At 59.5% G+C, this 55,683-nt stretch carries 55 protein-coding genes and 1 other RNA gene (2 of these 56 only partly in view); 31 read left to right on the plus strand and 25 right to left on the minus strand.

Translation table 11 applies throughout. The features are described 5' to 3' along the window. The 3 genes in view from J5Y17_RS09490 to J5Y17_RS09500 are tightly spaced (at most 3 nt apart) and all read right to left on the minus strand, a layout consistent with a single transcriptional unit that may run on beyond the window. Positions 1 to 109: the 5' portion of a DUF1244 domain-containing protein gene (locus tag J5Y17_RS09490; protein WP_255572020.1), read on the minus strand. Its footprint begins 221 nt before the window's first position; 109 of the gene's 330 nt are visible here — the first part of the coding sequence; the start codon lies at positions 107 to 109; the stop codon falls past the left edge of the window. Between the two features lie 3 nt (positions 110 to 112). Next, positions 113 to 457 carry a 5-carboxymethyl-2-hydroxymuconate Delta-isomerase gene (locus tag J5Y17_RS09495; RefSeq protein WP_219785007.1) on the minus strand — a complete coding sequence of 115 codons (345 nt, stop codon included), beginning with the start codon at positions 455 to 457 and terminating at the stop codon, positions 113 to 115. 2 nt (positions 458 to 459) lie between these two features. Next, entirely contained in the window at positions 460 to 1,233 is a 774-nt protein-coding gene (locus J5Y17_RS09500) for an N-formylglutamate amidohydrolase (protein ID WP_219785008.1), read from the minus strand. A 139-nt stretch (positions 1,234 to 1,372) separates the two neighbouring features. On the opposite strand from J5Y17_RS09500, the gene pyk reads away from it, so the two are divergent. From pyk to pheT, 7 genes are all read left to right on the plus strand, one after another. Beyond that, the gene (pyk, locus tag J5Y17_RS09505) at positions 1,373 to 2,821 is read left to right on the plus strand and encodes a pyruvate kinase (RefSeq protein WP_219785009.1); all 1,449 of its coding nucleotides are present in this window, start codon (positions 1,373 to 1,375) and stop codon (positions 2,819 to 2,821) included. A 12-nt stretch (positions 2,822 to 2,833) separates the two neighbouring features. Beyond that, complete coding sequence (locus tag J5Y17_RS09510) at positions 2,834 to 3,070, plus strand: hypothetical protein (protein WP_219785010.1); 237 nt, start codon at positions 2,834 to 2,836, stop codon at positions 3,068 to 3,070. 118 nt (positions 3,071 to 3,188) lie between these two features. Continuing rightward, a complete protein-coding gene (gene rpmI, locus J5Y17_RS09515; RefSeq protein WP_009572394.1) occupies positions 3,189 to 3,389 on the plus strand; it encodes a 50S ribosomal protein L35 in 201 nt (66 codons plus the stop codon). 16 nt (positions 3,390 to 3,405) lie between these two features. Next, positions 3,406 to 3,768: a 50S ribosomal protein L20 gene (rplT, locus tag J5Y17_RS09520; protein WP_167602670.1), complete on the plus strand. Its 363-nt coding sequence runs from the start codon at positions 3,406 to 3,408 to the stop codon at positions 3,766 to 3,768. 117 nt (positions 3,769 to 3,885) lie between these two features. Further along, positions 3,886 to 4,956, plus strand: coding sequence for a phenylalanine--tRNA ligase subunit alpha (pheS, locus tag J5Y17_RS09525; protein WP_219785011.1), 1,071 nt, complete (start codon positions 3,886 to 3,888; stop codon positions 4,954 to 4,956). Continuing rightward, positions 4,956 to 5,480, plus strand: coding sequence for a hypothetical protein (locus tag J5Y17_RS09530; protein ID WP_219785012.1), 525 nt, complete (start codon positions 4,956 to 4,958; stop codon positions 5,478 to 5,480). The genes pheS and J5Y17_RS09530 overlap by 1 nt, the downstream gene beginning before the upstream one ends. Continuing rightward, complete coding sequence (pheT, locus tag J5Y17_RS09535) at positions 5,477 to 7,870, plus strand: phenylalanine--tRNA ligase subunit beta (RefSeq protein WP_219785013.1); 2,394 nt, start codon at positions 5,477 to 5,479, stop codon at positions 7,868 to 7,870. The genes J5Y17_RS09530 and pheT overlap by 4 nt, the downstream gene beginning before the upstream one ends. Positions 7,871 to 7,904: 34 nt before the next feature. On the opposite strand, the gene J5Y17_RS09540 is transcribed toward pheT, so the two are convergent. The 3 genes from J5Y17_RS09540 to J5Y17_RS09550 all read right to left on the minus strand — a co-directional run bounded on the left by J5Y17_RS09540 (position 7,905) and on the right by J5Y17_RS09550 (position 11,739). After that, positions 7,905 to 9,404: a glycosyltransferase family 39 protein gene (locus J5Y17_RS09540; RefSeq protein ID WP_219785014.1), complete on the minus strand. Its 1,500-nt coding sequence runs from the start codon at positions 9,402 to 9,404 to the stop codon at positions 7,905 to 7,907. A 5-nt stretch (positions 9,405 to 9,409) separates the two neighbouring features. Beyond that, a complete protein-coding gene (locus J5Y17_RS09545; protein WP_219785015.1) occupies positions 9,410 to 10,891 on the minus strand; it encodes a glycosyltransferase family 39 protein in 1,482 nt (493 codons plus the stop codon). 146 nt (positions 10,892 to 11,037) lie between these two features. Further along, positions 11,038 to 11,739 (minus strand): glutathione S-transferase N-terminal domain-containing protein, encoded by a 702-nt coding sequence (locus J5Y17_RS09550; RefSeq protein ID WP_219785016.1) that lies wholly within the window; start codon positions 11,737 to 11,739, stop codon positions 11,038 to 11,040. 160 nt (positions 11,740 to 11,899) lie between these two features. Here J5Y17_RS09550 and mscL point away from each other — a divergent pair, with 160 nt between their 5' ends. From mscL to J5Y17_RS09580, 6 genes are all read left to right on the plus strand, one after another. Continuing rightward, complete coding sequence (gene mscL, locus J5Y17_RS09555; RefSeq protein ID WP_219785017.1) at positions 11,900 to 12,328, plus strand: large conductance mechanosensitive channel protein MscL; 429 nt, start codon at positions 11,900 to 11,902, stop codon at positions 12,326 to 12,328. Positions 12,329 to 12,522: 194 nt separating this feature from the next. Next, positions 12,523 to 12,981, plus strand: coding sequence for an Lrp/AsnC family transcriptional regulator (locus tag J5Y17_RS09560; RefSeq protein WP_167602660.1), 459 nt, complete (start codon positions 12,523 to 12,525; stop codon positions 12,979 to 12,981). Positions 12,982 to 13,099: 118 nt separating this feature from the next. Next, complete coding sequence (locus J5Y17_RS09565) at positions 13,100 to 14,056, plus strand: GAF domain-containing protein (protein WP_219785018.1); 957 nt, start codon at positions 13,100 to 13,102, stop codon at positions 14,054 to 14,056. 136 nt (positions 14,057 to 14,192) lie between these two features. Next, the gene (gene adh, locus J5Y17_RS09570; protein WP_219785019.1) at positions 14,193 to 15,713 is read left to right on the plus strand and encodes an aldehyde dehydrogenase; all 1,521 of its coding nucleotides are present in this window, start codon (positions 14,193 to 14,195) and stop codon (positions 15,711 to 15,713) included. A 107-nt stretch (positions 15,714 to 15,820) separates the two neighbouring features. Then, positions 15,821 to 16,189 (plus strand): DUF779 domain-containing protein, encoded by a 369-nt coding sequence (locus J5Y17_RS09575; protein WP_219785020.1) that lies wholly within the window; start codon positions 15,821 to 15,823, stop codon positions 16,187 to 16,189. A gap of 204 nt (positions 16,190 to 16,393) precedes the next feature. Then, positions 16,394 to 18,373, plus strand: a complete 1,980-nt coding sequence (locus J5Y17_RS09580; RefSeq protein ID WP_219785021.1) for a DEAD/DEAH box helicase — start codon at positions 16,394 to 16,396, stop codon at positions 18,371 to 18,373. Between the two features lie 107 nt (positions 18,374 to 18,480). On the opposite strand, the gene rpsU is transcribed toward J5Y17_RS09580, so the two are convergent. Further along, positions 18,481 to 18,687: a 30S ribosomal protein S21 gene (rpsU, locus tag J5Y17_RS09585; RefSeq protein WP_058263026.1), complete on the minus strand. Its 207-nt coding sequence runs from the start codon at positions 18,685 to 18,687 to the stop codon at positions 18,481 to 18,483. A gap of 112 nt (positions 18,688 to 18,799) precedes the next feature. Between rpsU and J5Y17_RS09590 the strand changes: the two genes are divergently transcribed. Together J5Y17_RS09590 and J5Y17_RS09595 are read left to right on the plus strand one after the other, a co-directional pair. Further along, a complete protein-coding gene (locus J5Y17_RS09590; RefSeq protein ID WP_219785022.1) occupies positions 18,800 to 19,507 on the plus strand; it encodes a COQ9 family protein in 708 nt (235 codons plus the stop codon). A 2-nt stretch (positions 19,508 to 19,509) separates the two neighbouring features. Further along, entirely contained in the window at positions 19,510 to 20,490 is a 981-nt protein-coding gene (locus J5Y17_RS09595; RefSeq protein ID WP_219785129.1) for an NAD(P)H-quinone oxidoreductase, read from the plus strand. A 50-nt stretch (positions 20,491 to 20,540) separates the two neighbouring features. On the opposite strand, the gene J5Y17_RS09600 is transcribed toward J5Y17_RS09595, so the two are convergent. Next, a complete protein-coding gene (locus J5Y17_RS09600) occupies positions 20,541 to 21,182 on the minus strand; it encodes a ribonuclease T2 (RefSeq protein ID WP_219785023.1) in 642 nt (213 codons plus the stop codon). A 142-nt stretch (positions 21,183 to 21,324) separates the two neighbouring features. Here J5Y17_RS09600 and J5Y17_RS09605 point away from each other — a divergent pair, with 142 nt between their 5' ends. Then, entirely contained in the window at positions 21,325 to 22,062 is a 738-nt protein-coding gene (locus J5Y17_RS09605; protein WP_219785024.1) for a DUF1013 domain-containing protein, read from the plus strand. A gap of 68 nt (positions 22,063 to 22,130) precedes the next feature. Here the strand turns inward: J5Y17_RS09605 and recR are convergent, their stop codons facing one another. From recR to J5Y17_RS09650, 9 genes are all read right to left on the minus strand, one after another. Then, complete coding sequence (recR, locus tag J5Y17_RS09610; protein WP_219785025.1) at positions 22,131 to 22,724, minus strand: recombination mediator RecR; 594 nt, start codon at positions 22,722 to 22,724, stop codon at positions 22,131 to 22,133. A 3-nt stretch (positions 22,725 to 22,727) separates the two neighbouring features. Then, complete coding sequence (locus J5Y17_RS09615) at positions 22,728 to 23,072, minus strand: YbaB/EbfC family nucleoid-associated protein (protein WP_219785026.1); 345 nt, start codon at positions 23,070 to 23,072, stop codon at positions 22,728 to 22,730. A 31-nt stretch (positions 23,073 to 23,103) separates the two neighbouring features. After that, a complete protein-coding gene (locus tag J5Y17_RS09620) occupies positions 23,104 to 24,933 on the minus strand; it encodes a DNA polymerase III subunit gamma/tau (RefSeq protein ID WP_219785027.1) in 1,830 nt (609 codons plus the stop codon). A 12-nt stretch (positions 24,934 to 24,945) separates the two neighbouring features. Then, positions 24,946 to 25,989, minus strand: coding sequence for a ribosome small subunit-dependent GTPase A (gene rsgA / locus J5Y17_RS09625; RefSeq protein ID WP_219785028.1), 1,044 nt, complete (start codon positions 25,987 to 25,989; stop codon positions 24,946 to 24,948). A gap of 156 nt (positions 25,990 to 26,145) precedes the next feature. After that, an RNA gene (gene ffs, locus J5Y17_RS09630) (signal recognition particle sRNA small type) lies at positions 26,146 to 26,244 on the minus strand. Between the two features lie 91 nt (positions 26,245 to 26,335). After that, positions 26,336 to 27,100, minus strand: coding sequence for an ABC transporter permease (locus J5Y17_RS09635; protein ID WP_219785029.1), 765 nt, complete (start codon positions 27,098 to 27,100; stop codon positions 26,336 to 26,338). Further along, the gene (locus J5Y17_RS09640; protein ID WP_219785030.1) at positions 27,100 to 27,894 is read right to left on the minus strand and encodes an ABC transporter ATP-binding protein; all 795 of its coding nucleotides are present in this window, start codon (positions 27,892 to 27,894) and stop codon (positions 27,100 to 27,102) included. Before J5Y17_RS09640 ends, J5Y17_RS09635 begins: the two co-directional genes overlap by 1 nt. Positions 27,895 to 27,977: 83 nt before the next feature. Next, positions 27,978 to 28,985, minus strand: a complete 1,008-nt coding sequence (locus tag J5Y17_RS09645; protein WP_219785031.1) for an ABC transporter substrate-binding protein — start codon at positions 28,983 to 28,985, stop codon at positions 27,978 to 27,980. Between the two features lie 210 nt (positions 28,986 to 29,195). After that, the gene (locus J5Y17_RS09650; protein ID WP_219785032.1) at positions 29,196 to 31,172 is read right to left on the minus strand and encodes a bifunctional 2',3'-cyclic-nucleotide 2'-phosphodiesterase/3'-nucleotidase; all 1,977 of its coding nucleotides are present in this window, start codon (positions 31,170 to 31,172) and stop codon (positions 29,196 to 29,198) included. A gap of 264 nt (positions 31,173 to 31,436) precedes the next feature. Here J5Y17_RS09650 and nudC point away from each other — a divergent pair, with 264 nt between their 5' ends. Both nudC and J5Y17_RS09660 read left to right on the plus strand, forming a co-directional pair. Then, positions 31,437 to 32,384 (plus strand): NAD(+) diphosphatase, encoded by a 948-nt coding sequence (gene nudC / locus J5Y17_RS09655; protein WP_219785033.1) that lies wholly within the window; start codon positions 31,437 to 31,439, stop codon positions 32,382 to 32,384. A gap of 39 nt (positions 32,385 to 32,423) precedes the next feature. Next, positions 32,424 to 32,897 carry an SRPBCC family protein gene (locus tag J5Y17_RS09660; protein WP_219785034.1) on the plus strand — a complete coding sequence of 158 codons (474 nt, stop codon included), beginning with the start codon at positions 32,424 to 32,426 and terminating at the stop codon, positions 32,895 to 32,897. A 20-nt stretch (positions 32,898 to 32,917) separates the two neighbouring features. Here J5Y17_RS09660 and J5Y17_RS09665 read toward each other — a convergent pair whose 3' ends face one another. Continuing rightward, entirely contained in the window at positions 32,918 to 33,748 is an 831-nt protein-coding gene (locus J5Y17_RS09665; protein WP_219785035.1) for a prephenate dehydratase, read from the minus strand. Positions 33,749 to 33,870: 122 nt separating this feature from the next. Here J5Y17_RS09665 and J5Y17_RS09670 point away from each other — a divergent pair, with 122 nt between their 5' ends. From J5Y17_RS09670 to J5Y17_RS09690, 5 genes are all read left to right on the plus strand, one after another. Then, entirely contained in the window at positions 33,871 to 34,389 is a 519-nt protein-coding gene (locus tag J5Y17_RS09670) for a cytochrome c family protein (RefSeq protein ID WP_219785036.1), read from the plus strand. A gap of 195 nt (positions 34,390 to 34,584) precedes the next feature. Then, positions 34,585 to 36,465: an extracellular solute-binding protein gene (locus tag J5Y17_RS09675; RefSeq protein ID WP_219785037.1), complete on the plus strand. Its 1,881-nt coding sequence runs from the start codon at positions 34,585 to 34,587 to the stop codon at positions 36,463 to 36,465. 50 nt (positions 36,466 to 36,515) lie between these two features. Further along, positions 36,516 to 37,613: a microcin C ABC transporter permease YejB gene (locus tag J5Y17_RS09680; protein WP_219785038.1), complete on the plus strand. Its 1,098-nt coding sequence runs from the start codon at positions 36,516 to 36,518 to the stop codon at positions 37,611 to 37,613. Next, positions 37,610 to 38,716, plus strand: coding sequence for an ABC transporter permease (locus J5Y17_RS09685; RefSeq protein WP_219785039.1), 1,107 nt, complete (start codon positions 37,610 to 37,612; stop codon positions 38,714 to 38,716). The genes J5Y17_RS09680 and J5Y17_RS09685 overlap by 4 nt, the downstream gene beginning before the upstream one ends. Then, on the plus strand, positions 38,713 to 40,320 hold the full coding sequence (locus tag J5Y17_RS09690) for an ABC transporter ATP-binding protein (RefSeq protein WP_219785040.1): 1,608 nt from the start codon (positions 38,713 to 38,715) through the stop codon (positions 40,318 to 40,320). The genes J5Y17_RS09685 and J5Y17_RS09690 overlap by 4 nt, the downstream gene beginning before the upstream one ends. An 84-nt stretch (positions 40,321 to 40,404) precedes the next feature. Here the strand turns inward: J5Y17_RS09690 and J5Y17_RS09695 are convergent, their stop codons facing one another. Beyond that, entirely contained in the window at positions 40,405 to 42,000 is a 1,596-nt protein-coding gene (locus tag J5Y17_RS09695; protein WP_219785041.1) for a D-alanyl-D-alanine carboxypeptidase family protein, read from the minus strand. 175 nt (positions 42,001 to 42,175) lie between these two features. Further along, positions 42,176 to 42,883, minus strand: coding sequence for an HAD family hydrolase (locus J5Y17_RS09700; RefSeq protein WP_219785042.1), 708 nt, complete (start codon positions 42,881 to 42,883; stop codon positions 42,176 to 42,178). Between the two features lie 136 nt (positions 42,884 to 43,019). Here J5Y17_RS09700 and clpS point away from each other — a divergent pair, with 136 nt between their 5' ends. Genes clpS through J5Y17_RS09715 form a run of 3 tightly spaced genes read left to right on the plus strand, consistent with a single transcriptional unit; the run spans position 43,020 to position 45,182 of the window. Further along, on the plus strand, positions 43,020 to 43,346 hold the full coding sequence (gene clpS / locus J5Y17_RS09705; RefSeq protein ID WP_219785130.1) for an ATP-dependent Clp protease adapter ClpS: 327 nt from the start codon (positions 43,020 to 43,022) through the stop codon (positions 43,344 to 43,346). An 18-nt stretch (positions 43,347 to 43,364) separates the two neighbouring features. Beyond that, a complete protein-coding gene (locus tag J5Y17_RS09710; protein WP_219785043.1) occupies positions 43,365 to 44,339 on the plus strand; it encodes a methyltransferase in 975 nt (324 codons plus the stop codon). 30 nt (positions 44,340 to 44,369) lie between these two features. Further along, on the plus strand, positions 44,370 to 45,182 hold the full coding sequence (locus J5Y17_RS09715; protein ID WP_219785044.1) for an SDR family NAD(P)-dependent oxidoreductase: 813 nt from the start codon (positions 44,370 to 44,372) through the stop codon (positions 45,180 to 45,182). 3 nt (positions 45,183 to 45,185) lie between these two features. Here J5Y17_RS09715 and J5Y17_RS09720 read toward each other — a convergent pair whose 3' ends face one another. After that, complete coding sequence (locus J5Y17_RS09720; protein WP_219785045.1) at positions 45,186 to 45,560, minus strand: hypothetical protein; 375 nt, start codon at positions 45,558 to 45,560, stop codon at positions 45,186 to 45,188. Positions 45,561 to 45,687: 127 nt separating this feature from the next. Between J5Y17_RS09720 and hemF the strand changes: the two genes are divergently transcribed. Further along, on the plus strand, positions 45,688 to 46,581 hold the full coding sequence (gene hemF, locus J5Y17_RS09725; protein WP_219785046.1) for an oxygen-dependent coproporphyrinogen oxidase: 894 nt from the start codon (positions 45,688 to 45,690) through the stop codon (positions 46,579 to 46,581). A 5-nt stretch (positions 46,582 to 46,586) separates the two neighbouring features. Next, the gene (locus J5Y17_RS09730) at positions 46,587 to 47,195 is read left to right on the plus strand and encodes a LysE family translocator (RefSeq protein WP_219785047.1); all 609 of its coding nucleotides are present in this window, start codon (positions 46,587 to 46,589) and stop codon (positions 47,193 to 47,195) included. On the opposite strand, the gene hemE is transcribed toward J5Y17_RS09730, so the two are convergent. Next, a complete protein-coding gene (hemE, locus tag J5Y17_RS09735) occupies positions 47,196 to 48,230 on the minus strand; it encodes a uroporphyrinogen decarboxylase (protein ID WP_219785048.1) in 1,035 nt (344 codons plus the stop codon). 114 nt (positions 48,231 to 48,344) lie between these two features. On the opposite strand from hemE, the gene hemC reads away from it, so the two are divergent. After that, positions 48,345 to 49,289 carry a hydroxymethylbilane synthase gene (hemC, locus tag J5Y17_RS09740; protein WP_219785049.1) on the plus strand — a complete coding sequence of 315 codons (945 nt, stop codon included), beginning with the start codon at positions 48,345 to 48,347 and terminating at the stop codon, positions 49,287 to 49,289. A gap of 3 nt (positions 49,290 to 49,292) precedes the next feature. Here hemC and J5Y17_RS09745 read toward each other — a convergent pair whose 3' ends face one another. Continuing rightward, positions 49,293 to 50,687: an FAD-binding oxidoreductase gene (locus tag J5Y17_RS09745; protein ID WP_219785050.1), complete on the minus strand. Its 1,395-nt coding sequence runs from the start codon at positions 50,685 to 50,687 to the stop codon at positions 49,293 to 49,295. Positions 50,688 to 50,798: 111 nt separating this feature from the next. Next, positions 50,799 to 52,154 carry an oxygen-independent coproporphyrinogen III oxidase gene (hemN, locus tag J5Y17_RS09750; RefSeq protein ID WP_219785051.1) on the minus strand — a complete coding sequence of 452 codons (1,356 nt, stop codon included), beginning with the start codon at positions 52,152 to 52,154 and terminating at the stop codon, positions 50,799 to 50,801. A gap of 66 nt (positions 52,155 to 52,220) precedes the next feature. Here hemN and fnrL point away from each other — a divergent pair, with 66 nt between their 5' ends. Further along, a complete protein-coding gene (gene fnrL, locus J5Y17_RS09755) occupies positions 52,221 to 52,961 on the plus strand; it encodes a transcriptional regulator FnrL (RefSeq protein ID WP_219785052.1) in 741 nt (246 codons plus the stop codon). Positions 52,962 to 53,029: 68 nt separating this feature from the next. On the opposite strand, the gene J5Y17_RS09760 is transcribed toward fnrL, so the two are convergent. After that, complete coding sequence (locus tag J5Y17_RS09760; protein WP_219785053.1) at positions 53,030 to 53,869, minus strand: universal stress protein; 840 nt, start codon at positions 53,867 to 53,869, stop codon at positions 53,030 to 53,032. A gap of 365 nt (positions 53,870 to 54,234) precedes the next feature. Between J5Y17_RS09760 and ccoN the strand changes: the two genes are divergently transcribed. Further along, positions 54,235 to 55,683, plus strand: the 5' portion of a protein-coding gene (gene ccoN, locus J5Y17_RS09765) for a cytochrome-c oxidase, cbb3-type subunit I (protein ID WP_219785054.1). 147 nt of this gene lie beyond the right edge of the window; the window shows 1,449 of its 1,596 coding nt (coding positions 1–1,449); it begins with the start codon at positions 54,235 to 54,237; its stop codon lies beyond the right edge, outside the window.

A 55,683-nucleotide genomic window follows, 5' to 3' on the forward strand; every position in this document is an offset into this window, starting at 1 on the left:
TCATGTCGATGTTCTGCACATCCGGGCGTTTGTTCATCAGGTGGTCGCGCAGCGTGCGAAACGCCGCCGCTTCGATCTCCACCATGGTTTTCTCGTCAATCACGGGCATCATTTATCCTCTCACTCGCTTGGCGTAAGCGGGCGCATTCATGTCGCGCACATCGACGGAAAGGCTGCCGACCGTCGGCAGGATCTCGTCCATCGCCTTGAGCACGATAGCCGACAGACGGGCCTTTGTCTCGTCGTCGCGGCCCTCGAGAAGATAGAGCGTCGCATGGGCGAAGGTCGCGGGTTCCGTGCCGATTTTGAAATAGGGTTGCGGCCGAGCGCGGGTTTTGAGCGCGGGGGCGTTGATTTCCACATCGAGAATGAGCGCGTCGAACACCGCTTCGCAAAGCGCGGTCATATCAAAGCTCTGCTCGAGTCCTTCGGAAAAGTCGATGACAACATGGGGCATGGTTACAATCCTGTCTGTTTCAGGGTGTCTGTGAGGATGGGCGCTAAAAGTGCGGCCCAATGGGCTTGCCCTTCCGGTGTTTCGATCAGATCTGAGCGCAGTTCGATCAACAGGTTCAATCGCCCGTGGTGCAGCGCATGGCGGTCGATGGCATCCCCCGGCAGGTGGCCGTCATAGGGCTCGTTGTCGCCGATGACCAAGCGTTCGCCGATCTTATCGGCCTCTGCCTTTAGTGCCTCGGAGGCTTCGAGCGCTGCGATGAAAGGCGCGGTGAAGCGTTTGTCATAGGCCGACAGTATCCCGATCTGCCAAGGGCGACGCGGGCGGTTTTTGAGTTGCGGCGTGAAACTATGCACCGCGCAGATCACGACATCGTCACGCGCAGCACATAGCGTTTCATAGGCGTCATGATAGGGCCGATGAAATAGCTCCAAACGCCGCTCGACTTCGGACGCATCGGCGTGGCGGTTGGCGGGAATGATCGTCCCGTCATAAAGTTTCATCACCAGAGTCGGGTCATCCTCGCCCCGGTTCGGGTCGATTACGAGGCGGGAGAAATCGGTGTGGATCATCGGGCTGTCCAAAAGGCGGGCCAACTCGCGGCTCACCCCCAGCGCGCCGATGTCATAGGCGATATGTCGGGCCATGTCCTTGGCGCCAAGCCCAAGATCCGGGCCGATCTCCTCTGGCACCCGATTGGTGGCGTGATCGCAGGTGACAAGCCAACGTCCGCTTCGGTTTTCACCAAGAGCATGATAAGGAGGGGATAAGGTCATTTTTGCGTCACCTTTCGCTTTCATATCTCCCTTAAGCGGTTTCTTGGCAGTGTGCCAGTTGTCATACGCTAACATTTACTGCATAGAGAGCGTGGCCCGCGACAATGATGCGATGGAAAGAAAAGGACTATCGGCAGATATGAGACGTCTTCGGAATGTAAAAATCGTGGCCACGCTGGGCCCCGCCTCCAATGATTACGACACGATCCGCGCCCTGTCAGAAGCCGGCGCGGATGTGTTCCGTCTGAACATGAGCCATGGCGATCACGAGGAAATCCGTGCCCGCCATGCCATCATCCGCAAAATTGAAACCGACCTCGGTCGCCCGATCGCCATTCTGGCGGATTTGCAGGGGCCGAAACTGCGGGTCGGCAAGTTCGGCTCTGGCGCGCATGATCTCGAGGAGGGCGACAAGTTCCGCCTTGATCTCGACGATGCGCCGGGCAACGGGGTTCGCGTGCAACTGCCGCATCCGGAAATCTTCGCAGCGTTGAAACCCGGCTCCTCGCTGTTGGTCAACGATGGCAAAATCCGCCTCAAGGTTGAAGACTGCGGCCCGGATTACGCGGATTGCGTGGTCACCGTTGGCGGCACGATTTCTGACCGCAAAGGCGTGAACGTGCCCGACGTGGTGCTGCCGCTGGCCGCCCTGTCGCCGAAAGACCGCAAAGACCTCGAATTCGTCTGCGAGTTGGGCGTGGATTGGGTCGCGCTCTCCTTTGTGCAACGTCCCGAAGATATGCTGGAAGCCAAGGATCTGGTGAAAGGTCGCGCCTCCGTTCTGGCGAAGATCGAAAAACCGGCGGCTGTCGATGCTTTCGAAGACATCCTCGCGGTGTCCGACGGGATCATGGTGGCGCGCGGTGATCTTGGTGTCGAATTGCCGGTGCAGGCCGTGCCGCCGATCCAGAAACGCCTGACGCGCCGCTGCCGCGCAGTGGCCAAACCGGTGATCGTGGCGACCCAGATGCTTGAGAGCATGATCGAAAGCCCGATGCCGACCCGTGCCGAGGTCTCTGACGTGGCAACCGCCATTTACGAGGGCGCAGATGCGATCATGTTGTCGGCGGAATCTGCCGCGGGCAATTACCCTATTGATGCAGTGACTACGATGAACAACGTGGCTGTGTCGGTGGAAAGCGATCCGGTCTACCGCGACGTGCTTGATGCCTCGCGCGCCGGGATCAAGCGCAACACCACCGCCGATGCCATCGTGTCGGCTGCGCGTGAGATCGCGGAAACCACCGATGTCAAAGCCGTGGTTTGCTATTCCGAGAGCGGCACCACCGCGGCGCTGACCGCCCGTGAACGTCCGCATGTGCCGATCATCGCCATGACCTCTCGTCGCAACACCGCGCGCAAGCTCTGCCTCTATTGGGGCATGCATTGCGTGATGACCGGTGAAGTGGAGCGGTTTAAAATGGCCGTGGTCAATGCGGCCCGCGCCGCGCGCACCTCGGGCTTCGCGACCGAAGAGGACAAGATTGTGGTGATTGCGGGCATTCCGTTCAACCATCCGGGGTCGACCAACATTCTGCGTGTCGCGCCTTGCGAAGAGCGCCTGATCTTCAACACCGACCCGGAATAACGGCAGGGTCGCGTGACGACGGATTTTCTTCTTGTGTTGGGCGCGGTGCTTGTCTTGCTCGCCGTGCCCAATGCCATCAAAGCCTTCTCTGAGGCGCGTCCCCCGCGCCTGGCCATCGGTATGCTGTTGATCGGCGGTGCGATGTTTGTCTCTGCGCTGATCCTGCATCCGGAAGGCTATAGCTTCGCAGACATCCCAGATGCTTTGATGCGGGTTTTGATGCGAATTCTGCGGTTTTTCGAAGAGTAACCGCCACAAAGACTTGCCAATAGAGGTTTTCGGCTGTAATGGCAGCCGCTCATGGGGCGCGTCCGGCGATATGGCATGCCGAGTCGCGCTGATAACCATCGAACCAAAGGAGATGGAAATGCCTAAGATGAAGACAAAGTCGAGCGCCAAAAAGCGCTTCAAAATGACCGCCACTGGCAAGGTCAAAGCAGGTCAGGCCGGCAAACGCCACGGCATGATCAAACGCACCACGAAATTTATCCGTGACGCACGTGGCACGACCACGCTCTCCGCACCCGATGCGAAGATCGTGAAGTCCTACATGCCCTACAACCGCTAATTAGGGAGAGAGACACATGTCCCGCACCAAAGGTGGTACCGTTACCCACGCCCGTCACAAAAAAGTTCTGAAGGCCGCTAAAGGTTACTACGGCGCCCGTTCCCGGAACTTCCGCACTGCGACCCAGGCCGTCGACAAGGCGAACCAATACGCGACCCGCGACCGTAAAGCCCGCAAGCGCAACTTCCGCGCTCTGTGGATCCAGCGTATCAACGCCGCTGTGCGTTCGCATGACGAAGCGCTGACCTACTCCAAATTCATCAACGGCCTCGCACTGGCTGGCATCGAAGTGGACCGTAAAGTCCTCGCCGATCTCGCCATCCACGAGCCGGATGCGTTTGGTGCCATCGTCGATAAGGCGAAGGCCGCGCTCGCGTAAGCTCCCCCACAAGGGAACGAACATTTTTGAAGCCGCGGACCTCATGGGGTCTCGCGGCTTCTTGTCTTTTGGGTCTCCCGTGGTATCGAGGCGGTGGACAAAAACAGAGGGTTCGGGATGGACGATCTGAAGAACAAATACCTCACCGCGATCTTGCAGGCGGGGGACGAGGCGACGCTTGAGGACATCCGTCTTCAGGCGGTCGGCAAAAAAGGCGAAGTGGCGCTCAAGATGCGCGAACTGGGCAAGATGAGCCCGGAAGAGCGTCAGGTCATGGGGCCGCAACTCAACGCTTTGAAAGATGAAATCAACTCCGCGCTGGCTGCCAAGAAGGTCGCGCTGGAAGACGCCGCTTTAGATGCGCGTTTGGCGGAGGAATGGCTCGATGTCACGCTTCCGGGGCGTCAGCGTCCGCAGGGGACGATCCACCCGATCTCTCGCGTGTCTGAGGAAATCTACGCGATCTTCGCCGATCTCGGCTTTGCCGTCGCCGAAGGCCCGCAGATCGAAGACGATTTCCACAACTTCGATGCGCTCAACATCGCGCCGAACCACCCGGCGCGCCAAGAGCATGACACCTTCTACATGCACCGCGCCGAAGGCGACGACCGTGCGCCGAACGTGCTGCGCACCCACACCTCGCCGGTGCAAATTCGGACCATGATCGACCAAGGCGCGCCGATCCGCATCATCGCGCCGGGCCGTGTCTATCGCTCCGACTACGACCAAACCCACACGCCGATGTTCCACCAAGTTGAAGGCATGGCCATCGACAAGGACATCTCCATGGCGAACCTGAAATGGGTGCTCGAAGAGTTCTACACCGCGTTTTTCGGCACCAAGGTCAAAACCCGCTTCCGCGCCTCGCACTTCCCCTTCACGGAACCCTCCGCCGAGGTGGATGTGCAGTGCAAATGGGAAAACGGCACCGTGAGCGTGGGCGAGGGCGACGACTGGCTCGAAGTTCTGGGCTCCGGCATGATGCACCCCAAAGTCCTGACCGCTGGCGGCATCGACCCGCAAGAGTGGCAAGGCTTTGCCTTCGGCATGGGGATCGACCGTCTGGCGATGCTGAAATACGGCATCCCGGATTTGCGGGCCTTCTTTGACTCCGACCTGCGCTGGCTGCGGCACTATGGGTTTAGCGCTCTGGGCACGCCGACGCTGGCGGGGGGAATTCACGGCTAATGGTAGATGCTGCACTCGACTGGAATGGAATGCTAATTACATTTCTCGCGCTGTTGGGCGGGGTCATCGTATATCTTTTTCAGAAGCGCGCAGATCGCACCGAGCAAATTCGTTCTCTGAAGAGAGAAATTTACGCGGAGTATTTGTCGTCTGTGCAGAAGTATCGTTTGCGTGTCTACCGAACAGACAAGCCAAGCGCTCGACACGAGGCGGTCGAAGAGTATTTTTCGGCGCAATACAGGGTGATGTGTTTTGCCCCTCGTTCTGTTGCCGAGGACACGCGAAAGTTTTCTTTGGCGTTCCGTGAATACATTGAACTGCTAAGGGCGCGCTATGAAGAAACTTGGAGAAAACGGCTCACAAAAGAACAATCAGCGGAGGGTTATTTTGTGAGGGCTGAAGAGAGATATGCTGAAACTCTAACGTCGTTGGTCAATTCAATGCGCGCAGACGCGTTAGGAGCCGATGAAGCCATTGGAGATCTCGGAGATCTCGTCACGGAACATATTCGAGGACAGAAATGAAATTCACACTCTCCTGGCTCAAAGAGCATCTGGAAACCGAGGCGAGCCTCGATGACATCCTTTACGCGCTGACCGATCTCGGGCTTGAGGTCGAAGGCGTCGAAAACCCGCGCGACAAGCTTAAGGGTTTTAAACTCGTCAAGGTCAAAGAGGCCGTGCAGCACCCCGACGCCGACAAGCTTCGGGTCTGTCAGGTCGAGACGGACGAGGGCATGACCCAGATCGTCTGTGGCGCGCCCAATGCCCGTGCGGGGATCACCGCCGTTTTGGCGAAACCCGGCATGTATATCCCCGGCCTCGACATCACCATTTCCGTCGGCAAAATCCGCGGCGTCGAAAGCCATGGCATGATGGCCTCTGAGCGCGAGCTGGAGCTGTCGGACGAGCACAACGGCATCATCGAGCTGGAAGACGGCGAGATCGGCATGGAGTTCGCCGACTGGCTGGCGAAACATCAGCCGTCGAAGGTCGATCCGGTGATCGAGATCGCCATCACCCCGAACCGCCCCGACGCGTTGGGCGTGCACGGCATCGCACGCGATCTCGCGGCGCGGGGGCTTGGCACGTTGAAACCGCTCAAGGTGGAAACGGTCGAAGGGAAATTCCCGAACCCAATCTCGGTGGAGATCACCGAGGCCGCGAAAGACGGTTGTCATGTTTTTGGCGGTCGTCTGATCAAAGGCGTCAAGAACGGCCCCTCTCCCAAGTGGTTGCAGGATCGGCTCACTGCGATTGGCCTGCGCCCGATCTCCATTCTGGTCGATGTGACCAACTTCTTCACCTACGACCGCAACCGCCCGCTGCACGTCTTTGACGCGGCGACGGTGGAGGGCGGTCTGGTGATCGACCGCGCGAAAGGCGGCGAGGAGTTGCTGGCGCTCGACGAGAAGACCTACAAAATGCCGGAAGGCGCGATGTGCATCTTCTCCGGCGGCAAGGTCGAGAGCATCGGCGGCATCATGGGCGGCGAAGAGACCGGCTGTACGGATGAGACCACCGATGTGTTCGTCGAAGCGGCGTTCTGGAACCATCTCGACATCGCCAAAGGCGGCCGTGCGCTCAAGATCAATTCGGACGCGCGTTACCGCAACGAGCGCGGCATCGACCCGGCCTACAACATGCAGGCGCTGGACGATGCAACCGCGATGATTTTGGAACTTTGCGGGGGAGAGGCCTCTGAGGTTGTCGTCGCGGGCGAAGTGCCGGACGTGTCCCGCGCCTATCACCTCGACACCGACCGGGTGCAATCGCTTGTCGGCATGGACATCCCGGCGGAACGTCAGGTGGCCATTCTGGAGTCCTTGGGCTTCGTGATGGACGGCGATATGGCGCAAGTGCCGAGCTGGCGTCCTGACGTTCTGGGCGAGGCCGATCTGGTCGAAGAGGTCGCCCGTGTCGAAAGCCTGACGCATTTGGAGCCGAAGCCGATGAAACGCCCCTCCGGCGTGGCAAAGCAAATCCTGACGCCGATGCAGGTGCGTGAATCTTCCGCGCGCCATCAGGCGGCGGGTCTCGGGTTCAATGAATGCGTGACCTACAGCTTCATCGACCAGAAATCCGCGGAACTCTTCGGTGGCGGCACCGATGCGGTGCGTTTGGAAAACCCGATTTCCTCCGAGATGAGTCACATGCGCCCGGACCTTTTGCCCGGCCTTCTGGCGGCGGCGACACGCAACCAAGCGCGCGGCTTTGCCGACCTGAACCTGTTCGAATGCGGCCCTGCGTTCTTCGGTGGTGAGCCGGGCGAGCAGCGCGCGCAAATCTCCGGCCTGCGGGTCGGCGCGACGGGGGCAAAAGACGTGCATGGCGAACGCCGGACCTACGATCTTTATGACGCGAAAGCCGATGCGGAGGCCGTTTTGGCCGCCATCGGCGCGCCCGCCAAAGCGCAAATCCTGCGCGACACTTCGCCGTGGTTCCATCCGGGTCGTTCGGGCAAAATCTGCCTCGGTCCGAAAAAGGTTCTGGCTGAGTTCGGCGAGTTGCATCCGAAGGTTCTCAAAGAGATGGGCGTCAAAGGCACCGCCGTGGCCTTTACCGTTTACCTCGAAGAGGCCCCGATGCCGCGCGGCACTAAAATCGCACGATCGGCGTTTTTCACCAACGATCTGCAAGCGGTCGAACGCGACTTTGCCTTTGTCGTCGACAAGGGCGTCAACGCGCTTGATCTGGTGAACGCAGCCGGGGGCGCCGACAAGGCGCTGATCGAAGAGGTGCGCGTCTTTGACGAGTTCATCGGCGGCTCTTTGGGCGAGGACAAGAAATCTCTCGCGATCACCGTGCGCATTCAGCCCACGGGCGGGACGCTCAAGGAGAAAGACCTCGAAGAACTGTCGGCGAAGATCATCGCCAAGGTCGAAAAAGCCACCGGCGGCACGCTGCGCGGCTGAGGCTCAGGCCATTGGACGGAAAAGAAACGGCGCCTCAACGGGCGCCGTTTTTTAATGGGATGATGATATAGGGCACATCGCGGGTCACGTCGGGGTCTTCGAAGCGGTAGGGGAGGGTCGCGACGCTCAAGGGGCCAAGCTCTGCGATCTGCGGAGTCAGACCATGGATCGCGAGTTTGCGCGCGATCTTTTCAGGTTCTTCGATGCCGATCACGACAATGCGCTCCAGATCTTCTGGGATTGAGCCGCCGGGTTGCGCGGGCAAAGCGGTCCACGAGGGGCGCAGATACTTCAAGTTGCCGGGATAGTAGAAATTGAAACTGACCACTGCGGGCGGTGCGGCGCCTTCGGGCAGGTCCTCTTCGATGCGCTGAGCGAGGGTTTCGATGTCGAGAGAGTCGCTTCCGGCGCCGCGCAGCCGTGTGTCGGTGATGGCGACGATGATCAGAACCGCAAGACCGGCGCAAAACCGAAGCGCATTTCGCGTGATACGAGGGCTGAGCGTGGGCGCGACCCAAAGCATGAGACCGAAGGCGAAAGAGATCAGCAAGGGGATGAGCCAGCGCGCTTGAACGTCTGTGACGCCAAAGCCGATCACCGGAATCGCGACGATGGCCAGACCAGCGAGGCCGGACAGCAGCATCCAGCGCGCGAGCAAAGGCGCGGGACCGATCGCAAAGATGCGCCGCCCATAGGGAAGGCGCAGACAGATCAGCGTCAGCAGGAGCAGGATGAGCCCGGCCAAGGTTTCCAGCAGCATGGTTGTCACACCAATGAGCGGGCGCGGCAGGGCAGTCAGGTCGGAGGGTCTGTAAAGCGTTTCACTGGTCGAGGTTGCCATATCCGGATGGGTCAAAATCCAGCCAATGGGCAAGACGAGAATGGCCGCGGCAATGCCAAAGGTCAGAATCAAATCCTTGCGCCAGAACGCCCTGCGCATCTCCGGAAACAGGCCAGCGGTCAGCAACAGAGGCAAGGGGAACAGCCAGAAGTTATATTTCGTAATGCCGCCAAGCCCGAGCGCCAGTCCCAACAAAACCGCGTGCGCCAGATGGTGTTCGCCTTTTTCGGCGGCGGCCAGACGGCGGGCGAAGACGTTAAGAGTGGCACCGATCAGAGCGAGCATGGCAATGCTGTGGGATCCGGCGCGCTGACCCTCCCAAGAGACGTTCGGCAACAACAGCAGTGAGAGCGTGATCAAGATGGCCAGTCGCACAGAAACGAGGCGGCGAAACCCGTCGAAGGTCAGGGCATAGGCTGCGAAAAGCAGGATGTTTTTGGGCAGGGCGATGGCGAATGTGGTTGGGCCGAACAAATCGAAGGCGAGCGCCTGAAACCAGTTGTAAAGCGGCGTCTGCGGACCATAGCCGAGACGATAGTCCTGCGCGAGAACGAACATTTCCGCTTCGTCGTACTCGAAGGTGCCGCCAAGCACGGTGCGCAAGACGGTCTGCAGCGCAAAATACGTGAAAAGCGTGATGAGAAAAAACGTGGCGTGTTGCTGGTCTTTCGAGGCCTGTGTCTGCGCGGTCATCGTGTTTATTCCGTCGAGCCAAAGAGCAGACGCAGAGGTTGGCTGCGGTCGCTATGGTGGAAGGGCAAATCAATTTGCGTACTGCTGTCATAAACTGCCCGTGCCGCATGAGGCCAATCCACCCGGGCGGCCAGTTCTTGCAAGGAGGCGTCCGTCTTTGATGAGCGGCTGATGAGCAGAACATGCTCCGTGGTTTCCGCGCGCGCCGACGCCGGAAGGTCGGAGCGGATGATCCAATTTGGTCTGATCCGGGCAAGATTGCCGCCGACGTAGAAATCCGCGACGATCAGGGTGTCCTGCGGGAGGTTCATCTCTTCGATCTGCGTCGCAAGTGGCGCAAAGTCGAGGTCGCGCCGGGCACCCTCTTTGTAGCGGTCGAGTGTAAGGCCTGCGATCACGAGAACCGCCAGAACGGTGAGTGTGGTACTGTAGCCGATGGCGCTGCGCCGTGACAGGCGTGGCGTGAGCCGGAGGAACACGCCGATCACGAGGGGCAGCACAATCGGCAGGAGCCAACGCGGCGTGATGTGTCCAACATCGGCCAGCCAAACGAGGATGAGCCCCGCGACGCCCAGTATGACAAATGTGCGCAAAAACAGCGTGGTGACGACATGCGATCCCACGACCGTTTCCACGACTGCCTTGGCCCTGCGCGAAAAGGCCCACAACATCCCGGCGACAAGCGCGGGCAGAATGGTGAGGATCAGCAGCCCCTGAATGTAGAGAGAGACCCCTTCCGGGATGATCTGTTTCGCGTCACCTGACATGTTCATTTTGCCGACAGAGGACAGGGAGAGATCGGGGTTGTTGGCCATCCAAAGATAAGGTCCAGCCACAATCACCAGAGCAATAGTGGGGGCAATCAGCGCCCGGCGTGTGAGCATGCGGCGGGTCTCATTAAGGCTCAGCGACGCCAAGAACAATCCGACTGGAATGGCCCAGAAATTATATTTGGCGATCCCGCCCAGCCCAAGCGCCACTCCCAACAGCACCCAATGCCGCCATTGCCCCGTTTTCAGGGCCCAAAGATAGGCGGCGAAACTCGCGGCGATCGTCGCCAGCAACATGTTGGAATGCGTGGTCGCGCGCTGCGCCTCCCAGGCGATATCCGGGATGAGGAACAGCGAGACTGCTGTCAACGCCGCCACGCGCGCCGGAACAAAGGCGCGCAAGCCGAGGAAGAGACAGGCATAGGTGGCCCAAAGCAGAAGGTTCTTGAGCAGGGACAAGGCGAAAAGCGTTTCGCCAAAAAGTGCAAACAAAACGGTTTGCAGCCAGTTATAGAGCGGCAATTGCGGCCCATAGCCCCATTGCAGGCCCGGCGTCATCAACAGCATCTCCGCCTCGTCGGTTTCAAGCGCGCCGCCAAGGATCAGCCGCAAGGCCAATTGCACGATGAAATACGCAGTGATGACCCCGAAAAACAGGCGCGTGACGCGCTGTGTGTCCGCGGGTTGGGAAAGGCGGGCCGAGGATGTCTCTGTCATGGCTACTCTCTGAGGAGATTTTCGCTCACCCTAAAAGACTTTGTAAAAAAGCTGAATCGTAAATTTCCAATGATGGCGGGCTCTCGGGCCAACACCCCGCCGCCCGTGGTAGAGCTGCGCGGCGGGGTGTCAGTCTTGTTTCGTGCTCACGCCGGACGCGGCGGGATGTTGTTCGCTTTTGCGATTGCCGGACGTGCGTAGAAACGCTCGACATAGGCCGGTACGTTTTGCAGGTCGTGATAGCCCACGACGTCTTTCGCGCCATAAAATTCCAGCACATTAATCCAAGGCGCGATGGCCATGTCGGCGATGGAATAGTCGCCCATGATCCAGTCGCGGCCTTCGAGGCGCTGTTCTAGGACGTTCAAAATCCGTTTTGCCTCGTTGATGTAGCGATCACGCGCGGTTGGGTCTTCCATCTCGGCGCCTGCAAATTTGTAGAAAAAGCCAAGCTGACCGAACATCGGTCCAACGCCGCCCATCTGGAACATCAGCCATTGAATGGTCTCGTACCGGGTTTTCGGGTCTTTCGAGAGGAACTTCCCGGTTTTTTCGGCCAGATAGATCAGGATCGCGCCGCTTTCGAAGAGTTCGACCTGTGCGCCATCCGGACCGTTCGGGTCGATGATTGCGGGAATTTTGTTATTCGGATTGAGCGCGAGGAACTCCGGACTTTTGACATCAGAGTCCGAGAGCGTCACCAGATGCGCCTCATAGTCCAGCCCCATTTCCTCAAGGGCTGCGGAGACTTTAACGCCGTTGGGCGTGGGGTATGAATAGAGCTGCAACTTTTCGACGGTATTGGCGGGCCAGCGTGCGGTGATCGGATGGGTGACGGGCTGCGGCATAGAAGTCTCCTGATGGGGGGCGATGTGGCGGTTTCTGGCATAAACTATTGCTTTTGCGTCGTAAAAAAACCGCTGCACATGTGCGCCATTGTGCTATGCAATGTGCATGGCCGTATCTCGCAGGTGCGGCATTTTCGCTAAATAGTGTGGGGCATTCCAAATGTTAAAAGAATTCAAGGCGTTCATCGCCAAGGGCAACGTCATGGATATGGCCGTCGGGATTATCGTTGGCGCGGCGTTCACGGCGATTGTGAAGTCCATGGTCGACGACTTGATCAACCCGATCATCGGCATTTTCACCGGCGGTCTCGATTTCACCAACCGTTACGCCGTGATTTCCGGCGAAGTGGCGCCGGGCACCTCTTTGGAGGCCGCGCGCGAAGCTGGCGCCTCGATTTTCGCTTACGGCTCGTTTTTCATGGCGGTGATCAACTTTTTCATCATCGCTTTCGTGGTGTTCATGCTGGTGCGCTACGTCAACAAGGTGAAATCTCTGGCCGAAAAACCGGAAGAGGTTGTTCCGGAGGTGCCTGCTGGTCCGTCCGAGTTGGATGTTCTGATCGAAATTCGCGACTCTTTGAAAAAGTGAGCCGCATCAGGTTCTGAAACGAAAGGCCCGTTGGAGAGATCCAACGGGCCTTCTTGCTGGCGCCTTGCGGTCACCAACAACGGGGACACATCTTTCATACGCTGGCGCTTTCAGTTTCCGCCGCGCTTGTCGTAAAAAAATAATCGTGAAAGATAAGGGCGGAAATGACCTCTGAGGCGGGAGAAACGCGCAGCATGACGAAACTTGACGACACAGATCGCCGCATTTTGCGCATTTTGCAGCGGCGTGGCCGGATTTCGAACGCCGATCTGGCGCAAGAGGCCAATGTGTCGAGTTCTGCCTGCCATCGTCGGGTGCAACGTCTGGAGGCCGAGGGCATCATCCGCGATTACGTCGCGCTTTTGGACCCGCGCCATCTGGACCGCCGTGCCACGGTCTTTGTCGAGGTGACGCTGACCAGTCAGGCGGATGACATCCTTGCAGCTTTCGAGAAAGCTGTGCGCAACATGCCGGACGTGTTGGAATGTCACCTCATGGCCGGGAAGGCAGATTATATCCTCAAGGTCGTGTCCGCCGACACCGATCATTTTGCCGAGGTTCACCGGCAACTCGTGCGCCTTCCGGGGGTCCAGACGATGCAGTCGTCTTTTGCCATGCGCACGGTGTTCAAAACCACGGCTCTGCCGGTCTGAGTTTACTCTGAACCTGGTATAAACTTGCTCCAAAACGCTCACGCATCCGGGATTTGTCGAAGCGCACATCCCTATGCTAAGGCTAACACAAGCCGCGTTTGGGAGGAGGCGGCGAGAAATGCGCCCAAGTCACGCTGATCACATCATTTCTACCGTCGAATCAGATTCAGTCGGCACACGGCTGACCGCGAGCTGGCGGCGCTCGATGAAGAAGCACGGGCTTGACCCAACACGCACGCCTGCGCCGCGCCGTTTTTCCGAGTTGGAAATCCAAGAACGCCGCGCACGGCTCGAAGGCTTCTTGGATCTGGCCACGCCAAAGCTCGATCACCTGTTCCAAATGGTCGGCAACACGGGCTGTTCCGTTTTGATGACGGATCGTGACGGGGTCATTTTGGACCAGCGCTCCAAGGATGCCGACAGCGACACGTTTCAAGCCTGGGGTCTTTGGGCCGGGTTCGATTGGTCGGAGCAATCCGAGGGCACCAACGGGATTGGCACCTGTATCGCCGAAGCGCGCAATGTCATCATCCACCGCGACGAACATTTCATGAGCCGCAACACGGCGATGTCCTGCATGGACTCGCCGATCTTCGGACCCGATGGCGAATTGATCGCAGCCCTTGATGTGTCCTCCTGCCGAGCCGACCAGACGGAGGCCTACGCCCGGCTGATCGCAGGCGTTGTGGCGCAAACCGCGAAACAGATCGAATCCGAGGCCTTCCGTGCTGCTTTCCCGAAAGCGCGGATCATTGCCGGGCCCGAAGATCGCCCCGAGGGTGCCGTTCTTTTGGCCGTGGATCAGGACGATCTCGTAATCGGCGCAACGCGGGCGGCGCGTCGGGCCTATGGCTTGGGGTTTGGCAACGTGATCGACCCACGTCCGGCCTCTGACATTTTGGGGCGCGACAGTTCCGTCTCTGCCCTCGAGCGCGCGGAACGCGCCGCGCTCAAACGCGCCATTGCGAGGGCGGGCGGCAATATGTCCGCTGCGGCGCGCGAGCTTGGGATTGGACGCGCAACCCTCTATCGCCGGATGAAACGGCTTGGGATCGGCGAAAACGGTGAAAACTGACCCGTACCTGTCTCAGAGGTGAGACATTGCGGCACTGCGTCTACTAAAGTCGGGGGTGACCCGAGTGATGTGAGCGGTCACCTTCGAAGAATAGGCTGACGTGGAGGACGTCATGCCAACACTCGAGGAGGAACCCATGAACGTACAAACTGAAGCCAGCGCCAAATACGCGTCGCCTTTCAAATCCCGCTATGACAACTTCATCGGCGGCAAGTTCACCCCGCCGGTCAATGGCCGCTATTTCGACAACACCACGCCGATTACCGGCGAAAAAGTGTGTGAAGTGGCCCGTTCTGACGCGGCTGACATCGAATTGGCGCTGGACGCCGCCCATGCCGCGAAGACCGCGTGGGGCCTGACCAGCGCAACGGAACGCTCCAACCTCTTGTTGAAGATCGCCGACCGCATCGAAGAAAATCTCGAAATCATCGCCACCGCCGAGACCTGGGACAACGGCAAGCCGATTCGCGAGACCATGGCGGCCGATATTCCGCTCTCCGTCGACCACTTCCGCTACTTCGCAGGTGTTCTGCGCGGCCAGGAAGGCACGATGTCTGAGATTGATGCCGACACCGTGGCCTATCACTACCACGAGCCGCTGGGCGTTGTAGGCCAGATCATTCCGTGGAACTTCTCCATCCTGATGGCTGCGTGGAAACTTGCCCCGGCTCTGGCTGCGGGCAACTGTATCGTGATGAAACCGGCGGAACAGACCCCGGCCGCGATCATGGTCTTGGTCGAACTGATCGCCGACCTGCTGCCCGATGGCGTGCTCAACATCGTCAACGGCTATGGCGCCGAAGTCGGTGCACCACTCGCACGCTCCCCGCGCATTGCGAAAATCGCCTTCACCGGCTCTACCGCAACCGGCCGCATGATTATGCAATACGCCACCGAGAACCTGATCCCGGTTACGCTTGAGCTCGGCGGTAAATCCCCGAACATCTTCTTCTCCGACGTGATGCGCGAAGATGATGCCTTCCTCGACAAAGCTGTCGAAGGCTTCGTGCTCTTCGCCTTCAACCAAGGCGAGGTCTGCACCTGCCCGAGCCGCGCACTCATTCAGGAAGACATCTACGAAGAGTTCATCGAACGCTGTATCGCCCGCGTGAAAGCCATCCAGCAAGGCGACCCGCGTGACATCAATACCATGGTCGGCGCTCAGGCGAGCTCCGAGCAGCAAGAGAAGATCCTGTCCTACCTGACCATCGGTCGCGAAGAAGGCGCCGAAGTTCTCGTGGGCGGCGATGCGGCCAAGTTCAACGGCGATCTCGCCGGTGGCTATTACATCCAGCCGACGATCCTCAAAGGCCACAACAAAATGCGTGTGTTCCAAGAGGAAATCTTTGGCCCGGTTGTCTCCGTGACCACCTTCAAGGACGAAGAAGAAGCGCTTCAGATCGCCAACGACACCATGTACGGCCTCGGCGCCGGTGTGTGGTCGCGCGATATGAACACCTGCTACCGCTTCGGGCGTCACATTCAGGCCGGTCGTGTCTGGGTGAACAACTACCACGCTTACCCGGCCCACGCGGCCTTCGGTGGCTACAAACAGTCGGGTGTGGGTCGTGAGAACCACAAAATGATGCTCGATCACTACCAGCAGACGAAAAACATGCTCGTCTCCTACAACCCGAACAAGCTGGGCTTCTTCTAAGAGACCCTGCTACCGCTAAGCCCGTGTCCCGGGCTTATCTTGGGGCATATGCGCATACCTCCTCCCCCCTTGGGTGCGCATATGCCCCGCTTTCGAAAGCCAGAACAATGCCCCTTGATCGCGTGATCCTCACAGATGCCGCCCGTAGCCTTCTCGATGAGATTGTCGCGGAACATGGCCCCGTGATGTTCGTCCAGTCGGGGGGATGTTGTGACGGGTCTTCGCCGATGTGTTTTAAAAACGGCGACTACATGATCGGCTCGCGTGACATCAAACTGGGCGAGGTCGCGGGTGCGCCGGTTTGGATTTCCGAAAGCCTGTTTGAGATTTGGCGGCACAGCCAGATGATCTTGGACGCCGGTCCCGGTCATGGTGCCGGATTTTCGTTGGATACCGGACGCGGCACTTGCTTTCTGTCGCGCTCTCGTGTGTTTACGGATGAGGAATGGGCTGAGATCGAAGCCGCTGAGGCCTGATCGCCACGTGATGCGCAGCTCTCCCACGTGTTAGCTCGAATGCCCGGCACATGGCCCTGACGGTCTTTTCCTTGGTAGAAATACTCATATTACGCGCTCGGCAGACCACTTCCCCATGCGGCTTTCTGTAGACTCCCACGTCCAAACCCGCTAAACGACGCTATCTTGCGCCTGTGTTTGGGCGCCCATACGGATTTTCCCCTGATGCTGACGCCTCTCTCCGACGCCCTCGCCGAGCGCGGGTTCGACACTTTGACCGACGTGCAAACTGCCGTCACCGCCCCCGAACTTGCGGAGGCGGATCTTTTGGTGTCGGCCCAGACGGGTTCGGGCAAAACCGTGGGCTTTGGTCTCGCCATCGCGCCGACGCTTTTGGGCGACGCCGAACGGTTCGATCATGCCGGAAGCCCGCTGGCTCTGGCCATCGCACCGACGCGCGAGCTGGCGATGCAGGTGGCGCGTGAGCTAGAGTGGCTCTACGGCAAGACCGGCGTGCGCATCTCGACCTGTATCGGCGGCATGGATGCCCGTACCGAACGCCGCAGCCTCGAGCGCGGCGCGCATATCGTTGTCGGCACGCCGGGTCGTTTGCGCGATCACATCACGCGCGGTGCGCTGGACCTCTCCGACATTCGCGCCATTGTGCTCGATGAAGCCGACGAGATGCTCGATCTGGGCTTCCGCGAAGATCTCGAATTCATGCTCGGCGAAGCGCCCGAGGACCGTCGCACGCTGTTGTTCTCGGCCACTGTGTCGAAGTCCATCGCCGAGATTGCCAAGACCTATCAACGCGATGCCGTGCGCGTCACCACGATCAGCGAGCGCGAACAGCACAGCGACATCACCTATCAGGTGATCCAATGTGCGCCGCGCGACGCGGAGCATGCGATCATCAACCTGCTGCGCTATCACGACAGCCAGACCTCCATCGTGTTTGCCAATACCCGTGCTGCCGTCGCACGTCTGACCGCACGCTTCGCTAACCGTGGCTTTGCCGTCGTCAGCCTTTCCGGCGAGCTGTCGCAGGACGAGCGCAGCCATGCGCTTCAGGCGCTGCGCGATGGGCGGGCCCGTGTTTGTGTCGCCACCGACGTGGCTGCGCGCGGGATCGACCTGCCCAATCTGGAGCTGGTGATCCACGCCGATCTGCCGACCAACACCGAAGGCCTGCTGCACCGCTCCGGTCGGACGGGCCGTGCCGGTCGCAAAGGCATCTCCGCCCTGATCGCGCCGGACAACGTCTCGAAAAAGGCGGCACGCCTGTTGAAGTGGGCGAAGATCGACGCGGAATGGGTCTATGCGCCGACCGCCGAGGAAATCCTCGCCTTGGATGAAAGCCGTTTGATGGATGATCCGGCTTGGGCGGCTGAGCTGACGGAAGGTGAACTGCAATTCGCCGAAAAACTCCACGACCGTTTCACGCCTGAGCAGATCGCAGTCGCCTGTCTGCGTCTGTATCGTGCGGGGCTCTCCGCGCCTGAGGAGTTGAACTTCCACACAGCGAAACGCCCGCAAGACCCGCGCGCCGAGTTCGGCCCGTCGGCCTGGGTGTCGCTGTCCGTCGGGCGCAATCAACGTGCCGAGCCGCGCTGGCTTCTGCCGCTTCTGTGTCGGGCTGGCAATCTGGAGAAAGCCCAGATCGGCAAGATCCGCATGGAGGACGATGAGACCTTTGTGGAGTTGAAAGAGTCGGCTTTGGCAGGATTCATGGACCACATCGGCCCGAATGCGTCGCTCGAGGATGAGATCAATGTGACGGCTCTGCCAGGCGCGCCGGCCTTTGCACCACGTCAAAGCCCTGCGGGGCGTCCCGGCAAGGGCGGCCCGAAGAAACGCTTCGACAAGCCGCGCGGCAACACCTCGTCTCAGGAGTATCTTGAGGGGCAGGAGCGTCCGCAGCGCTCTTTTGACAAGAAGCCCGCAGGTCAGAGCGCCAACAAGAAACCCTATGAGAAAAAGCCCCGCAAGGAACGCGACGATGCGGTTCATGCGCCCGCCAAACCTGCGCGCAAACCGCGTGCCGGTGGTGGTGCCGGAGCTGGGTCTGCCGGGACCGGTAAGCCCAAGGCCAAGTTCGAGAAGCCGAAATTCGACCGCTCCAAACCCGCAGGCAAGAAACCGCATCGCAAAGGCGGTAAGCCGCCCGCGCGCGGGGGCGATGCCACGCCGCGCCGCAAGGGCTGAGGCGGAGCCAGGATTAAGACAAAAACAAACCCCCGGAGCTTGCGCTGCCGGGGGTTGTATTTTTTATAATGTCCTCGAAAGGACCGTTCGAAACGTCGAACTTGCTCTTAGAGCATGCCTTCGCGCTGAGCTTTTTTACGAGCCAGCTTGCGGGCACGGCGGACGGCCTCGGCCTTCTCGCGCGCTTTCTTCACGGACGGTTTCTCGAAATGTTGCTTGAGCTTCATTTCACGGAAAACGCCTTCGCGTTGAAGTTTTTTCTTCAGAGCCCGAAGGGCCTGATCGACGTTGTTGTCACGAACGCTAACCTGCATGTGGTGTCACCACCTTCCTAAGTTAGATTTGCAAAAATTGCAGGAGGTGGCCGTATAGCAAAGTCATCCTAGCTTGTCTACTATGCCCGAGACCGTGAAGGAGGACAAAGACATGCCAACCACCGCTTATCCCGATCCGACCCGTGAAAAACTGCTCGATGCGGCGCTGATTCATGTGGTTTTCGATGGTTGGGGACCGGAAACCTTCAAAGCGGCCGTGGCTGATTCGGATGTCTCCGAAGGCTTGGCGAAGGTCGCAGCCCCGCGCGGATCGGTTGATCTGGCAGCGGCCTATCACAAACGCGGCGACCGGGAGATGGTGGCGGCGCTGGAGGCGGCGGACCTGTCGGACATGCGGTTTCGCGACCGAATTGCGCATGCGGTTTGGATCCGGCTGCAATCGGTTGATCGCGAAGTGGTGCGGCGCGGCATGTCGCTTTTCTCGCTGCCGATCTACGCGCCTGAAGGGACAAAGCTGCTGTGGGAAACAGCGGATGCGATCTGGACCTCTTTGGGCGACAATTCGAATGACGTGAACTGGTACACCAAACGCGCGACGCTGTCGGGCGTGTTTGCCTCGACGGTGCTGTTTTGGCTTGGTGACGACAGCGAAGGCTTTGTGGACACGAAGGCGTTCCTTGATCGTCGCATCGACGACGTGATGCAGATCGAAAAAGCCAAGGCGACCGTGCGCGACAACAAAATTCTGTCGGCAATGTTTGCGCTTCCAAATGCGGCCTTGTCGATGGTTAAGGCACCGGCAGGTGTGGGACGGGACGATGTCCCGGGAACGCAAACTGCCGGAGGGGCGTCTGAATGAGCTTGCCTGAAATGATGCGCGCGGTCGAGATTTCCGAACCCGGTGGGCCGGAGGTTTTGAAGCCCTGCACCCGCCCATTGCCTGTGCCCAAAGCCGATGAGATCGTGATCAAACTGGCCTATGCGGGCGTGAACCGTCCTGATGCTCTGCAACGCGCGGGGCTTTATAATCCGCCGCCCGGAGCGTCTGATTTGCCCGGTCTTGAGGGCGCGGGGGAGGTCGTGGCCGTGGGGGCTGCGGTCAGTGATTGGGTGATTGGCGATCAGGTCTGCGCGCTCTTACCCGGCGGCGGTTACGCCGAATATGTCGCGACCCCTGCTGCGCATGCTTTGCCGGTGCCCAAGGGGATGTCTTTGGAAGAGGCTGCCTGCCTGCCCGAGACATTTTTCACGGTCTGGTCGAATGTCTTTATGCGTGGCGGTTTGCAGGCCGGAGAGCGGTTTTTGGTGCATGGAGGTTCGTCTGGCATCGGTACGACGGCGATTCAACTCGCACGGGCCTTTGGTGCGCGCGTGTTCGCTACCGCGGGCTCTGATGAGAAATGCAAGGCCTGCGCGGGGCTGGGCGCCGAGCGCGCGATCAATTATCGCGAAGAGGATTTCGTCGACGTGGCGAAAGCCGAGGGCGGTATGAACCTGATCCTCGATATGGTCGGCGGCAACTATATCCCCCGCAATATCAAGGCGCTGGCGATGGAAGGCCGCTTGGTCAACATCGCGTTTCTGCAAGGCTCGAAAGCTGAAGTGAATTTCGCGCAGGTAATGATGAAGCGCCTGACGCTCACCGGCTCGACGCTGCGTCCGCAATCGGATGCGGCCAAGGCCAAGATCTCCTCGGCGCTTTTGACCAAAGTCTGGCCGCTCATCGAGGCGGGGCAGGTTGGTCCGGTGATGGACAGCACCTATGCCTTGGACGATGCCGCGAAAGCGCATGCGCATATGGAAAGCGGCGCGCATATCGGTAAGATCGTTCTCGAAATTTGAGTATTTGAGGCACAAAGGAAACCGCCTCGTCTCCTTTGTGCCAGAAATACTCAGTCGATGGCCTCAAAAAGCGCATCGTCCAGCGTGCAGTCCCGAATGACATCCGCGCCGCATTTGCGCGGCTCCAGATCGCGGGTCAGGCAGATGCGGACTTCTTGGATGCGCGAGGCTTTGCAGGTCACGGTAATTTCATTGGGCTCAAACGCGGGGTTGTCCTTGAGAAAGGCGTCCTCAATCACGGAGGCGGGGAGTTTCACGTCGTCTTTGAGTTTGCGAAACACCTCGGGGCGGGTGATGCGGTTGTAGGCTTCACGCGAGAGGGCAAGAAAGTCCTGCGACGACAGGCCGGAGCAGCGGCCGTGTTTCTTCCATTGATACCAAGCCGCCCCTGATGTGCCCATGATGTCGGCCATGGTGGCGGTCTCGCGTTTCGACGGATCATGGGCGGTGGTGTTGCAATAAGACGGCCAGCCGCGTTCGTATTGCGGCCAGAGGCCATGCAGAACCCAGCCGAACTCCTGATCGCATTGCGGCGAGTTGCGCGCCTCACCCTCCAGCGCGCACCATGTGGGAGACCAGGACAGCGACAGCACATAATAGTCGAAATCACCCGCGCGTTCACCATCGGCGAAACCGGCCGTGGCGGTCAAAAGCCCAAGCCCCATTAGGGCACTCACGATGCGTTGACGCATTTTCTCTTTCCTCCGATTGCGATCCGCACTATACAGCGCGCAAGTTCCCCGACAACGAGAACCGTCCCCAGCCGGGGAAAGCCCTTTGAGGCGACGGGAAAGGTGTATCCGGGGAGAGCCGCATTTTTAAGGAGTGTGACCCATGGCAAAACCGATTATGGCAAAGGCCACCGCTGTTTGGCTGGTCGACAACACCACGTTGAGCTTCAAACAGATCGCCGATTTCTGTGGTCTGCATGAGCTGGAAGTTCAGGGCATCGCCGATGGGGATGTCGCGGGCGGCGTGCGCGGGTTCGATCCGATCGCCAACAACCAGCTGACCGCTGACGAAATCAAAGCTGCGGAAGAAAACCCGCTGCACAAGCTGAAGCTCAAGTTCAACGCAGCGGCTCAAGGCGAAGAGAAACGCCGTGGCCCGCGCTACACGCCGCTGTCGAAGCGTCAGGACCGTCCGAATTCGATCCTCTGGCTGGTGAAATTCCACCCCGAGCTCTCCGACGGCCAGATCGCGAAACTCGTGGGCACCACCAAGCCGACGATCCAGTCGATCCGCGAGCGCACGCATTGGAACATTGCCAACATGCAGCCGATCGACCCGGTGGCTCTGGGCTTGTGTAAACAGACCGAGCTGGACGCCGCTGTGCAGAAAGCGTCGAAAAACCTCGCGGCTGGTATGACGGATGACGAGCGTCGCAAGTTGTTGTCGACCGAAGATTCCTTGTCTGCTGATGCTGATGAGCCGAAAATTCCGACCGCGATTTCCGGTCTGGAGACCTTCTCTCTGTCGCAGGACGACGAAGATGAGAAGGACGAGAGCGTGCCGGATGCCGACAGCTTCTTTAACCTGCCGGATACGGATGACGAGGACGACGACGCCTAAGAGGCGCCTCCTCTGTAAAAACAAAACCCGGAGCCTTGGCTTCGGGTTTTTTGTTATCGGATGAGGTTTTAGAGGCGTTTGCGGGCCGTGAGTGCGGCGGTGATTGTGCCATCGTCGAGGTAATCAAGCTCGCCCCCGACCGGCACACCCTGGGCCAGTGAACTGACCTCGCAGCGGCCCGACAATTCGTCGGAAATGTAATGCGCCGTGGTCTGGCCATCGACGGTGGCGCCCAGAGCGAGGATCACCTCGCGCACGTGTTCATCGATCACGCGTTGAACCAGTAGGGGAATCCGCAGTTCCTCCGGCCCGATGGCGTCGAGCGCCGAAAGCGTCCCGCCCAGCACATGGTAGCGACCTTTGAACACGCCTGCGCGCTCCATCGCCCAGAGATCGGAGACATCCTCAACAATACACAATTCGCCATTGGCGCGGCGCTCGTCGGCGCAGATGTCACAGAGATCGCCGGTGCCGATATTGCCGCAGCGCAGGCATTCGCGCGCGCTGTCGGCGACCTGTTGCATGGACTGCGCCAAGGGCTGCATCAGGCGTCCGCGTTTCTGGATCAGGTGCAAAACGGCACGTCGCGCCGACCGGGGCCCAAGCCCCGGCAAACGCGCCATCAGATCAATCAGATCCTCGATGTCCTGCCGTCCGCTCATGTTTTAGAACGGCATTTTGAAATCAGCCGGAAGGCCAAGACCTTCGGTCAGGGATTTCATTTCGGTTTCTGACTTCTCGGCGGCTTTCGTCTGAGCATCCTTGATTGCGGCGAGGATTAGGTCCTCGACCACCTCTTTCTCATCGGGATGGAAAATCGACGGGTCGATGTCCAGCGCCGTGAGTTTGCCCTTGGCGGTTGCCGTGGCTTTCACCAGACCCGCGCCGCTTTCGCCCACCACGGTCATGGTGTCGAGCTTTTCCTGAAGCTCGGCCATATCCTTTTGCATTTGCTGGGCTTTTTTCATCATCCCGGCCATATCGCCGAGGCCGCCGAGGCCTTTGAACATCACGTTTCTCCTAAGTTCATGCGGGCTGCGTTCACTCTTCGAACGGGTCCCATTCATCTTCGACTTCCTGAAGCGCCTCAGTGGCGGCCTCAGAGGCAATTTTTTCCGGGGTGCGAATATCGGAGATTTTCGCATCGGGGAACAGCTCGAACACTTTCGCCACTATGGGCTGTTTCATCGCTTCGGCACGCAGCGCCATCTCTTCGGCGTGTTCGATCTCGTAGATCGTGCGGACATCTTCGGGGGCCTCTGCGATGGTGATCATCCAGCGCACGCCGGTCAGGCGGTGAAGCCGGTCGGCCAAGCGTGGCGCAAGGTCCTGTGCGGCTTTGCCCCAAGGCTGAAACTCAATCCGCCCTGGCGCGTAGCGCGCGATGCGCATGTTTTCTTTTGCTTCGATCAACAGCGTGCCGGCGCGGTGTTCTTCGAGTAGGGCGACGACACTTTCGAAACTGGTGAAGCGGGCGAGAGAGGCCTCGGGGGCCAGAGCCGTCGCGGTCGCGGCGCCGGACGACATGGTTGCTCCATGGACCGGGCCGCGTGGTGCCCCCTGTGCGCTGCCCTGCGCATGTGTCGATCCACCGCCCGCAGGCGCACCGCCTCCCGCCGGACCGGAGGGCGGTCTGGGCGGCGGGTTTTGTTCATTGAGCTTGCGCACCAAATCTTCGGGCATCGGCAGGTCGGCGACATGGGTCAGCCGAATGATTGCCATCTCGGAGGCCATCATCGCGTTGGGCGCGGCGGAGACCTCTTCGATGGCTTTCAACAGCATTTGCCACATGCGCGACATCACCCGCATCGGCAGTTTTTCGGCCATTTCAAGCCCGCGTGCCCGTTCGTCGGGGCCGATGGTGGGGTCTTCGGCGGCGGATGGCGTGATCTTTATCACCGACACCCAATGCGTAATCTCCGCCAGATCGCGCAGCACCGCCAGAGGATCGGCGCCATCGGCATATTGCCCGCCCAATTCCTCAAGCGCGCCCGCGGCATCGCCCGCCATGATCATGTCGAAAAGATCGAGCACACGGCCCCGGTCGGCAAGGCCGAGCATGGCGCGAACCTGATCGACGGTGGTTTCGCCAGCGCCATGGGAAATCGCCTGATCCAAAAGCGACAGTGCATCGCGCACGGAGCCTTCGGCGGCGCGGGTGATCAGCGCCAGCGCATCCTGCGCGACCTCTGAACCTTCTTTTTTGGCGATCCCGGCAAGGTGGTTCATCATCACCTCCGGCTCGATCCGACGCAGATCGAAGCGCTGACAGCGCGACAGCACAGTCACCGGAACCTTGCGAATCTCGGTCGTGGCGAAGATGAATTTGACGTGGGCAGGCGGTTCTTCGAGGGTCTTCAGGAGCGCGTTGAACGCACTCGTGGAGAGCATGTGCACCTCGTCGATGATGTAGATTTTGTAGCGCGCCGAGGCCGCCCGGTAATGAACCGAATCGATGATCTCGCGAATGTCGCCGACACCCGTGCGCGATGCAGCGTCCATTTCCATCACGTCGACATGACGCCCCTCGGAGATTGCGACACAATGCTCGCAGACGCCACAGGGGTCTGTTGTCGGCATGCCGGTGCCATCGGGGCCAATGCAATTCATGCCCTTGGCGATGATCCGCGCGGTGGTGGTTTTGCCCGTGCCGCGAATGCCGGTCATGATAAACGCCTGCGCGATCCGGTCGGCGGCAAAGGCGTTTTTCAGGGTCCGCACCATGGCGTCCTGACCGATCAGATCGACAAAGGTTTCCGGGCGATATTTGCGCGCCAGTACCTTGTAGCCGGTGGTGGTGTCGGTCATGCGAGGGCCCTTTTCTGTGTTCTGCTCTAAGGTAAGGGCGGGGACCTCTCCCCGCAACCTCATTTCAGAGTTGGATCACTCGCCACGCCGGGCCTTTTTCGCCTTCATGGTGGTTTTCACCATTTTGGAGAATTTCCGCCCCCGCTCGCGGGCTTCTGCGATGGTCTCGGAGTTGCGGCTGTCCTCATCCACCAGCTTGCGCCAACGCTCCACACGGTCCGGGTCGAGATCTCCGGCTTCTATCGCGCGACGCACGGCACAGCCCGGCTCCGTCTGGTGTTGGCAGTCGGAAAATTTACACTCTGTGGCGAGGTCCGTGATGTCCTCGAACAGCGTCGCGATGCCCTCAGAGGCGTCATGCAGCGCAAGTTCCCGCATGCCGGGCGTGTCGATCAGCCAGCCACCGGCGTGCATCCGGTGCATGGAGCGCGATGTCGTGGTGTGCCGCCCCTTGGCATCGTCCTCGCGGATGTCGCCGACCTCGATGTCTTCGCCAGTGAGGCCGCGCGCGATGGTGGATTTGCCCACACCCGACGAGCCAACGAGAGCAATCGTCTGACCCGTGCCGCAATAGGTTTCGAGGCGTGCGATGTCTTCGGGCGATTTGGCGTTGATCAAGAGGACTTCGGCTCCCTCATAGAGGGCCTTGGCGCGGTCTTCGTACACGTCGGCGGGCATGTCCTCTGGCTTGTCGGCCTTGGTGACGACGATCACCGGCGTGGCCTCCGCCTCAATCGCGATGGCGAGGTAGCGTTCAAGGCGCGCCTCGTTGAAATCGAGGTTGCACGACGTGGTGATAAACAACGTGTCGATATTGGCGGCGATCAGCTGTGCCTGCGCCGCGAGACCGGCGGCTTTGCGGGAGATCACCGTCTTGCGGTCCAACACGCGGATGAGCCGTTCACCATCGGTGAGGGCAAAATCGCCCACGGCCATATCGGTCGCAACATGATCGCCCGTGAGCGCGATTTCGCGGCGCTCCAACTCGGAGGTGAGCGCCACAACAGAGCGGCGGCGCACTTCGGAGAGGCGCACGGGCGTGAAGGATTCGACTTCGGTGAGGTCGAGCTGGCCGTTGAAAAACTGGGACCAGCCAAGCATATTGAGATTAGATGTCATGAGACTGCCTTGCAAAACGCGAAAGGGCTTCCGCGCCGAACGGGCGGCGGAAGGGAACGGTTTCGGGCAGTCCGATGATGGGAAAAGGCCTTAAGCGGCTGCCCGAGGGGCGTAAGCGACAATCATCAATTTCCTCCTCGGTTCGCATTAAGGTTTAGGTGAGAGGCTGGACAACGACCCAAGCGGGGCTCGTTACGGCTGCTTCCTTCCGGACCTGACCGGGTTGGCGAGGCGCTCGCCCGCGCCAACCTCTCAAGGCGTTACATAATGATGACACGCGAGGAAAGCAAGAGGCGCAAGACCGCCTCTCGCCATACGATTGTGAACCCCGTAGGCGTTCCGCTCACTATCCCTGTGGACGCTCTGCCCAACCCGCAAAGATTTTCTCCAGCGCCACCACGATGTAGTAGAGCAGGATGCCGAGGAAGGCCAAAGCGATCAGCACGGCGAACATCAGCGGGTAATCCGCGTTGATCTTGCCGCTGTCGAACAGGTGGCCAAGGCCCTTGCCATGCGGCTCGACGATCTCCATCAGGTTGGTGCCGATGAAGGCGAGCGTCACCGCGACCTTCAGCGCGCCGAAGAACTCCGGCAGGGTTTTCGGCAGGGCGATCTTCCAGAAAATCGTCCATTTCGATGCGCCCAGAGAACGCAGGATGTCGCGATATTCCGGCTCCAGAGTCGAAAGCCCAATGGAGACCGCGACGGAGATCGGGAAGAACGAAATCATGAAGGCGATGAGCACGGTGTTCAGATCATGCTGGCCAATGAGAATGAGCGCGATCACGGGGACGACGGTGGCTTTCGGAATGGCGTTGAAGCCCACAAGCAGCGGATAAAGCGCGTCGCGCATGGTGCGGGAAAAGCCCATGATCATGCCGATCAACGTGCCAAAAACGACGGCGACCAAAAGCCCGACGACGGTGCGCCAGAGGGTTTGCCATCCGTAAATCAGGAAGAGATTCCAATATTTTGTATAGGCCGGGATCAGGTCGGAGGGGGAGGCCATTTTATAGTTTGGCCATTGGTTCACCCAGACGATGAATTCCCAGAAGGCGAGGAAAATGAGGATGGCGATGGTGGGCGTGGCGATCTTGCGGAAGGTTTTCATTATGCGGCCTCCCCATCCGTGGCGCGGCCTTGCGCGATCTCAATCTGGTGGCGCAGGCGGTGCAAAATCTCGGTCGCCTCGGGTGTGTAGATCACCTCAAGATCGGTGCGTCCGTCGAGTTTGACGTTCTCCACATGCTGCGTCGTGGCGGGGCGGCCCGAGAGCACGATGACCTCATCGGCGAGATAAACGCTTTCGCGCAGATCGTGGGTGATCAAAACACCGGTAAAGGGTTCCTCGGCACGCAGCGCATGCATGGTTTGCCATAGATCCTCACGGGTAAACGCGTCGAGCGCGCCGAAGGGTTCGTCCATGATCAACACGTCGGGTTTGTGTACGATGGCGCGACACAGGGACGCCCGTTGGCGCATGCCGCCCGACAGTTCGGAGGGGCGTTTGTCCTCAAACCCTTCAAGGCCGACAAGCGCCAAAAGTTCGCGCCCGCGCTCTTCTTTCTGTTTCTTTGTCATCTTGTTCGGAACGATTTCCAGCGGCAACAACACGTTTTGCAGGATCGTCCGCCACTCCAACATCACCGGATTCTGAAAGGCCATGCCGACGGTCGAGCGCGGGCTGGTGACTTTTTCACCATGGAGCCAAACTTCGCCCTGATCGGGCTTCATCAGCCCGGCGACGAGTTTTGTCAGCGTGGATTTGCCACAACCCGATGGGCCGACCACGGCGCAGAAATCGCCTTCGGGGACGGAAATGTTGAGGTCGTCGAGAACGGGCAGGGGGCCGTTATCGGTTTTATAGGCGTGGGTCACGCCTTTGATGTCTATGAGGTTTGCCATTTTGTCCGGTCTTACCTTTTGCCCGCATGAAAACGGGCGCGAGCCTGTAAAGGTCCCGCGCCCGCCAAAGTTTTCCTGTGAGATTACTTCAGCATGCGCGCGTCAGCGGCGGGCAGGTAGTCTTCGGTGAAGTAAAGGCTCGCATCGGGTTCTGCGTTGAACTCGTAGACCATTTTGAGTTGCTCAAGCGAGCCGGCAAAGCGCTCCGCATCAATCCCGCCCATGCCGTTTGCGGCGACATAGTCGGTGTAGACATTGCCCTCGAGCGCCAGTTCGAGGCGGCGAGTTTCAAGGTCCAGATCAGACGCCGGGTTGTACTTGATCATGTATTCAACGGCGGCTTTCGGATCGGACATGGCGTCTTTCCAGCCCATGGTTACGGCGGCCACAAAGTCTTTGACCGCATCCGGGTTCTCTGCGGCGAAATCCGTGTTCACGATCAGCGCGTTGCCGTAGAGGTTCACACCATAATCGGACATCATGATCGTCGAGATGTCATCCTCCGGCACGCCGAGGCGCACAAGGTTCAGGAAGGACGAGAAGTTGAAGCCGGTGACGGCCGCGACCTTGCCCTCGGCGAGCATCGGCTCGCGGGTCGGGAAGCCGACGGGTTCGACGGTGATCGCGTCCATGTCGAGATCGTTCTCGGCGGCAAAGATCGGGAACTGCGCCCAGGCGCCATCCGGCGGCGGCGCACCAAGCACCTTGCCTTCAAGGTCTTTCGGCGCTTCGACGCCCAAGGATTTCCGACCGACCACGGCAAAGGCCGGGGCGTCATAGATCATCATCATGGCGATGACCGGCGCGCCGGGGTTTTGATCGAGGAATTTCACGAGGCTGTTGATGTCAGCCATGCCGACCGGAAACGCGCCGGTGGCGACTTTCGGAATCGCGTCGAGCGAGCCTTGGCCTGCGGAGATTTCGACGCTCAGATCGGCGTCGGAAAAGTAGCCTTTTTCCAGCGCTGTGAAATAGGGGGCAGCGGGGCCCTCGAATTTCCAGTCGAGCGCGAAAGGCATCGCGGTCTCGGCATAGGCGGCTGTCGCGGTCAGCGCGAAGGCAGCCATGGTGGTGATTGATTTGTAGAACATGAATTTCCCCTGAAAAATCCTCTGTGTCGTTCCGGCTTAGAATGGCGCGCCATTCGGTCGCCTGCGAGATTGAGGTTCACAATCATGTATACAACCTTAGCGGCTGCGTAAAAAAATGGCGGAAAAAATTTATTTGCCCATTTGGTAAACAAAAAACGGCCACGTGATGTGGCCGCTTTGTCGATATGCGCTCAGTTCGACCAATTCGGGTCAGAGCGTGATGCGGAATTGTGCGAATCCGTCGGTGCCTTCGCCCGCGTCCTCAATCGCCAGACCTTTGAGATCGGAGAGATGGGTGCGCGCCGCAGGGCCGGTTTCGAACAGCACGGTGGTGTCCCCCAGAGGGGCCAGCGACCAGTTGTTGTCGGCGGTCGGATTGACGGTGCCTTGCTCGACGATATAGCGCACGATGATGTCGCGGTTGGTGTCAGGTCCTTCGAAAATCACCGTGGAGCCATCTGCGCCGGGGAAGGTGCCGCCGCCGCCCGCGCGGTAGTTGTTGGTGGCGACGATGAACTCCATGTCGTCGGTCACAGGTGCGCCGTCGAAGGTCAGATTGACGATCCGCGAGGCCGCGGGGTTCAGGGGGTCGCCGTTGGCATCGAACCGCGAAGGTTGTGAAATGTCGATCTGGTAGTCCACCCCGTCGATCACGTCGAAATTGTAGGAGGCAAAGTCGGGGTTCAACAGAACCGCGTCTGTTGCGCCTTTCGCGACCTGATTGAACATGCCTGCGGAGCGCTCCAACCAGCCTTTGAGGTCCGCGCCTGTGATGCGCACGGCGCGGATGGTGTTCGGGTAGAGGTAAAGATCGGCGACGTTTTTGATTGCCACATCGCCGGGTGCGACATCGGTGTAATATTCGGGTCCGCCACGACCACCGGCCTTAAAGGGCGCGGCGGCGGAGAGAATTGGCAGGCCTTCGTGTTCGGTGCCTTTCATCATTTCGCCGATGTACCAAAGCTGGGCATTCGAGACGATTTGCACCGAAGGATCATCGGCAACGAGTGCGAAATAGGAATGCAGTGGGGCTGCGGTTTTGCCCACAGCGCGGCGCACATAAGCCAGTGTTTGGTCGTGGATGTCCTGCACAGAGGCCAGAACCGGCTCAACACTTTCTACCAGCGGCGTGATCGAACGGTCTTCCTCGCGGCGCGAAATCGGGCGCGTCTCGACCGTGCTGGTCACCACGCGCCAAGCCCCGCCTTCATATTCCAAGAGCAAATCCATCACGCCAAGATGCGAGCCCCAATAGCCGCCCATCACGGCGGGTTTGCCGTGGATCAGACCCTTTTCGCTGTCGACGGCGGCGTAGCCATCGAAGGTCGGCGACGGGAACACGAGGTGCGAGTGTCCGGTCAAAAGCGCATCCACACCGTCGATCTCTGCGAGCGGCACGGAGGCGTTTTCCATGCCCTCGGTGTGATCGGCGGCGCCAATGCCGGAGTGGTTCAACGCGATGATGAGGTCGGCGCCTTTCTCCTTCATCTCTGGCACGTAGGCGCGAGCAGTCTCGACGATGTCGCGCGCGTTGACACTGCCTTCGAGGTTCTTGCGGTCCCACATCATAATCTGTGGGGGCACAAAACCGATGAGGCCGATCTTGATCTTATGTGTTTCGCCTGCGCCATCGGTGATCTCGCGCTCCAAGATCACATAGGGCGGCAAAAGCGTGACGTCCTCGCGGGGCGTGGCGCCCATTTCCTTGACGACGTTGGCGGAGATCACCGGGTAGTCCGCGCCGGCCAGTGCTTTCATCAGAAAGTCGATGCCGTAGTTGAACTCGTGGTTGCCCAACGTCGAGGCGTCAAAGCCCAAGGTGTTCATCGCGGTGATGACAGGGTGCATGTCGCCCTCTTTCATCCCACGTTCATAGGCGATGAAGTCGCCCATCGGATTGCCCTGCAAAAAATCGCCATTGTCCAAGAGCAGCGCATTGGTCGCCTCGACGCGAATATCATTTATATGCGCAGCGGTGCGGGCGAGGCCGACCGTGTCTACAGGCTTGTCGGCATAATAGTCATAGGGAAACACATGGACGTGCAAATCCGTGGTTTCCATAATCCGCAAATGCGCCTGGTTGGCGTTGGCGCGGGCCGAAAAGGGATGAAGCGAAATCAAGGCAGTTCCTGCGATTGTGCCGGACAGAAAGCCACGGCGATTTATGTTTTTATTCAGATGGTTCATCTGGTTACCCCATGTCGTGAAACGGTGGCTGTATCTAGGTTGAGGCGACCATCCGTCCGTCACAAGACAAAGATGTGACGATCCCAAAATTTACCAAGACAATATCGTCAGGCAATCGATTTAGGTCTGCGATTTGAGCTATGTTTGCAACTTTAGGTTGCATTGTTGTCTTTTGTCGTAAAATGGCAACAGGGCGCGTCACCTCGACAAGAGAGGGAGCTAGGTGACTTGGTTCCCGTGCTGCACCGGGCGTAAGCCAATCGCATGAAACAGGAATTGGTGCCGCTTGCAGGCGGAGAATTGAACAGGGCGGCGCATCTGAGAGGTAAGGCCTCCGTGATGCGGGGTCAAATGGACGCGCTTGTCCTGCCGGTCTGGCGCGGGCATGTGCCGACGGACGCGGAGGGCGCATTGGCGCTGATCGCGGCCGAGCGGTTTGAGGCGGCGCAGGCGTATGAGGTGTTCCTTGGCCTTTTGCCGGGCGGTCAGCCGGTTTTTGCCCGCGATGTGAGCGTGTTCGCGCCACTGGTGGCTGACGAGGAGGCTGCTCCCCCTTCGCCTTGGTCGACTGCGGGCGTGGCCTTTCAGGAGTTCGAGGGGCTGATCTTTCGCGACCTGCGCGCGGTGATGACCACGTTGACACCGCTTGAGGCGGAGATGGCAGGCACGGCGCGGGGGCTGTTCGAATGGCATCGCTCCCACGGCTTCTGTGCCGCGTGTGGCGTCAAAACCGAAATGTCTCAAGCCGGTTGGCAGCGGGAATGTCCCGCCTGCAGTGCCTCGCATTTCCCGCGCACGGATCCCGTGGTGATCATGCTGGTGACCCATGGCAATTCCGTCCTGTTGGGGCGCAATGAGAACTGGCCGGAGCGGATGTATTCCCTCTTGGCCGGTTTCGTCGAGCCGGGCGAGCCCATTGAGGCGGCGGTGCGGCGCGAAGTCTATGAGGAGGCGGGCGTGCGCGTTGGCAAGGTCTCCTATGTCACCAGCCAACCCTGGCCCTTCCCTGCGTCTTTGATGCTTGGCTGTCGGGCGGAGGCTCTGAGCACGGAGATCATCATTGATCCGGTCGAGATCGAGGATGCACGCTGGGTGCGGCGTGAGGAGCTTGCCCGTGCGATGGTCGGCCTGCATGAAGACATCGCGCCCGCAAGAAAAGGTGCCATCGCGCAGGTTCTGATGGCCAAGTGGCTTGCGGATGATTGGGAATAACGGAATAACGGATCGGCGGAAAATAGCAGGTAAGTAGGCATGAAATTCTCGACCCGTCAGGACATTGAGGCTCCGGCCGCATTCGTGTTCGAACATCTCACGGATTTCGAAGGGCTGGAACGTCAGGCCATGCGCCGTGGGATCGCCGTGGCGCGCAAATCGCCCAAACAGCCGCGCGATGTCGGGGCAGGGTGGACGCTCAAGGTGCCGTTTCGCGGCAAAATCCGCGACCTCAACGCCGAGATCATCGCATGCGACGCGCCGAACACCCTGACCGCGACGGCTGTGTCCGGTGGGTTGAATATGGAGATCAAAACCGAGCTCGTGCCGCTATCGCCGCAGCGCACGCGGGTGACGATTGGCTATGACGTGCGGCCCAAATCACTGTCTGCACGCATCCTTGTGCAATCGGTGAAGTTCGCAAAGAACACTTTGCAGAAACGCTTTGAGAAGCGGGTCAAGGCCTACTGCACGCACCTGTCGGAACAATATCAGGGTGCGCCGAAGCGCTAATCTGATCCGGTGCGTGGGGCTCAGGTCCGGCGCGGATCTGCCGGGTAAACGCCCAGAATTTCCACCATTTCAGTGAAATACCGCAGCTCGTCGAGGGCGAGGCGCACATTGGCGTCCTCGGGGTGACCTTCGATATCCGCATAGAATTGCGTCGCGGTGAAGACGCCGTCGACCATGTAGCTTTCCAGCTTGGTCATGTTGACGCCATTGGTCGCGAAGCCGCCCATCGCCTTGTAAAGCGCGGCGGGAATGTTGCGGACGCGGAACATGAAGGCGGTGACCATCTTGTCGGCGCGGCGTTCATAATTCGGTTCGCGGGCCATAATCAGGAACCGCGTGGTGTTCAGTTTGTGGTCCTCGATGTGACGCGCGAGGACGTCGAGGCCGAAAATTTCCCCCGCCAACTCAGAGGCAAAGGCACCGATCGCGGGATTGCCCTCTTCTTTCACCGACCGCGCGGCGGCGGCGTTGTCGGACCAGTTGACGGTGCTAATCCCGTGCTCACGGATAAAGCCGCGGGCTTGTCCCAAAAGGACGGACATGGCGCGGGCGCTTTTGATGTCGGAGATCTTGGTGCCTGGCAGGCCCAAAAGGTTCACATGCACACGCACGAAGGTCTCGTCGATGATGTGAAGGCCGGAATCCGGCAACAGGTGATAGACGTCCTGCACCCGACCATAGGTCGAATTCTCGACTGCAATCATGCCAAGTTCGGCAGCCCCCGAGCGCACGGCCTCCATCGCATCTTCGAACGTGGGGCAGGGCAGCGGCTCGTAATCCGGACGTGCATCCGCGCAGGCTTGGTGCGAATAAGAGCCGGGTTCCCCCTGAAATGCGATGCGAGCGGCCATTTTTATCCCTTTTCCTGCGTTTGAACTGCGCTAACTTGTCCGGGTTTCGGTCTTATACCTTGAAATGAATCATGGGAAGCGGGTAGATATCGCGCGACGAACCTATAGGAACGGAACGCAATATGTTCAACACTATGACCCTTACCAAGATCGTGGGCGGCGTATGCGGCACATTCTTGATCTTCCTTCTCGGCAACTGGGCCGCCACCTCCATCTATGCCATGGATGCCACCGGACATGACGGTGAGCATGCCCAAGCCTACGTCATCGCCACGGGCGACGATGAGGCTGTGGAAGAAGATGTGGTCGAAGTGAGCTTTGAAGAACTTCTGGCCTCTGCTGATCCGGCAAAAGGCGAGAAAGTCTTTGGCAAATGTAAAGCCTGTCACAAAGTCGACGGCTCGAACGGCACCGGTCCACACCTCGATGGTGTGTTTGGTCGTGACGTCGCCGCTGTCGGCGATTTCGCCTATTCTGATGCGATGGTGGGCCACGGCGGCGCATGGACCGCTGAGGCGCTCAGCGAGTTCCTTGCTGACCCGAAAGGCGTTGTGCCGGGCACCAAAATGTCTTTCGCAGGTCTGAAAAAGGTCGAAGATCGCGCCGACATCGTGGCCTATCTTCAGTCGATCTCCGGCTAAACCCCGTTGATCCGCCCGCACGCGGAACTTTTAAAACCCCCGCCGCTCTGGTGGGGGTTTTGTTTTGGGCAATATGAGTGATGCGTTCTCGATCACGTAAATTCGAGCGCATGTAACTTGCATCCGGGCGCTTTGGCACATTACCGTCTGTGCTAAGTGCAACCCATGTCCTCAAAGCCTCCCGGAGACCCGAATATGATCCAACGCCCCATCGCCCGCGTCTTTCCTGTCATGGCAACGCTTGGCCTTCTTTCGGGTGTCATGTCGCAAAGCGCTTGGGCGCAGGATGCGGAGATCATCACCTCGACCTGGTATTCCGAATGGGACGAGGCGAAATACGACCAGCCCTTCGACCATCTCGACTACGTCAACCCGGAGGCCCCGAAAGGCGGTGAGATCATTCTGGGCACAGTCGGCACGTTTGACAGTATGAACCCCTTCGCGACGCTGTCCGGCACGCCCGCCCTGCTGTCGAGCACGATGTATGAGCGTCTCATGACCTCGACGGCGGATGAGTTCAAATCGGCCAGCTATTGTGTGCTCTGCGAGACCATCGAATATCCCGAAAGCAAGGATTGGGTGATTTTTCACCTGCGCGACGACGTGACTTTTTCCGACGGCACGCCGATGACTGCCGAAGATGTGGTGTTCACCCACAACAAATTTATCGCCGAAGGCACGCCGTCCTGGCGTTCGGGTGTTTCCGCGATGATCGAAAAGGTCGAAGCGCTCGATGATCTCACCGTTAAATTCACCTTTCAACCCGACATTCCGCGCAGCGGTCTGATCGGTCAGGCGGGCGCGACGATCGTAATGAAAAAGGCGTGGTTCGACGAAACTGGCCACCGGCTCGACGAAAAGCGATACGAGACGTCGCCGGGCACGGGGCCCTATATGCTGACCGCATATGATCCCGGCCAATGGGTCGAATACACTCGCAATCCCGACTATTGGGGCGCGGATCACCCGTTCAATGTGGGGCGCAACAATCTCGACACCATTCGTGTGACCTATTTTGGTGATACCATCGCGGCGTTTGAGGCCTTCAAAGCGGGCGACATCACCTTCCGTCAGGAGTTTTCCTCGCTGGTCTGGGCGACCAATTACGATTTCCCGGCGCTTGAGAATGGCTGGGTGAAAAAGGAAACTTTGCGTGACGGCAGCCTTCCAGGGGCCTCGGGGTTCCTGTTCAACTTGCGGCGCGAGAAATTGCAGGACCGCAATGTGCGTTTGGCGCTGGGGCTGATGTACAACTTCACCTGGACCAACGAGACGCTGCAATATGGGCTGTTTTCCCAGCGCGAAAGCTTCTGGCAGACGCCGGACCTGATGGCGACCGGACGACCGGAGGGCAAGGAGCTTGCCGTGCTCGAAGGCGTGAAAGAAGATTTGCCCGAGGCAATCTTTACCGAAGAGGCCCTCTTGCCGCACACCTCTGGCGAGCGCTCGCTGGACCGTCGCAACATGCGTCAGGCCACGGCTCTGCTGGCTGAGGCGGGCTACACCCCCGGCGACGACGGCAAAATGCGCAACGCCGCGGGCGAGGTGCTATCGCTCGAGATACTGCATTTCAGCCCGTCCTGGGACCGGATCATCAAACCCTATGTGGAAAACCTGACCGCGCTGGGCGTGGACGCGCGCTATAACCGGATCGACCCGAACCAGTATCAGGCTCGTAAGCAAAGCTTTGATTACGACATGATCTTCGATGGCTATTCGAACGGGTTCGAGGAAGGCTCCGGTTTCTTGCAGAAATACGGCTGCGACGAAGTGGACGATATTTTCAATCCGGCCGGCTATTGCAGCCCGGCGATCGATAAGATCGGCAAGGAGCTTTTGAACGCGGAGACCTATGACGACATGGCCGCAATGGTTAAGGCGGCGGACCGGATCATGCGCCACGACTATTTCATCGTGCCTGCGCATATGAACGACAGCTATTGGGTCGCCTATTACGACATGTATGAGCACCCGTCCGAAGACATGATGCCGCCGCTTGATTTGGGCTTTCTGGATTTCTGGTGGGTCAATGCCGACCGCGAAGCGGAATTGCGCGCGGCAGGCGCATTGAAGTAAAAGGCCCCGAACGGCCAAGAGCAGATATAACAATCCGGTAAGGACGCTTCATGGGAGCCTATATTCTACGGCGTTTGCTGCTGATCATTCCGACGCTGATCGGGATCATGGTGGTGAACTTCGCGCTGACGCAATTCGTGCCGGGCGGTCCGGTCGAACAGGTGCTTGCCAATTTGCAAGGCGAAGGGGACGTGTTCGAGACGATCACGGGCGGTCAGGCCGATGCTGGGTCGACGAATGCGGCGGACAATGGGGCTTATCAAAGCGAATACGCTGGCGCGCGGGGACTTCCGCCCGAGTTTATCGCCGATCTCGAACGGCAATTCGGCCTCGACAAACCTCCGCTCGAGCGCTTTCTCACGATGATGTGGAATTACATGCGGTTCGACTTCGGGGAGAGCTATTTCAAATCCGAGGGGGTGCTTGATCTCGTCTGGGACAAATTGCCCGTGTCGATCTCTTTGGGGCTTTGGGCGACGCTGATTTCCTATCTGGTCTCCATTCCTTTGGGCATTCGCAAAGCCGTGAAGGACGGGTCGAAATTCGACACATGGACCTCCGGCATCATCATTGCCGCCTATGCGATCCCGAGCTTTCTGTTCGCGATCATGCTTTTGGTGCTCTTCGCAGGCGGCTCCTATTGGCAGATTTTCCCGCTGCGCGGCCTGACGTCTCCTGATTGGGATCAGATGTCCTTGCTGGGCAAGATCGGTGACTATTTCTGGCACATCACCCTTCCGGTTCTGGCCTCTGTGATTTCGTCCTTCGCGACGCTCACGCTTTTGACCAAGAACTCCTTCCTTGATGAAATCCGCAAACAATATGTGGTCACCGCCAAGGCCAAGGGCCTGCCTGAATCTCGCGTCCTCTACGGACACGTTTTCCGCAATGCGATGATGATCGTGATCGCGGGCTTTCCGGGGTTGTTTCTGGGCGTGTTCTTCGGCGGATCGGTGATCATCGAGACGCTCTTCTCCCTCGATGGCTTGGGCCGTCTGGGCTATGAGGCTGCTCTCGCGCGGGACTATCCGGTGATCTTCGGCACGCTGTTCTTCTTTGGCCTGATCGGTCTGTTGATCGGCATTCTGTCGGATCTGATGTACGTCTTTGTCGACCCGCGGATCGACTTTGAGCGGAGGGACACATGAAGATGTCCGAACTCAATCGCCGTCGCTGGCGGAATTTCAAATCGAACCGCCGCGCGTATTGGTCGCTGATCATTTTCTCGATCCTCTTCGGTCTGTCGCTCTTTGCCGAGTTTCTGGCCAATGACAAACCGATCCTCGTGCAATATCGCGGCGGCTATTACATGCCGATCTTTAAATTCTACCCGGAAACCGAGTTCGGCGGCGATTTCAGGACCGAAGCCGTCTATCGCTACCCCGAGGTGCAGTGCCTGATCGAGACCGGCGGCATGGTCGACTGTTTCGATGATCCCGAGGCCTATCTCGAAGACGCCCAAGATGGCGTGGTCAATGGCGAAGAGATCGAGAAAGGCTGGATGATCTGGCCGCCCATTCGTTATTCCTACAACACGCAGGTCGAAGGACCGGGGGCCGCGCCTTCGCCGCCGACGCGGCAGAACTGGCTGGGCACGGATGACACCAAACGCGATGTCGTCGCGCGGGTGATCTACGGCTTCCGCCTGTCGATTTTCTTCACCCTCGTGGTCTCCATTGTCTCCTCGCTCATCGGCATCATCGCCGGTGCGATCCAAGGCTTTTTCGGCGGACGCACCGATCTCATTTTCCAGCGTGTGCTGGAGATCTGGGGCGCGATGCCCGCGCTCTATGTGATCATCATTCTCTTCGCCATTCTGGGACGAAGTTTCTGGCTGTTAGTCTTTGTCACCATTCTCTTCGGCTGGACCGCGCTTGTTGGCGTTGTGCGGGCCGAATTCCTGCGCGCACGGAATTTCGAATATATCCGGGCGGCGCGGGCCTTGGGCGTTGGCAACTGGACGATCATGTTCCGCCATATGTTGCCCAATGCGATGGTGGCGACACTGACCATGCTGCCCTTCATCGTGACCGGCAACATCGGCATGCTGGCCTCTCTCGACTTTTTGGGCTTTGGCCTGCCGTCCTCTGCGCCCTCTCTCGGCGAGTTGACGCTTCAGGCGAAACAAAACCTTCAGGCGCCTTGGCTCGCCTTCACCGCCTTTTTCACCTATGCCATCATGCTCTCGCTTCTGGTCTTCATTTTCGAAGGCGTGCGGGATGCGTTTGACCCGAGGAAGACCTTTCGATGAGCCTTTTGGAATATGAGGACCTGCGGGTCGGCTTTCGGCAGGATGGCCAGGTGGTCGAGGCTGTCAAAGGCGTGTCTTTCTCGGTGGAGAAGGGCGAAACCGTCGCTTTGGTCGGCGAATCCGGTTCCGGCAAATCGGTGACGGCGCTGTCTTGTGTGAACCTCTTGCCTGATACGGCCGTCACCAGTGGCTCGATCACCTATCAGGGGCAGGAGCTTGTAGGTGCCTCTGAGAATGAACTGCGCAAACTGCGCGGCAATGACATCAGCTTTATCTTTCAAGAGCCGATGACCTCGCTGAACCCGCTGCACACGCTGGAAAAACAGCTCTCCGAAGTGCTGCTCATTCACCATGGCATGACGGGTGTGGCCGCACGTGAGCGGGTAATCGAGCTATTGAAACAGGTTGGCATCCACGAACCGGAAAGCCGTCTCAAGGATTACCCGCACCAGCTTTCTGGCGGTCAGCGTCAGCGGATCATGATCGCGATGGCGCTCGCGAACCGCCCTGAATTGCTGATCGCTGATGAGCCGACGACCGCGCTCGATGTGACCATTCAGGCGCAGATTCTCGAACTTCTGGCCGAGCTGAAACAGAGCCTCGGCATGTCGATGCTCTTCATCACCCACGACCTGAACATCGTGCGCAAATTCGCCGATCGGGTCTGTGTCATGAAGAATGGAGAGATCGTCGAGACCGGTGTGACGAAAGAGATTTTCGACAATCCGCAACACCCCTACACGCAGATGCTTTTGGCCGCCGAGGCCTCCGGTCATCCCGATCCCGTGCCTGCAGAGGCCGAAGTCGTGGCCGAGACCAAAGACCTGCGCATCTGGTTCCCGATTCAGCGCGGCTTTCTGCGTAAAACGGTGGGTTATGTGAAGGCGGTGAACGCCGCCACGCTTTCGGTCCGTGCGGGCGAAACCGTGGGTATTGTGGGCGAATCCGGGTCGGGCAAAACGACTCTGGCGCTCGCGATGATGCGACTGATTTCCTCGCAAGGGCCTGTGGTGGTTCTGGGGCAGGACATTCAAGGTTGGTCCAATCGCCAATTGCGCCCGTTGCGCGCCGATATGCAGATCGTGTTCCAAGACCCCTACGGCTCGCTGTCGCCCCGCATGACGGTGGCACAAATCATCGCCGAGGGGCTTGGCGTGCACCATGTCGAAGGCTACGCCTCCGTCGAGGCGGCGGTGATCGACATCATGCGCGAGGTTGGCCTCGATCCCGAGACCCGGCATCGCTACCCGCACGAATTCTCCGGCGGTCAGCGTCAGCGCATCGCCATTGCCCGAGCGATGATTCTGCGCCCGCGTTTGGTGGTCTTGGACGAACCGACCTCTGCGCTCGACATGACAGTGCAGGTGCAGATTGTGGAGCTGCTGCGCAAGCTGCAGGTGAAACACAAACTGGCTTATCTGTTCATTTCGCATGACCTGCGTGTGGTACGCGCGCTGTCGCATCAGGTGCTTGTGATGAAGCGTGGCGATGTGGTCGAGATGGGCACGGCGGAAGAAATTTTCGAGACTCCGAAAGAGGCCTATACCAAGGCGCTTGTGAGTGCTGCGCTCGATCTGAAGGTGGAAGAGGGCGCGGGCGTCTGACACCGCTCCTCTTCATGTTCCGGACGTAAAAAAGGCGACCTGCAAGGGGCGCCTTTTCGCATTCTATGAAGTGGTTTCGGACGCTTAAGACGGGCCAACCGTCGAGCATTCCGTGCCGCGCGCCTCAAGGCGACGACAGGTCATCGCGGCCATATCCTCCGTCATGCCGAGGAAATTCGCGTCAAAGCCACGGTTGGTCCGCACCACCTTGCGCAGCGCGCCGTCGAGCATTTCGATCTCCGTCAGAGCGGTTTTCAAGAGCTCCTTGCGGGCGGCATATTCGGAATTATACGTCCCGATGTTGATCCCCCAATAGCGGTTGCCGGAGGTCGAGATCCGCGTGACGATTTCTGGTGCGATCTCCGGGGTCACGGTCGAGGCCACAGTGGTCTCAGGCGTGAGCACAGCAGCGGTCGGCTCGACAGAGGCGAGTTGGATCCGCTCCGGACGGGGCAGGGGGGAGATGCTGGGCGCGGCCGGGGCACTGATCGGCACAATCGACGGTGTCGGAGCCTGCTGCGCACGCGCCGTTTCCGCCAAAAGCGTGGTGGCCTCATCCGCAGCGCTGGTCGCTGCGGCCAAAAGGGCGGCCTCTTCCTCGGCTTTGGTCAAAGCATTGAGCACATCATCCGAGGCGGCGAGGAGCATTTCCTCCTCCTCCGGGGCCAGGCCTTGAATAGGACGCGGTTTTGGCAGCGGGCTGGACGTCATCTTGATGTTCACGCGAATGACCTTGGAGGCTACACGCGGGTCGTCTTGGGTGCCAGCGACCATGACGGCGCCGCCGACCTTGCCCAGATAGGGCGGTTTGGCGGGTTTCGAGACGGCGACACGGTTGGGCGCACGTTTAAAGCCCAAGTCCATAAGCTCGGCCACTTTGGCATTGCGCGACACGGTGGAGCGCCCGCCGAATACGGTGGTGATGATGCGCTCGTCGCCACGATGCGCCGAAGCCACGAGGTTGAACCCGGCGGCGGAGGTGTAGCCGGTTTTGATCCCATCCGCACCGGCGTAGGAGTTCAGGAAGCGGGTGTTGGTGTGGTTCACGGTGCGCACGCCGGCATCGGCGGTCTGACGCGAGAAGATGTTGTAATATTCCGGGTAGTCGTAGAACAGGTGGCGCCCCAGAACGGTCATGTCACGGGCGGTCGACAGGTGACCTGCCTCGGTCAGACCATGCGCGTTCTTGAACGTCGTGCGCGACATGCCAAGCTCCTTGGCAGTGCGGTTCATCCGGCGGGCAAATGCGGCTTCGGAGCCTTCGATCGCCTCGCCAATCGCGGTTGCGGCATCGTTGGCGGATTTCACGGCTGCGGCGCGAATGAGGTAGCGCAGCTTGATTTTCTGACCCGGCTTGAGCCCAAGTTTCGACGGCGGCTCAGCAGCGGCGTTGCGCGATACGGTGACCAGATCGTCGAGGCCGATCTCGCCATGCTCGACCGCCTCGAAAGCGATGTAGAGCGTCATCATTTTGGTGAGAGAGGCGGGATGCAATCGCGTGTCGGCGTTGGTGGCATGCAGCACCTTGCCGTTGCGGGCATCCATCACGAGGGCCGCATATTCGGCCGCCATGGCGCGAGAGGTCACAGAGACCATCATCGCGAATGCGATTAGTAGGAGAGGAAAAATACGCCCTGAAACGGCACGCAGGACACCCCGCGCTTGCACGTTGCTCTTCATGATAACTCTGCCTCGTCATGCCGGATCATTTCGCCCAGCTTATAAAAGTAACGGTAGCACAAGCTTTGGTCCGAGAAAACAATGAATTTTCAAGGGTTTTCAGGGGGTGCAGACTTGCAACGCCAAATGTGGTGTTCCGGGTTTGCTAAAATACCAAATCAGGCCCTGTTCCGGCTTAAGTTTTTTGAATCGTCTCAATCAGGGCGGGCAATTCGGTCAAGCGCGGCAATTCGTGAAAGCGCGGATGTCCCGTCGGCGCCTCGGCATGTTCGATTTCCCAGGTGAAATTATGCGGCACAAAAACGCCCCAAGCGCCGGCCTCAATGGGCGGAATGACGTCGGATTTCATCGAATTCCCGACCATCATGGCGCGCTCGGGGGCGACATTATGGCGGGCGAAGATGGTGCTGTAGACGGCGGGCGTCTTGGCGGAGACCACCTCGATCCCATCGAAGAGATCGCCCAGTCCGGATTGTGCCAATTTGCGTTCCTGATCCAAAAGATCGCCTTTGGTGACCAAGAGAATCTCATAGTTCTCGGCCAGCGCGCCGACGGTTTCTTCGACGCCCTCAAGCAAGTGAATCGGATGGCGCAGCATCTCTTGCCCCGCCGAAATCAATTCCTGAATCACGGAGGCAGGCACGCGTTCCTCGGTCACCTCGATGGCGGTTTCGATCATCGACAGAACAAATCCTTTGATGCCGAATCCGTAGGCCCCAAGGTTGCGACGCTCGGCGGCCAGAAGCCGCTCAGAAAGATGATCCGGCTCGGTGAAGTTCGCCAAAAGGGCGGCGAAACGCTCCTGTGTGATGCGGAAAAACTGTTCGTTTTCCCAGAGCGTGTCGTCGGCATCAAAGGCGATCGTGGCGAGTTTTTCGGTCATCCGGTTGGCGCTCCTTTACCGGTTTGGGCATAACGCTCTTTATTCATGCGCAAAAGGGGCTATATATCGGCAAAGGCAAACCCAAATCCACGATAGGCGACAATCGGAGGCCCGAGTGATCCTCGCACCGCAGATGATGGCTGACAATGACGACCGTTCGGATGAGGACGGCGAAGTCGGACTTGCGCTCAAACCCAAGCCCAAGACAAAGCGCCCGCCGCTCTACAAAGTCATGTTGCTCAACGACGATTACACGCCGATGGAATTTGTCGTGCTGGTGCTGGAGCGGTTCTTCGGAATCGGCCATGCGCAGGCGACAGAGATTATGTTGACCGTGCACAAAAAGGGCCTCGCCGTGGTCGGTGTATTCCCGCACGAGATCGCCGAGACCAAGGTCACGCAGGTTATGGATTTTTCCCGCCGCCATCAGCATCCGCTGCAATGCACCATGGAAAAGGAATAGGCGTTTCGCCTTTCGGACATGGTGTCTCCGCGTCTCTCCCTTCTGCTAGACGGAGCCGTCCCGGCCCGTGTCGTGGTCTATCGACCGCGCTCCGACGCTGATCTTTCCGCGCTAAAAGGTGCTGAGGTTCAGATCGTGCAGGGGTTCAAACCCGATGTCGACGCCTTCAAAGCACAAGGCTATGAGGTTGTGACCGAAGCAGACGGTCAATTCGATCTCGCCATCATCGCTGTGCCGCGCGCCAAGGCGGAAGCTCGTGCCTTGATTGCAGATGCCGCCCTGCGCGCGGATCAGGTCATTGTCGACGGCCAAAAGACCGACGGCATCGACAGCATTTGGAAAGACATCAAGAAACGGGTCGAGACGCAGGTCGTCTCCAAAGCGCATGGCAAGGCGATCCGTTTCTCGGGAGGTGACTTTTCAGATTGGGCCAATCCCGGCCCGCTGCACCTGATCGAGGGCTTCACCACCCGTTTGGGCGTGTTCTCCGTCGACCGTATCGACAAGGCGTCCGAGGCGCTGGCCGAGGCTTTGCCCGCGAAACTTCCGGCGCGTATCGCCGATCTCGGCGCGGGCTGGGGCTATCTGTCCCGCGCGATTTTGACGCGCGAAGGTGTGAAAGAGCTACATCTGGTCGAGGCCGAAGCCGCCGCGATTGCCTCTGCCAAAGACAATATCACGGACGACCGCGCGCAGTTCCATTGGGAAGACGCTACCAAATTCAAGCCGCCGCATCTTTTGGACGCGGTGATCATGAACCCGCCGTTTCACACCACGCGGGCGGCCGATCCGGCACTGGGTCAGGCCTTTATCACGGCGGCGGCAGGCATGCTCACGCCGCAGGGCCAGCTTTGGCTGGTCGCGAATCGACAGCTGCCTTATGAGGCAACACTTGCCTCACTCTTTGGCACGGTCGATGAGATTGCCGTCACGGGTGGTTTCAAATTGCTTCACGCTGCGAAACCCCTTCGCAGGGCCGCCACAAAGCTTTAGTCTCGGCGCTAACACAACAGGGAGTCTCTGATGAGCTTTTCGATTGAGGGCAAGGTGGCCATCGTCACAGGTGCCGCCAATGGCGTCGGTCTTTCCGTGGCACGGCATTTTCTGGAGCAAGGCGCCTATGTGATGTGTGCCGACATGGACGAGGCCAGCCTGATCGCCGAATACGGTGAAGAGGCGGAGGCCGAAGAGACCAAACTGGCCTATTTCGCCGGGGATTTGCGTCAAAAGCTCACCATCGCGAATCTGCTGTCTGCGACGATTGATGCCTTTGACGGGGTCGACATCCTCGTGAATGCCTCGCGTCAGGTCTTGATGAGCGATCCGCTGTCCGTCGAAGAGGACAATGTCGCCGATCTGCTTGAACAGAACCTGATGACTTCGCTGCGCCTGACGCAACAGGTGGCGAAGTGGATGATCAAGAATTCTGAGAAATCCGAGGATGAGGAAGGCTTGGTCGGCTCCATCGTCAACCTGTCGTCCATCGCGGCGCGGCGGTGTCAGCCGGAGCTTCTGGCCTTTTCCATTTCCTCGGCGGCGGTCGATCAGATGACACGTGCCATGGCGGTGTCACTAGCGCCGCATCGGATTCGCGTGAACGCTGTGGCTTTCGGGTCGGTGATGAGTTCGAGCCTTAAGGATATGTTGGCCGAAAACCCCGATTACCGTGGCGAGATCGTGTCGAAAACACCTTTGGGGCGCGTCGCCCCCGCCTCGGAAGTGGCGGAGACGGTGCAATATCTCACGTCGGATTGTTCGGGCTTCATGACAGGGCAAATCCTGACGGTGGACGGTGGCCGGACCCTTGTGGATCCGGTGCTTGCGCCCACGCACTGAGCCTTATTCAGGATACTGGATCTTACAGGAGTCGATGGCGGCCTGTGCCTGAACCGAAAGTTGCGCCTCTTTCTTTTTGAGAGCGGCGAGTTTCGCGGCCTCGGCATCAAGGTCGATGGATTTCGGCACGCGGCGCGTCTCGATGTCAGGTTCACGGCAGAAGATCGCTTTGCCCTCATCCGTGGTACCACAGCGCCGGATGTCATAGTCGACATACTGCTGTTCGACCAAGGCGTAGCCACGCGACAGATTGCCTTCGGCTTCAGCGATAAAGCCCTGCACCTGACGCAAATCTTTCGTGGCGCGCGAGATGCACATCTGTTGTTCAGAACAGGCCGCGAGCAGCGGAACAATGGCAAGGGGAATGAGCCAACGCATAACAAGTCTCCTTTTGACGTTACACGCTACCATAGCGCCTTTCCGTCGCAGGGGAAGGGAACTTGCCGCCGCCACAGGATTGCTGTTACCTCTGGCATGCTGCGCAGAAAGATAAGGACCACGCCCGATGAGCCACGACATGACGACCGAAAAACAGCGTGCCAGCGCTTGGTTTCGTAGCCTGCGCGATCAGATCGTCGCGGCCTTTGAGGCATTGGAAGACACTCAGCTGAGCGGTCCGTTTGCAGGGCAGTCTGCGGGGCGGTTCGAAGCGACCGAGACGCAGCGCGAGTCGGAGGACGGCTCAGACGCGGGCGGCGGTCTGATGTCCGTCATGCGCGGCGGACGCGTCTTCGAGAAGGTCGGCGTCAATGTCTCCACCGTCTACGGCACTCTGGGAGAGCGTGCGCAAATGGCGATGGCCGCGCGCAAAGGCTTGCCGGGGATGAAGGACGATCCGCGCTTTTGGGCGGCGGGCATTTCCTTGGTCGCTCATATGCAGAACCCGCATACGCCCGCCGTGCACATGAACACGCGGATGTTCTGGACGCCACATGGCTGGTGGTTCGGTGGTGGCTCCGATTTGAATCCGTGCATCGAATATGACGAGGATACGGCGGCGTTTCATGCGGTGCAAAAAGAACATTGTGATCGCCATGACCCGGAATACTACCCGCGCTTCAAAGCTTGGGCGGACGAGTATTTCTACATTCCGCACCGAGGTCGTGCGCGCGGGGTCGGGGGCATTTTCTACGACGATCTCAACACAGGCGACTGGGAAAAGGACTTTGCTTTCACCCAAGACGTGGGCCGCGCCTTCCTTCCGGCCTTCCTCGGCGTGACAGAAAAGCGCAGGGACACACCGTGGTCGGAGGCGGACAAGGAGCGCCAACTCGTCCATCGTGGCCTCTATGCCGAATATAATCTTGTCTATGATCGGGGCACGAAATTCGGGCTCGAGACCGGGCACAACCCGGATGCGGTTTTGATGTCTCTGCCGCCGATGGCGAAATGGGTGTGATCTGAATGTTCGGCGAGGGGCTCTGGGCTTTTCTTCTGACCTCTGTGGCGATTGAGGCGACGCCGGGGCCGAACATGGCCTATCTCATCGTTTTGGCCGCGATCGAAGGACGCCGTGCAGGCTATGCCGCGGTCGCAGGTGTCGCACTTGGGTTGTTGATCGTCGGGGTACTCGCGGCGATGGGGGTGGCGGCTTTGATCTCTGCTTCGCCCCTGGCGTTTCAGGTGCTCAGATGGGCTGGCGTCGCCTATCTTTTGTGGCTGGCCTATGATGCCTGGCGTCCGGAAAAGGCGGAGCCCAACGCTTTCGCTGGCAAGCATGCACGCTATTTTCGGCGCGGATTGATCGTCAATCTGCTGAACCCGAAGGCGGCGGTGTTTTATGTGGCGATGCTGCCGCAATTCGTCTCGCCGGGCGGGCCGATCCTCGCACAGACCATGACGTTGTCGGTGATCTATGTGGCGGTGGCGACGCTTGTGCATCTGAGTTTGGTGACGCTCGCCGATCTGGCGCATGGCACTTTGACCGATCCGAAACGCCGCCAAATCGTGCGACGCGCGATGGCGCTCGCTCTGGTCGCCATCGCCGTGTGGTTCGCGTTCAAAACCGCCTGATCAGGCGGTCTCTCGCAATGTCTCAATCATCAGGCTCACGTTGTCCGGGTCCGCATCCGGTGTGATGCCGTGGCCGAGGTTGAAGATATGCGGGCCTTTTGAGAAGGCGTCGCGCACATGGCGCACCTCGTCGATCAGGGCCTGACCGCCCGTCACCATATGCGAGGATGCCAGGTTGCCCTGCACACAGCCGTCCACCTGCACATGTTCGGCGCCCCATTCGGGCGTCACAGAATTGTCGAGCGCAACACAATCAACGCCGGTTTTCTTGTGAAAGCCGATGTAGCCGTCGCCCGCTTCGCGCGGAAAACCGATCACCGGAATGTCGCCGTGACGGCGTTTCAATTCGCGGGTGATGATGCGCGCTGGCTCGACTGCGTATTTTTCAAAGGCTTCGCCCTTGAGGCTTCCGGCCCAACTGTCGAAAATTTTCACCACTTCTGCGCCTGCGCGGATTTGCATGTCTAGATATTCGATGGTCGAGACGGTAAGAAGGTCGATGACCTTCTCGAACAAGGCATTGTTGCCTTCGCGGAGCGTATGCGCAGGCCCTTGATCCGGCGTGCCACGCCCGGCGATCATATAGGTCGCGACGGTCCAGGGCGCGCCGGCGAAGCCGATGAGCGTCGTTTCTTTTGGCAGCTCGGTCGAGAGGATTCTCACGGTCTCATAGATCGGCGAGAGCTTGTCGTGGATGTCATCCTTGCCCTTGAGCTTGGCGAAATCCGCGTCTTCGGTGATGGTCGACAGGCGCGGGCCTTCGCCGGTGACGAACCAGAGATCGGCGCCCAATGCCTGCGGCAGCAAGAGGATGTCGGCAAAGAGGATCGCGGCGTCAAAGCCGAACCGACGGATCGGCTGCAAAGTCACCTCGGCGGCCAGATCGGAGTTATAGCACAGCGACAGGAAATCCCCGGCCTCGGCCCGCGTCGCGCGGTACTCTGGCAGATACCGTCCGGCCTGACGCATCATCCAGATCGGCGGCACCTTTTGCGTTTCGCCTTTCAGAGCTTTCAGGATCGTCTTGTCGGTCATCTGGGCCTCCCATTCATACTGCCCCGCACTGGTCCCTGCCTTGCGCGGATTTGTCAAGCGCACAAGGCACTTTCCCCGCTTGTCAGGCCGATCCGCCGCAGGTAAGCCTTGGCCATGACTTTGACGCTTCCGACCCCCGCTCAACCGCTGAAAATCGGCACCCGTGGCTCCCCGCTTGCGCTGGCGCAGGCCTATGAGACGCGCGCGCTGTTGATGCAGGCTTTCGATCTGCCCGAAGCGGCCTTTGAGATCGTCGCGATCTCCACGCGCGGTGATCGGGTGCAGGACCGCGCGCTGCGCGAGTTGGGCGGCAAAGGTTTGTTCTCCAAAGAGATCGAAGACCGGCTGTTGAATGGCGAGGTCGATATTGCGGTGCATTCGACGAAAGACATGTCGGTGCAACAGCCCGAGGGGCTGGTGCTCGGCACGTTCTTGGAGCGTGAAAACCCTTTTGATGCCTTCATCACATTGGATGGCAAGGCGCTCGCCGACCTGCCGCAGGGCGCGACCGTTGGGTCGTCCTCTCTGCGCCGCAAAGCGCAGTTGTTGAACAAGCGGCCCGATCTCAAGGTCGTGGAATTCCGCGGCTCGGTTCAGACCCGTTTGTCCAAACTCGAAGAGGGCGTGGCCGACGCCACCTTCCTCGCCATGGCTGGGCTCAATCGTCTGGGCTATGACGACGTGCCGCGTCAGGCGGTCAGCGCCGAAGAGATGCTCCCCGCCGTGGCGCAAGGCGCGATTTCGATTGAGCATCGCGAGGCCGACAGTGACATCGCCGAGATGCTCGCCGCGCTGCACCATGTGCCGACGGGACAGGCGATGGCCTGTGAACGCGCGTTTCTGGCCAAACTCGACGGCTCTTGTCAGACCCCGATAGCGGGTCTGGCGCAGATCGAGGGGGGCACGCTTCGGCTGCGTGGAGAGATCCTGCGCACCGATGGCTCTGAGAGCCTGATGGATGAAATCTCCGGTCCGGTTGAAGACGGCGCTGCGATGGGGATTGAACTGGCGACAAAGCTTTTGGAGCGCGCTGGCGCCGGGTTCTTTGACTGGAAATAACGCTTAGGGCAGCGTCTTTCCGGGATTCAAAATCCCTTTCGGGTCAAAGGCCGCCTTCACCGCGCGCATCATCTCCAAAGCCACCGGGTCCTTCCGCCGCCGCATCGACGGCAATTTCGACAGCCCGATGCCATGTTCGGCAGAAAAACTGCCGCGCATGTCTTTGACGATGTCCTCCACCGCTTCCATCAACGGATCGGCCAGATCATCCGTGCTCGGATAGATCGTGTAGTGAATGTTGCCGTCGCCCAGATGGGCCACGACACAGGTGCCGAAGCCGGGATCAACCGCGCGCAGCGTGGTCTCGGCGCGGCTCAGGAAGGTTTCGATCTGATCCAGAGGCAGGCAGAGGTCGTTGATCACCACCGGCTTGATCGCCACCGATATTTCCGCCGCCGCCTCGCGAATTTCCCACATTACACGGCGTTGCGCCTCGCTCTGTGCCAATGCCGCGTCGAGTACGAGGCCTTCTTCGAACATCTCGCCCAGCGTCTCTTCGAGATGCGCGCTGAGCGGCAGCTGACCGGTCTCATCGGGGGTGCAATCCCGCGCCATGGTCGAGGCGACTTCCAGGAAAATCGTATGTTCCTGATCATGGCCCAAAGGTGGGGTCAGGTCGGCGCGGAAGCGTTTCAAATTCGCCATATAGTCGCGCGGCATATACTCAAACGCCTCGACCATGCCGCCCGTGCGGGTTTGCAGCGCGTTCAAGAGATCGAGCGCGGCGGAGAGGTCCGGCACGGTGACCATGGCGGAGGCATAGGCCAAGGGCTGCGGTTCCAGTTTCAACACGGCGGCGGTGATCACGCCCAATGTGCCTTCGGAGCCGATGATCAGATCGCGCAGGTCATAGCCCGAATTGTCTTTGTGCAGCTCGCTCATGAGATCAAGCACACGGCCATCGGCCAAAACGACTTCGATGCCGAGACAGAGATCGCGGGTGTTGCCATAGCGCAGTACGTTGGAGCCGCCCGCGTTGGAGGCCAGAGTGCCGCCGATCCGCGCGGAGCCTTTCGCGCCAAAGGTCATCGGATAGGTCAGGCCATGCTCGGCGGTGGCATCGTGCAGGTTTTGCAGGATCACACCCGCCTCAACCACAGCGAGGCGGGCTTCGGGACGGATCTCGCGGATGGTTTGCATCCGGTCGAGGGAGAGGACCAAGGCACCGTCTGCTGCGGTGGCGCCGGTCAGTCCGGTGTTGCCGCCCATCGGCACCACGGGTGTGCCGGTCTCATGGCAAAGGGCCAGAATGGCGGAGACCTCTTCGGTCGTGGCAGGGCGCACCACGGCCCGCGGGGTGGTTTCATATTTCCCGACCCAATCGCGACCATAGGGCAGGGCGTCTTCGCCCGTGAGCACATGCGGCGTGATGGATTGAAGGCGGGAAATAATGTCCATGGTCGGTCTCCGGTTGTTGCACCGGGTGTCCAGTAATTCAAAGGGGAAGGCAAGGGGCGGACAGCAAAAGACCCGCCATAAGCGGGTCTTTGAATAGCCAGGGAGGGGCGGTCAAACCGCTGAGGAATGCTGTGCCTGTGTCATGTCATAGGCATCGAAATGCCGTGCGATCATGCGGGTGAGCGGCCGGGCCTCTTCGCGAATAACGATGCGCTCCGGCGAGATGTCGAGCATCTCGGGGAAGGCCTCTTGCACGCAGGTCGCAAAGGCGTCGAACCCTTCGGCGGAGAGGCCAAAATTCTGGGCCAACTCCTCCGCTTCGACGCGGAAATCGCACATCAAGGCTTCGATGATGCGGCCACGCAGGTGATCTTCCGGCGAGAACACATGGCCCTTCGCGATGGGCAGCTTTCCGGCGCGCACTTCGGCCTGATATTTCGAGGTCGAGGGCTGGTTCTGGGCATAGCCTTGCGGGTATTTTGCGATCGAAGATGCGCCAACGCCGACCATGGTCGGGCATTTGTCGTCGGTGTAGCCTTGGAAATTGCGGCGCAACTTGCCGGTGCGCAGCGCAACTTCGAGGCCGTCGCCTTTTTTCGCAAAATGGTCGATGCCGATCTCGACATAATCGTCCCAGACAAAGAGATCGCGCGCGATGTTGAACAGCTCAAGCCGCTCTTCGGGCGTTGGCAGCGCGTCGGTCGGGATCATATTCTGACGCCGCGCCATCCACGGCACATGGGCATAGCCGAAAAGCGCCACGCGGTCGGGCGACAGCGACAGAAGTTTTTGCACGCTCTCGGAGATTTTCTCCGGGCTTTGGCCGGGCAGGCCGTAGAGAATATCGGCATTGAGCGAGCGAATGCCCCGCGCGCGCAAACCGTCCACGGCGGCTTTCGTTGTCTCATAAGACTGAATGCGGCCGATGGTCTCCTGAATCTCGGGGTCGAAATCCTGTACGCCGATGGAAGCGCGGTTCATGCCCGCGGCAGCCAGCGCATCGAGACGGGCGTCGTCGATCTCGTTCGGGTCGACCTCGACGGAGAACTCATAGTCCCGGGCGAAAGGCGCGACATCGCGGATGGCGGCGGAGAGATCAGTGATCATCTCGGCTTCCAACAAGGTCGGCGTGCCGCCACCCCAGTGCAAATGCCCGATTTCAATGCCTTCGGGAAGCTGGGCCTTGATCAGCGCCAGTTCGGCTTTGAGCGTCTCGACATAGGTGGCCACGGGGCCAGCCGTGCTCGTGCCCTGCGTGCGGCAGGCGCAGAACCAGCACAGGCGCCGACAAAATGGCACATGGACATAGAGTGAGATCGGCTGTGCAGAATCTAGGGTCTTCAGCCAGCCTTTCACATCCTCCGCAGAGGTTGTGTTGCCAAAATGCGGCGCTGTCGGATAGCTCGTGTACCGTGGCACACGGGCATCGAAGAGGCCAAGCTTGCGGAGTTGCGTGTGTTTGTTCATAGGGATACGCTCTAGTGAATCATAGATTTGGCGCATTGACCCAGATCAAGAATTGCGAGCGCACAGATGAGCGACATGACATTTGACCACAAGGAATGCGGTTCCTGCCCGATCCGCCACCGTGCCGTTTGTGCGCGGTGCGAGGCGGATGAACTCGAAGAACTCGATGCGATCAAATACTATCGCTCTTACGAAGCAGGTCAGCCGATTGTTTGGTCCGGGGATCGTATGGATTTCGTGGCCTCCGTTGTAACCGGCGTGGCCTCTCTGAGCCAGGCGATGGAAGACGGACGGACCCAGATGGTGGGGCTTTTGCTGCCGTCGGATTTTCTTGGACGTCCTGGGCGCGACGCGGCGCCTTATGATGTGGTCGCGGTGTCGAACCTCACGCTCTGTTGTTTCCGCCGCAAACCGTTTGAACAAATGATGCTGCGCACGCCGCATGTCAGCCAGCGCCTGTTGGAAATGACGCTCGACGAATTGGACGCGGCGCGGGAATGGATGCTGATTCTCGGGCGTAAGACCGCGCGGGAAAAGATCGCCTCGCTCCTCGCTATCATTGCGCGACGCGAAGCCTCTCTTGAGCTGACCACCGCAGGCGATGGCATGGATTTCGAGCTGCCGCTGACGCGAGAGGCGATGGCGGATTATCTCGGGCTGACGCTTGAAACCGTGTCGCGCCAGATCTCTGCGCTGAAACGCGATGGGGTGATCACGCTTGAGGGCAAGCGCAAGGTGGTGATTCCCGATTACGACCGGCTTCAGATTGAAACCGGTGACGACACCGATGGCGGCTTGATGATCTGAGCCTCTGAGATGCGAGACATAAAAAACGCGCCCTCAGGCGCGTTTTTTTATTTTCTATCAACGAGATGTCAGTGCGACATCAGCACCGGAAGCTCGGCAAGCTCGAGCATATGCCGTGTTGCGCCACCCAAGATGGATTCGCGAAAGCGCGAATGGCCATAGGCGCCCATCACCAGCATATCGGCGTCCTTGTCGGTCAATTGCCGCATCAGAACGTCGGAAACGCGGGGCATGGTTTTCGCGAGCACGGAAACCTCTGCACGCACGCCGTGACGTACGAGCATCTGACACAGAGAGCCACCCGGGTCGGAGCGGTCGGGGCCGTGTTGCGGCGGGTCGATGATGGTGATGTCCACCAGATCGGCCTTTTGCAGGATCGGGAGCGCAGAGCGCACAGCGCCAAGAGCTTCGGCGCTTTCGTTCCAAGCCACGACCACGCGGTCGATGTTTTCGGGCACATTCACGCCATCGGGAACGACGAGCACGGGCACATGGCCGGAGAAGAGCGCGGCTTCGAGAATCTCTTCGTGTTCATGTCCGCGACCGGCACCGTAGGGACGGGGCAGGACGACCACGTCGGAGAAACGCAGGAAATGCGCGAGCTGCGGGGTCAGGCCAGCCATTTGGGCCGTCACCGGATTGGTGACCCAAGGGATCTCCTCGGCTTTGAGGTAAGCGTTGACTTCTTCCTCGATTTTTTTGCTGTCGGCCTGCGCCTGCTGCAGGTTGTCCTGCAGCGCCATGGCGTTGGTGCCAGCGTAATAAAAGCCCGGCTGCGTCCGGTCGAGACCGAGGCAGATCACGTCGAGGTGCCCCTCTTCGCGTCGGGCCAGAGCCACCGCCGCATCAAGAGCGTGACGGTCGGCGTCCATGTTGCACATGATGGTTGTGATGGTTTTGAAGGGCATGTCCGCCTCCATTCGCGTGTCTGTTGGTTCTAAACAAACCATGCGTCTGTTCGACAATCATAGCATTGATTGAGATCAACAAAAATGCCGCGATTTTCGACATACGCACGCGAGGGTTGCATTTTGCCTTTGTGAAATGGCCAAGACAGGGCAGACTTGCCCATGCGAACAGGGCTGCGACGGATGATCGCGGTTCTAGAGAGAGACTGGGAATTCTTCGTAGAAAAATCCTAAATGTGAGTGTTTTGACTCAGATCAAGGCTGGTCACAGAGATGTGAGACAAACCGCTCACTGTCGGCACCCGTGGGTCGAATGCGGGACGACTATGCCCAGAGAACAGGGCGAATGAACGAAGGGACGCAACATGTGGAACTATATTAAGCTGGCAGTGCTGGGGATCGCCGTGATTCTCTTCGGCCTTGCCGCCAACTACGGGCGTGATTTTGCCTATCAGGTGCACGCGCTCATCTTTATGGCCGCTGCAGCCATCACCTTTATTTACACCCTGCGCACGACAGGTGACGTCAAACCGGCTCCGACCGGGTATCTTGACGGCGTTGTGCGCGCCGGTGTCATCGCCACCGCCGGCTGGGGCGTTGTGGGCTTCCTCGCAGGGACGTTCATTGCCTTCCAGCTTGCTTTCCCGCAGTTGAACTTCGAGTTCCTGCAAGGATACGGCAACTTCGGGCGTCTGCGCCCTCTGCACACCTCCGCGGTGATTTTCGCCTTTGGCGGTAACGCCTTGATCGCGTCCTCCTTCTACGTGGTGCAGCGCACCTCGGCGGCGCGTCTTTGGGGCGGCAACCTCGGCTGGTTCGTGTTCTGGGGTTACAACCTCTTCATCGTTTTGGCCGCGACCGGCTATCTGATGGGGGTGACCCAGTCGAAAGAATACGCCGAACCGGAATGGTACATCGACCTCTGGCTGACCATCGTTTGGGTGGCCTACCTGCTGGCGTTCATGGGCACGATCTTTAAGCGTAAAGAAAAGCACATCTACGTCGCCAACTGGTTCTACCTGTCCTTCATCATCACCATCGCGATGCTGCACATCGTCAATAACCTGGCTGTGCCGATCTCCATTCTGGGCTCGCGCTCCGTCATGGTGATGTCCGGCGTACAAGACGCGATGACCCAGTGGTGGTACGGCCACAACGCTGTGGGCTTCTTCCTGACCGCAGGCTTCCTGGGCATGATGTATTACTTCGTGCCGAAACAAGCCGAACGTCCGGTGTTCTCCTACAAACTGTCGATCATCCACTTCTGGGCGCTGATCTTCCTTTATATCTGGGCCGGTCCGCACCACCTGCACTACACCGCGCTGCCCGACTGGGCCTCGACGCTGGGCATGGTGTTCTCTGTGATCCTCTGGATGCCTTCTTGGGGCGGCATGATCAACGGTCTGATGACGCTGTCTGGCGCATGGGACAAACTGCGCACCGATCCGGTGATCCGTATGATGGTGATCTCCATCGGCTTCTACGGCATGTCGACCTTTGAAGGTCCGATGATGTCGATCCGGGCTGTGAACTCGCTGTCTCACTACACCGACTGGACCATCGGTCACGTGCACTCCGGTGCTCTGGGCTGGAACGGTATGATCACCTTTGGCGCACTCTACTTCCTCGTGCCGCGCCTGTGGAACCGTGAGCGTCTCTACTCTCTCGGCCTCGTGTCCTGGCACTTCTGGCTCGCCACCATCGGCATCGTGCTCTACGCCGCTTCGATGTGGGTGACCGGTATCATGGAAGGCCTGATGTGGCGCGAAGTCGACAGCCAAGGCTTCCTCGTGAACGCCTTTGCCGACACCGTG

It is taken from the genome of Celeribacter sp. PS-C1 (assembly GCF_019429625.1).
GTDB lineage: Bacteria > Pseudomonadota > Alphaproteobacteria > Rhodobacterales > Rhodobacteraceae > Celeribacter.

Bases quoted from the DNA above. Each gene is read 5' to 3' on its own strand.
- J5Y17_RS09495 (WP_219785007.1), bottom strand. From the start codon at position 457: ATGCCCCATGTTGTCATCGACTTTTCCGAAGGACTCGAGCAGAGCTTT.
- J5Y17_RS09500 (WP_219785008.1), bottom strand. From the start codon at position 1,233: ATGACCTTATCCCCTCCTTATCATGCTCTTGGTGAAAACCGAAGCGGA.
- pyk (WP_219785009.1), top strand. From the start codon at position 1,373: ATGAGACGTCTTCGGAATGTAAAAATCGTGGCCACGCTGGGCCCCGCC.
- rpmI (WP_009572394.1), top strand. From the start codon at position 3,189: ATGCCTAAGATGAAGACAAAGTCGAGCGCCAAAAAGCGCTTCAAAATG.
- rplT (WP_167602670.1), top strand. From the start codon at position 3,406: ATGTCCCGCACCAAAGGTGGTACCGTTACCCACGCCCGTCACAAAAAA.
- pheS (WP_219785011.1), top strand. From the start codon at position 3,886: ATGGACGATCTGAAGAACAAATACCTCACCGCGATCTTGCAGGCGGGG.
- J5Y17_RS09530 (WP_219785012.1), top strand. From the start codon at position 4,956: ATGGTAGATGCTGCACTCGACTGGAATGGAATGCTAATTACATTTCTC.
- pheT (WP_219785013.1), top strand. From the start codon at position 5,477: ATGAAATTCACACTCTCCTGGCTCAAAGAGCATCTGGAAACCGAGGCG.
- J5Y17_RS09540 (WP_219785014.1), bottom strand. From the start codon at position 9,404: ATGACCGCGCAGACACAGGCCTCGAAAGACCAGCAACACGCCACGTTT.
- J5Y17_RS09545 (WP_219785015.1), bottom strand. From the start codon at position 10,891: ATGACAGAGACATCCTCGGCCCGCCTTTCCCAACCCGCGGACACACAG.
- J5Y17_RS09550 (WP_219785016.1), bottom strand. From the start codon at position 11,739: ATGCCGCAGCCCGTCACCCATCCGATCACCGCACGCTGGCCCGCCAAT.
- mscL (WP_219785017.1), top strand. From the start codon at position 11,900: ATGTTAAAAGAATTCAAGGCGTTCATCGCCAAGGGCAACGTCATGGAT.
- J5Y17_RS09560 (WP_167602660.1), top strand. From the start codon at position 12,523: ATGACGAAACTTGACGACACAGATCGCCGCATTTTGCGCATTTTGCAG.
- J5Y17_RS09565 (WP_219785018.1), top strand. From the start codon at position 13,100: ATGCGCCCAAGTCACGCTGATCACATCATTTCTACCGTCGAATCAGAT.
- adh (WP_219785019.1), top strand. From the start codon at position 14,193: ATGAACGTACAAACTGAAGCCAGCGCCAAATACGCGTCGCCTTTCAAA.
- J5Y17_RS09575 (WP_219785020.1), top strand. From the start codon at position 15,821: ATGCCCCTTGATCGCGTGATCCTCACAGATGCCGCCCGTAGCCTTCTC.
- J5Y17_RS09580 (WP_219785021.1), top strand. From the start codon at position 16,394: ATGCTGACGCCTCTCTCCGACGCCCTCGCCGAGCGCGGGTTCGACACT.
- rpsU (WP_058263026.1), bottom strand. From the start codon at position 18,687: ATGCAGGTTAGCGTTCGTGACAACAACGTCGATCAGGCCCTTCGGGCT.
- J5Y17_RS09590 (WP_219785022.1), top strand. From the start codon at position 18,800: ATGCCAACCACCGCTTATCCCGATCCGACCCGTGAAAAACTGCTCGAT.
- J5Y17_RS09600 (WP_219785023.1), bottom strand. From the start codon at position 21,182: ATGCGTCAACGCATCGTGAGTGCCCTAATGGGGCTTGGGCTTTTGACC.
- J5Y17_RS09605 (WP_219785024.1), top strand. From the start codon at position 21,325: ATGGCAAAACCGATTATGGCAAAGGCCACCGCTGTTTGGCTGGTCGAC.
- recR (WP_219785025.1), bottom strand. From the start codon at position 22,724: ATGAGCGGACGGCAGGACATCGAGGATCTGATTGATCTGATGGCGCGT.
- J5Y17_RS09615 (WP_219785026.1), bottom strand. From the start codon at position 23,072: ATGTTCAAAGGCCTCGGCGGCCTCGGCGATATGGCCGGGATGATGAAA.
- J5Y17_RS09620 (WP_219785027.1), bottom strand. From the start codon at position 24,933: ATGAGGTTGCGGGGAGAGGTCCCCGCCCTTACCTTAGAGCAGAACACA.
- rsgA (WP_219785028.1), bottom strand. From the start codon at position 25,989: ATGACATCTAATCTCAATATGCTTGGCTGGTCCCAGTTTTTCAACGGC.
- J5Y17_RS09635 (WP_219785029.1), bottom strand. From the start codon at position 27,100: ATGAAAACCTTCCGCAAGATCGCCACGCCCACCATCGCCATCCTCATT.
- J5Y17_RS09640 (WP_219785030.1), bottom strand. From the start codon at position 27,894: ATGGCAAACCTCATAGACATCAAAGGCGTGACCCACGCCTATAAAACC.
- J5Y17_RS09645 (WP_219785031.1), bottom strand. From the start codon at position 28,985: ATGTTCTACAAATCAATCACCACCATGGCTGCCTTCGCGCTGACCGCG.
- J5Y17_RS09650 (WP_219785032.1), bottom strand. From the start codon at position 31,172: ATGAACCATCTGAATAAAAACATAAATCGCCGTGGCTTTCTGTCCGGC.
- nudC (WP_219785033.1), top strand. From the start codon at position 31,437: ATGAAACAGGAATTGGTGCCGCTTGCAGGCGGAGAATTGAACAGGGCG.
- J5Y17_RS09660 (WP_219785034.1), top strand. From the start codon at position 32,424: ATGAAATTCTCGACCCGTCAGGACATTGAGGCTCCGGCCGCATTCGTG.
- J5Y17_RS09665 (WP_219785035.1), bottom strand. From the start codon at position 33,748: ATGGCCGCTCGCATCGCATTTCAGGGGGAACCCGGCTCTTATTCGCAC.
- J5Y17_RS09670 (WP_219785036.1), top strand. From the start codon at position 33,871: ATGTTCAACACTATGACCCTTACCAAGATCGTGGGCGGCGTATGCGGC.
- J5Y17_RS09675 (WP_219785037.1), top strand. From the start codon at position 34,585: ATGATCCAACGCCCCATCGCCCGCGTCTTTCCTGTCATGGCAACGCTT.
- J5Y17_RS09680 (WP_219785038.1), top strand. From the start codon at position 36,516: ATGGGAGCCTATATTCTACGGCGTTTGCTGCTGATCATTCCGACGCTG.
- J5Y17_RS09685 (WP_219785039.1), top strand. From the start codon at position 37,610: ATGAAGATGTCCGAACTCAATCGCCGTCGCTGGCGGAATTTCAAATCG.
- J5Y17_RS09690 (WP_219785040.1), top strand. From the start codon at position 38,713: ATGAGCCTTTTGGAATATGAGGACCTGCGGGTCGGCTTTCGGCAGGAT.
- J5Y17_RS09695 (WP_219785041.1), bottom strand. From the start codon at position 42,000: ATGAAGAGCAACGTGCAAGCGCGGGGTGTCCTGCGTGCCGTTTCAGGG.
- J5Y17_RS09700 (WP_219785042.1), bottom strand. From the start codon at position 42,883: ATGACCGAAAAACTCGCCACGATCGCCTTTGATGCCGACGACACGCTC.
- clpS (WP_219785130.1), top strand. From the start codon at position 43,020: ATGGCTGACAATGACGACCGTTCGGATGAGGACGGCGAAGTCGGACTT.
- J5Y17_RS09710 (WP_219785043.1), top strand. From the start codon at position 43,365: ATGGTGTCTCCGCGTCTCTCCCTTCTGCTAGACGGAGCCGTCCCGGCC.
- J5Y17_RS09715 (WP_219785044.1), top strand. From the start codon at position 44,370: ATGAGCTTTTCGATTGAGGGCAAGGTGGCCATCGTCACAGGTGCCGCC.
- J5Y17_RS09720 (WP_219785045.1), bottom strand. From the start codon at position 45,560: ATGCGTTGGCTCATTCCCCTTGCCATTGTTCCGCTGCTCGCGGCCTGT.
- hemF (WP_219785046.1), top strand. From the start codon at position 45,688: ATGAGCCACGACATGACGACCGAAAAACAGCGTGCCAGCGCTTGGTTT.
- J5Y17_RS09730 (WP_219785047.1), top strand. From the start codon at position 46,587: ATGTTCGGCGAGGGGCTCTGGGCTTTTCTTCTGACCTCTGTGGCGATT.
- hemE (WP_219785048.1), bottom strand. From the start codon at position 48,230: ATGACCGACAAGACGATCCTGAAAGCTCTGAAAGGCGAAACGCAAAAG.
- hemC (WP_219785049.1), top strand. From the start codon at position 48,345: ATGACTTTGACGCTTCCGACCCCCGCTCAACCGCTGAAAATCGGCACC.
- J5Y17_RS09745 (WP_219785050.1), bottom strand. From the start codon at position 50,687: ATGGACATTATTTCCCGCCTTCAATCCATCACGCCGCATGTGCTCACG.
- hemN (WP_219785051.1), bottom strand. From the start codon at position 52,154: ATGAACAAACACACGCAACTCCGCAAGCTTGGCCTCTTCGATGCCCGT.
- fnrL (WP_219785052.1), top strand. From the start codon at position 52,221: ATGAGCGACATGACATTTGACCACAAGGAATGCGGTTCCTGCCCGATC.
- J5Y17_RS09760 (WP_219785053.1), bottom strand. From the start codon at position 53,869: ATGCCCTTCAAAACCATCACAACCATCATGTGCAACATGGACGCCGAC.